This is a genomic window from Lentzea sp. NPDC055074 (genome assembly GCF_053608005.1).
The window spans coordinates 704,522-760,532 of the sequence record NZ_JBSGUQ010000001.1 but is presented as its reverse complement, the minus strand read 5'-3'; the positions used below and the strand labels follow the sequence as shown (position 1 = coordinate 760,532).

The 56,011-nt window shown below is 70.1% G+C and carries 53 protein-coding genes (2 of these 53 cut by a window edge); 30 read left to right on the top strand and 23 right to left on the bottom strand.

Annotated elements, in window-relative coordinates:
- Positions 1-3,349 carry the 5' portion of a discoidin domain-containing protein gene (locus ACWF7A_RS03550; protein WP_452248815.1) on the bottom strand. The gene continues 410 nt to the left of window position 1, outside the view, so the window shows 3,349 of its 3,759 coding nt (coding positions 1-3,349); it begins with the start codon at positions 3,347-3,349; its stop codon lies off the left edge, out of view.
- Positions 3,350-3,714: 365 nt separating this feature from the next.
- Entirely contained in the window at positions 3,715-4,971 is a 1,257-nt protein-coding gene (locus tag ACWF7A_RS03545) for an alpha/beta hydrolase family protein (protein ID WP_452248814.1), read from the bottom strand.
- Between the two features lie 52 nt (positions 4,972-5,023).
- Between ACWF7A_RS03545 and ACWF7A_RS03540 the strand changes: the two genes are divergently transcribed.
- A complete protein-coding gene (locus ACWF7A_RS03540) occupies positions 5,024-5,854 on the top strand; it encodes an NmrA family NAD(P)-binding protein (RefSeq protein ID WP_452248813.1) in 831 nt (276 codons plus the stop codon).
- On the opposite strand, the gene ACWF7A_RS03535 is transcribed toward ACWF7A_RS03540, so the two are convergent.
- Positions 5,832-8,906, bottom strand: a complete 3,075-nt coding sequence (locus ACWF7A_RS03535; RefSeq protein ID WP_452248812.1) for a S8 family peptidase — start codon at positions 8,904-8,906, stop codon at positions 5,832-5,834. The two genes, ACWF7A_RS03540 and ACWF7A_RS03535, sit on opposite strands and share 23 nt — an antisense overlap.
- Before the next feature lie 105 nt (positions 8,907-9,011).
- On the opposite strand from ACWF7A_RS03535, the gene ACWF7A_RS03530 reads away from it, so the two are divergent.
- Positions 9,012-9,602, top strand: coding sequence for a TetR/AcrR family transcriptional regulator (locus ACWF7A_RS03530; protein ID WP_452248811.1), 591 nt, complete (start codon positions 9,012-9,014; stop codon positions 9,600-9,602).
- Here the strand turns inward: ACWF7A_RS03530 and ACWF7A_RS03525 are convergent.
- Both ACWF7A_RS03525 and ACWF7A_RS03520 read right to left on the bottom strand, forming a co-directional pair.
- Complete coding sequence (locus tag ACWF7A_RS03525; RefSeq protein WP_452248810.1) at positions 9,592-10,833, bottom strand: cytochrome P450; 1,242 nt, start codon at positions 10,831-10,833, stop codon at positions 9,592-9,594. The two genes, ACWF7A_RS03530 and ACWF7A_RS03525, sit on opposite strands and share 11 nt — an antisense overlap.
- Before the next feature lie 247 nt (positions 10,834-11,080).
- Positions 11,081-11,497: a VOC family protein gene (locus tag ACWF7A_RS03520; RefSeq protein WP_452248809.1), complete on the bottom strand. Its 417-nt coding sequence runs from the start codon at positions 11,495-11,497 to the stop codon at positions 11,081-11,083.
- A 57-nt stretch (positions 11,498-11,554) separates the two neighbouring features.
- Here ACWF7A_RS03520 and ACWF7A_RS03515 point away from each other — a divergent pair, with 57 nt between their 5' ends.
- On the top strand, positions 11,555-12,223 hold the full coding sequence (locus ACWF7A_RS03515; protein WP_452248808.1) for a GntR family transcriptional regulator: 669 nt from the start codon (positions 11,555-11,557) through the stop codon (positions 12,221-12,223).
- Positions 12,224-12,225: 2 nt separating this feature from the next.
- Here ACWF7A_RS03515 and ACWF7A_RS03510 read toward each other — a convergent pair whose 3' ends face one another.
- Positions 12,226-12,801, bottom strand: a complete 576-nt coding sequence (locus tag ACWF7A_RS03510) for a hypothetical protein (RefSeq protein WP_452248807.1) — start codon at positions 12,799-12,801, stop codon at positions 12,226-12,228.
- 39 nt (positions 12,802-12,840) lie between these two features.
- Here ACWF7A_RS03510 and ACWF7A_RS03505 point away from each other — a divergent pair, with 39 nt between their 5' ends.
- On the top strand, positions 12,841-13,923 hold the full coding sequence (locus ACWF7A_RS03505) for an oxygenase MpaB family protein (protein ID WP_452248806.1): 1,083 nt from the start codon (positions 12,841-12,843) through the stop codon (positions 13,921-13,923).
- On the opposite strand, the gene ACWF7A_RS03500 is transcribed toward ACWF7A_RS03505, so the two are convergent.
- The 4 genes from ACWF7A_RS03500 to ACWF7A_RS03485 all read right to left on the bottom strand — a co-directional run bounded on the left by ACWF7A_RS03500 (position 13,920) and on the right by ACWF7A_RS03485 (position 16,815).
- Positions 13,920-14,525: a response regulator transcription factor gene (locus ACWF7A_RS03500; RefSeq protein ID WP_452248805.1), complete on the bottom strand. Its 606-nt coding sequence runs from the start codon at positions 14,523-14,525 to the stop codon at positions 13,920-13,922. The two genes, ACWF7A_RS03505 and ACWF7A_RS03500, sit on opposite strands and share 4 nt — an antisense overlap.
- Positions 14,522-15,583 (bottom strand): sensor histidine kinase, encoded by a 1,062-nt coding sequence (locus tag ACWF7A_RS03495; RefSeq protein ID WP_452248804.1) that lies wholly within the window; start codon positions 15,581-15,583, stop codon positions 14,522-14,524. Before ACWF7A_RS03495 ends, ACWF7A_RS03500 begins: the two co-directional genes overlap by 4 nt.
- 10 nt (positions 15,584-15,593) lie before the next feature.
- Positions 15,594-16,340 (bottom strand): hypothetical protein, encoded by a 747-nt coding sequence (locus tag ACWF7A_RS03490; RefSeq protein WP_452248803.1) that lies wholly within the window; start codon positions 16,338-16,340, stop codon positions 15,594-15,596.
- A gap of 79 nt (positions 16,341-16,419) precedes the next feature.
- Positions 16,420-16,815: an ATP-binding protein gene (locus tag ACWF7A_RS03485; protein WP_452248802.1), complete on the bottom strand. Its 396-nt coding sequence runs from the start codon at positions 16,813-16,815 to the stop codon at positions 16,420-16,422.
- A gap of 91 nt (positions 16,816-16,906) precedes the next feature.
- Between ACWF7A_RS03485 and ACWF7A_RS03480 the strand changes: the two genes are divergently transcribed.
- The 3 genes from ACWF7A_RS03480 (at position 16,907) to ACWF7A_RS03470 (ending at position 21,232) form a co-directional block, all read left to right on the top strand.
- Positions 16,907-18,190: a hemolysin family protein gene (locus ACWF7A_RS03480; RefSeq protein WP_452248801.1), complete on the top strand. Its 1,284-nt coding sequence runs from the start codon at positions 16,907-16,909 to the stop codon at positions 18,188-18,190.
- A gap of 122 nt (positions 18,191-18,312) precedes the next feature.
- Entirely contained in the window at positions 18,313-19,251 is a 939-nt protein-coding gene (locus ACWF7A_RS03475) for a sigma-70 family RNA polymerase sigma factor (RefSeq protein ID WP_452248800.1), read from the top strand.
- A 163-nt stretch (positions 19,252-19,414) separates the two neighbouring features.
- The gene (locus ACWF7A_RS03470; RefSeq protein WP_452248799.1) at positions 19,415-21,232 is read left to right on the top strand and encodes a S8 family peptidase; all 1,818 of its coding nucleotides are present in this window, start codon (positions 19,415-19,417) and stop codon (positions 21,230-21,232) included.
- Here the strand turns inward: ACWF7A_RS03470 and ACWF7A_RS03465 are convergent.
- Positions 21,229-22,062 carry a phosphotransferase gene (locus ACWF7A_RS03465; protein WP_452248798.1) on the bottom strand — a complete coding sequence of 278 codons (834 nt, stop codon included), beginning with the start codon at positions 22,060-22,062 and terminating at the stop codon, positions 21,229-21,231. The genes ACWF7A_RS03470 and ACWF7A_RS03465 overlap by 4 nt on opposite strands.
- Before the next feature lie 203 nt (positions 22,063-22,265).
- Here ACWF7A_RS03465 and ACWF7A_RS03460 point away from each other — a divergent pair, with 203 nt between their 5' ends.
- Positions 22,266-25,049 (top strand): AAA domain-containing protein, encoded by a 2,784-nt coding sequence (locus ACWF7A_RS03460; RefSeq protein ID WP_452248797.1) that lies wholly within the window; start codon positions 22,266-22,268, stop codon positions 25,047-25,049.
- Between the two features lie 7 nt (positions 25,050-25,056).
- Here ACWF7A_RS03460 and ACWF7A_RS03455 read toward each other — a convergent pair whose 3' ends face one another.
- Together ACWF7A_RS03455 and ACWF7A_RS03450 are read right to left on the bottom strand one after the other, a co-directional pair.
- Positions 25,057-26,547: an alpha/beta hydrolase gene (locus ACWF7A_RS03455; RefSeq protein ID WP_452248796.1), complete on the bottom strand. Its 1,491-nt coding sequence runs from the start codon at positions 26,545-26,547 to the stop codon at positions 25,057-25,059.
- Between the two features lie 91 nt (positions 26,548-26,638).
- On the bottom strand, positions 26,639-26,773 hold the full coding sequence (locus tag ACWF7A_RS03450) for a hypothetical protein (RefSeq protein ID WP_452248795.1): 135 nt from the start codon (positions 26,771-26,773) through the stop codon (positions 26,639-26,641).
- 270 nt (positions 26,774-27,043) lie between these two features.
- On the opposite strand from ACWF7A_RS03450, the gene ACWF7A_RS03445 reads away from it, so the two are divergent.
- From ACWF7A_RS03445 to ACWF7A_RS03415, 7 genes are all read left to right on the top strand, one after another.
- On the top strand, positions 27,044-28,027 hold the full coding sequence (locus ACWF7A_RS03445) for a ribose-phosphate diphosphokinase (protein WP_452248794.1): 984 nt from the start codon (positions 27,044-27,046) through the stop codon (positions 28,025-28,027).
- Positions 28,028-28,072: 45 nt separating this feature from the next.
- Positions 28,073-28,780 carry a DUF427 domain-containing protein gene (locus ACWF7A_RS03440; protein ID WP_452248793.1) on the top strand — a complete coding sequence of 236 codons (708 nt, stop codon included), beginning with the start codon at positions 28,073-28,075 and terminating at the stop codon, positions 28,778-28,780.
- A gap of 73 nt (positions 28,781-28,853) precedes the next feature.
- Complete coding sequence (locus ACWF7A_RS03435) at positions 28,854-29,477, top strand: TetR/AcrR family transcriptional regulator (RefSeq protein WP_452248792.1); 624 nt, start codon at positions 28,854-28,856, stop codon at positions 29,475-29,477.
- The gene (locus ACWF7A_RS03430; protein ID WP_452248791.1) at positions 29,474-31,027 is read left to right on the top strand and encodes an MDR family MFS transporter; all 1,554 of its coding nucleotides are present in this window, start codon (positions 29,474-29,476) and stop codon (positions 31,025-31,027) included. Before ACWF7A_RS03435 ends, ACWF7A_RS03430 begins: the two co-directional genes overlap by 4 nt.
- A gap of 210 nt (positions 31,028-31,237) precedes the next feature.
- Positions 31,238-32,449, top strand: coding sequence for a serine hydrolase domain-containing protein (locus ACWF7A_RS03425; protein WP_452248790.1), 1,212 nt, complete (start codon positions 31,238-31,240; stop codon positions 32,447-32,449).
- Positions 32,446-33,309: a sensor histidine kinase gene (locus tag ACWF7A_RS03420; RefSeq protein ID WP_452248789.1), complete on the top strand. Its 864-nt coding sequence runs from the start codon at positions 32,446-32,448 to the stop codon at positions 33,307-33,309. The genes ACWF7A_RS03425 and ACWF7A_RS03420 overlap by 4 nt, the downstream gene beginning before the upstream one ends.
- Complete coding sequence (locus ACWF7A_RS03415) at positions 33,306-33,944, top strand: response regulator (protein WP_452248788.1); 639 nt, start codon at positions 33,306-33,308, stop codon at positions 33,942-33,944. The genes ACWF7A_RS03420 and ACWF7A_RS03415 overlap by 4 nt, the downstream gene beginning before the upstream one ends.
- Here the strand turns inward: ACWF7A_RS03415 and ACWF7A_RS03410 are convergent.
- Together ACWF7A_RS03410 and ACWF7A_RS03405 are read right to left on the bottom strand one after the other, a co-directional pair.
- Positions 33,932-35,377, bottom strand: coding sequence for an aldehyde dehydrogenase family protein (locus ACWF7A_RS03410; protein ID WP_452248787.1), 1,446 nt, complete (start codon positions 35,375-35,377; stop codon positions 33,932-33,934). The genes ACWF7A_RS03415 and ACWF7A_RS03410 overlap by 13 nt on opposite strands.
- 29 nt (positions 35,378-35,406) lie before the next feature.
- Positions 35,407-36,168, bottom strand: a complete 762-nt coding sequence (locus ACWF7A_RS03405; RefSeq protein WP_452248786.1) for an IclR family transcriptional regulator — start codon at positions 36,166-36,168, stop codon at positions 35,407-35,409.
- 94 nt (positions 36,169-36,262) lie between these two features.
- Between ACWF7A_RS03405 and ACWF7A_RS03400 the strand changes: the two genes are divergently transcribed.
- From ACWF7A_RS03400 to ACWF7A_RS03380, 5 genes are read left to right on the top strand one after another with little or no spacing between them, the layout of a single operon-like run.
- Entirely contained in the window at positions 36,263-38,659 is a 2,397-nt protein-coding gene (locus ACWF7A_RS03400; protein ID WP_452248785.1) for an ATP-binding protein, read from the top strand.
- Positions 38,656-39,393 (top strand): phosphotransferase, encoded by a 738-nt coding sequence (locus ACWF7A_RS03395; protein ID WP_452248784.1) that lies wholly within the window; start codon positions 38,656-38,658, stop codon positions 39,391-39,393. The genes ACWF7A_RS03400 and ACWF7A_RS03395 overlap by 4 nt, the downstream gene beginning before the upstream one ends.
- Before the next feature lie 23 nt (positions 39,394-39,416).
- Complete coding sequence (locus tag ACWF7A_RS03390; RefSeq protein WP_452248783.1) at positions 39,417-39,569, top strand: hypothetical protein; 153 nt, start codon at positions 39,417-39,419, stop codon at positions 39,567-39,569.
- A 16-nt stretch (positions 39,570-39,585) separates the two neighbouring features.
- A complete protein-coding gene (locus ACWF7A_RS03385) occupies positions 39,586-39,762 on the top strand; it encodes a hypothetical protein (protein ID WP_191297299.1) in 177 nt (58 codons plus the stop codon).
- Positions 39,763-39,784: 22 nt separating this feature from the next.
- Positions 39,785-40,780 carry a YdcF family protein gene (locus ACWF7A_RS03380; protein ID WP_452248782.1) on the top strand — a complete coding sequence of 332 codons (996 nt, stop codon included), beginning with the start codon at positions 39,785-39,787 and terminating at the stop codon, positions 40,778-40,780.
- A 26-nt stretch (positions 40,781-40,806) separates the two neighbouring features.
- Here the strand turns inward: ACWF7A_RS03380 and ACWF7A_RS03375 are convergent, their stop codons facing one another.
- Positions 40,807-41,307 carry a DUF305 domain-containing protein gene (locus ACWF7A_RS03375; RefSeq protein WP_452248781.1) on the bottom strand — a complete coding sequence of 167 codons (501 nt, stop codon included), beginning with the start codon at positions 41,305-41,307 and terminating at the stop codon, positions 40,807-40,809.
- A gap of 51 nt (positions 41,308-41,358) precedes the next feature.
- Positions 41,359-41,694, bottom strand: a complete 336-nt coding sequence (locus ACWF7A_RS03370) for a hypothetical protein (protein ID WP_452248780.1) — start codon at positions 41,692-41,694, stop codon at positions 41,359-41,361.
- A gap of 61 nt (positions 41,695-41,755) precedes the next feature.
- On the opposite strand from ACWF7A_RS03370, the gene ACWF7A_RS03365 reads away from it, so the two are divergent.
- Positions 41,756-42,199 carry a DUF4396 domain-containing protein gene (locus ACWF7A_RS03365; protein ID WP_452248779.1) on the top strand — a complete coding sequence of 148 codons (444 nt, stop codon included), beginning with the start codon at positions 41,756-41,758 and terminating at the stop codon, positions 42,197-42,199.
- 5 nt (positions 42,200-42,204) lie between these two features.
- Here ACWF7A_RS03365 and ACWF7A_RS03360 read toward each other — a convergent pair whose 3' ends face one another.
- On the bottom strand, positions 42,205-42,651 hold the full coding sequence (locus tag ACWF7A_RS03360; RefSeq protein ID WP_452248778.1) for a hypothetical protein: 447 nt from the start codon (positions 42,649-42,651) through the stop codon (positions 42,205-42,207).
- Between the two features lie 174 nt (positions 42,652-42,825).
- Between ACWF7A_RS03360 and ACWF7A_RS03355 the strand changes: the two genes are divergently transcribed.
- Genes ACWF7A_RS03355 through ACWF7A_RS03345 form a run of 3 tightly spaced genes read left to right on the top strand, consistent with a single transcriptional unit; the run spans position 42,826 to position 46,032 of the window.
- Positions 42,826-45,117: a glycosyl hydrolase family 18 protein gene (locus ACWF7A_RS03355; RefSeq protein WP_452248907.1), complete on the top strand. Its 2,292-nt coding sequence runs from the start codon at positions 42,826-42,828 to the stop codon at positions 45,115-45,117.
- A gap of 47 nt (positions 45,118-45,164) precedes the next feature.
- Complete coding sequence (locus tag ACWF7A_RS03350) at positions 45,165-45,599, top strand: helix-turn-helix transcriptional regulator (RefSeq protein ID WP_452248777.1); 435 nt, start codon at positions 45,165-45,167, stop codon at positions 45,597-45,599.
- 10 nt (positions 45,600-45,609) lie between these two features.
- On the top strand, positions 45,610-46,032 hold the full coding sequence (locus ACWF7A_RS03345) for a VOC family protein (RefSeq protein WP_452248776.1): 423 nt from the start codon (positions 45,610-45,612) through the stop codon (positions 46,030-46,032).
- On the opposite strand, the gene ACWF7A_RS03340 is transcribed toward ACWF7A_RS03345, so the two are convergent.
- The gene (locus ACWF7A_RS03340) at positions 46,019-46,771 is read right to left on the bottom strand and encodes an MBL fold metallo-hydrolase (protein ID WP_452248775.1); all 753 of its coding nucleotides are present in this window, start codon (positions 46,769-46,771) and stop codon (positions 46,019-46,021) included. The genes ACWF7A_RS03345 and ACWF7A_RS03340 overlap by 14 nt on opposite strands.
- 329 nt (positions 46,772-47,100) lie before the next feature.
- Here ACWF7A_RS03340 and ACWF7A_RS03335 point away from each other — a divergent pair, with 329 nt between their 5' ends.
- The 3 genes from ACWF7A_RS03335 (at position 47,101) to ACWF7A_RS03325 (ending at position 49,655) form a co-directional block, all read left to right on the top strand.
- Complete coding sequence (locus ACWF7A_RS03335) at positions 47,101-48,363, top strand: sensor histidine kinase (RefSeq protein ID WP_452248774.1); 1,263 nt, start codon at positions 47,101-47,103, stop codon at positions 48,361-48,363.
- The gene (locus tag ACWF7A_RS03330) at positions 48,360-49,007 is read left to right on the top strand and encodes a response regulator (protein WP_452248773.1); all 648 of its coding nucleotides are present in this window, start codon (positions 48,360-48,362) and stop codon (positions 49,005-49,007) included. The genes ACWF7A_RS03335 and ACWF7A_RS03330 overlap by 4 nt, the downstream gene beginning before the upstream one ends.
- A gap of 102 nt (positions 49,008-49,109) precedes the next feature.
- Positions 49,110-49,655: a hypothetical protein gene (locus ACWF7A_RS03325; RefSeq protein ID WP_452248772.1), complete on the top strand. Its 546-nt coding sequence runs from the start codon at positions 49,110-49,112 to the stop codon at positions 49,653-49,655.
- On the opposite strand, the gene ACWF7A_RS03320 is transcribed toward ACWF7A_RS03325, so the two are convergent.
- The 3 genes from ACWF7A_RS03320 to ACWF7A_RS03310 are packed head-to-tail and all read right to left on the bottom strand — an operon-like array spanning position 49,605 to position 51,915.
- Positions 49,605-50,447, bottom strand: a complete 843-nt coding sequence (locus tag ACWF7A_RS03320; RefSeq protein WP_452248771.1) for an alpha/beta fold hydrolase — start codon at positions 50,445-50,447, stop codon at positions 49,605-49,607. The genes ACWF7A_RS03325 and ACWF7A_RS03320 overlap by 51 nt on opposite strands.
- The gene (locus ACWF7A_RS03315) at positions 50,447-51,016 is read right to left on the bottom strand and encodes a GNAT family N-acetyltransferase (protein ID WP_452248770.1); all 570 of its coding nucleotides are present in this window, start codon (positions 51,014-51,016) and stop codon (positions 50,447-50,449) included. The genes ACWF7A_RS03320 and ACWF7A_RS03315 overlap by 1 nt, the downstream gene beginning before the upstream one ends.
- A complete protein-coding gene (locus ACWF7A_RS03310) occupies positions 51,013-51,915 on the bottom strand; it encodes an RNA polymerase subunit sigma-70 (protein ID WP_452248769.1) in 903 nt (300 codons plus the stop codon). The genes ACWF7A_RS03315 and ACWF7A_RS03310 overlap by 4 nt, the downstream gene beginning before the upstream one ends.
- A 120-nt stretch (positions 51,916-52,035) precedes the next feature.
- Between ACWF7A_RS03310 and ACWF7A_RS03305 the strand changes: the two genes are divergently transcribed.
- Positions 52,036-52,626, top strand: coding sequence for a maleylpyruvate isomerase family mycothiol-dependent enzyme (locus tag ACWF7A_RS03305; protein ID WP_452248768.1), 591 nt, complete (start codon positions 52,036-52,038; stop codon positions 52,624-52,626).
- Here ACWF7A_RS03305 and ACWF7A_RS03300 read toward each other — a convergent pair.
- Positions 52,619-53,062, bottom strand: coding sequence for a MarR family winged helix-turn-helix transcriptional regulator (locus ACWF7A_RS03300; RefSeq protein ID WP_452248767.1), 444 nt, complete (start codon positions 53,060-53,062; stop codon positions 52,619-52,621). The genes ACWF7A_RS03305 and ACWF7A_RS03300 overlap by 8 nt on opposite strands.
- A 56-nt stretch (positions 53,063-53,118) precedes the next feature.
- Here ACWF7A_RS03300 and ACWF7A_RS03295 point away from each other — a divergent pair, with 56 nt between their 5' ends.
- Positions 53,119-55,092, top strand: a complete 1,974-nt coding sequence (locus tag ACWF7A_RS03295; RefSeq protein WP_452248766.1) for an MMPL family transporter — start codon at positions 53,119-53,121, stop codon at positions 55,090-55,092.
- Positions 55,093-55,107: 15 nt separating this feature from the next.
- Positions 55,108-56,011, top strand: the 5' portion of a protein-coding gene (locus tag ACWF7A_RS03290) for a winged helix DNA-binding domain-containing protein (protein ID WP_452248765.1). It continues 200 nt past the right edge of the window; only the first 904 of its 1,104 coding nucleotides appear in the window; the start codon lies at positions 55,108-55,110; its stop codon lies off the right edge, out of view.

Here is a 56,011-nt window from a genome sequence, read left to right as displayed (position 1 = left end):
TCGGCTCGGGCCCGAAGTCCTCCATCGGGTAACCGAAGTCGAGCGAGCTGATCGTCACGGCGGAGTAGGTGAGGGTGTCGGCGACGTAGATGTTGCGGAAGATGTTGTTCTTGCCGCCGTACACCGCGAGACCGGCCGCGCGCCACGGGGTCGTGACGCTCAGGTTCTCGAAGACGTTGTTCTGCTGGCCGCTGCCACCGCCGTCGGTGGCGGCGAACAACGCGAACGCGTCGTCACCGGTCGAGCGGGCCTCGATGTTCGCGATGCGGTTGCCCGACGAGCCGTTCGTCATGTTGAGGCCGTCCGCGTACATGTTGCGGATGCGGCTGTCCCTGACGACGTTGTTGTCGACGTTGTTGCCCCAGAACAGGCACATCATGTGCTCGACCCAGATGTTCTCGATGGTCATGTTCTGGACTCCGGCGAAGTCGAACACCTTGCCGGGGCCGTCGTTGCGCTGCGTGTAGTTGCCGAACACGGCGAACCCGCTGAACGTCGAGCCGCTCGCGGACGACTGGGCGGAGAAGCCGAGGTCGGTGTTCTCCTGCGTGAGCGGGGCCTGGAACCGGGTGAACCAGGGACCGGCGCCGATCACGCGGACCGCCTTGCCGTAGACGTTGAACTTCTGCTGCGTCGGGTAGGTGCCCGCGGGCAGGTAGACGCCGACGAGGGTGCCGGTGGTGTCCATCCGGACGCGGTCGAGCGCGTTCTGCACGTCCTGGTGGGTGAACCCGGCGGGCACGGCATAGCGTGCGGCATCGGGGTTTCCGGCGGCCTGCACCTGTTCGAAGTTCACGAAGTCGATCGCGTAGTTCGTGGTGTTGGCCGCGTCCTTCTGCAGCTTGATCCTCGTGCCCGCCGGGAACGTCGAGTTGAGCATCACGTTCGCCTCGTCGTAGATGTGGCGCGGCCCGCCCGCTCCCGGCGAGTTGCCCGGCGACGCCTCGTTGCCGTAGAGCCACATGTACTTCGACGTCAGGTCGATGGCCTTGTGGAACGTGCCGTTGACGTAGACGTTGAGGTTCGACGTGATGCCGCCGCCACCGGAGCTGTCCGGGATGGAGAACCGGGTGACGAGGGTGTTGGTCGGGCCGGAGGTCGTGAACTCGACCGACTGGCCGGTGCCGTTCAGCGTCACGGCACGGCGGCCGGACGCCTCACCGGCGAGGTCGCCGATCGTCCTGTTCGGACCGAGGACCTGCGCGCCGCCGCCGACGGTCGCGTCCTCGGCCTCGACGTGCTGCCACGGGACGCTGGCGCCGCGGCCGATGAACAGCGACTGCTCGCTGGTGTTGTTGCCCTGCTTGGCGGGGATCTCGTTGCCGTCGTTGGCGATGACGGTCCTCACCGTGTACCGGCCGTCGGCGGCGGGCCACGTGCCGAGGTTGACCGCGGCCGTGGTCGCACCGGCGTTGATCGTGCCGTTGTGGCTCCCGGTCAGCGTGCGGACGGTCTGCCCGCTGCTGGTGAGGATCGTGACCGTGATGCCGTGTGCACCGGCGGCGCTGGCGATGGTGCCCTGGTTCTTGAGCGCGACGCTGAACGTCGTGGTCTGGCCGTTCGCCGGGTTGCTCGGCGACCAGCTCGGCACCGCGACCAGGTCGGAGCTCGGGACCGGGGTGACGACGATGGGGGACGGGTGGAGGCGGGCGTTGTTCGTCTCGTCCTGCTCCGCGACCTTCTTGGTCTCGTCGGCCTTCGCGGTGTACTCGTAGCTGCCGGACGGGCGGGCGGCGATCGTCGTGCTCACGTTCGCCTGCGCACCGGCCGCGAGAGCGCCGACCTGGGCCGTGCCGACCGCGGTGGTGCCGAGGAAGAACGTCACGTCGGTGGCGACGGACGCGGAGCTTCCGGCGTTGCGGACGGTGGCGTTCAGCGTGATCTGGTCGGTCTCGACGGGGCTCGCCGGGGTGACCGACGTGGCGGTGACGGTGAGGTCGGGGTTCGGGGCAGGGGTGCCGAACACCTGGATCTCCGCCACCTGGGCGCCGGGCGCGCCGGTGTTGGACGTGACGCGCAGCTGGAGGTCGGCGACCCGCGCGGAGGCGGTGATCGTGACGCTGTTGCCGCTCGCCGGGTTCCACTGGTAGTCCCGTCCGGCGACGAGGCTCGTGAAACCGGTGGCGCTCTGCTCACGGCCGAGGACCTGCACGTTCTGCGTGCGGGCACCCCAGGCGGAGTCGGGGTTGAGCTTGATCGCGACGGAGCTGACGTCCGCGTTGGATCCCAGTTGGACGGTCAGCGTGCCGGGGAGGCCGTTGGACTCCCAGTAGGTCGCCAGGTTGCCGTCGTTGGCGTTGGCGGCGACGAAGTCGTGCACGTTGTTGTTGGCGGTGACGGGCTTGCCCTGCGCCAGGTTCGTGCCTGTGGCGCCTTCGCGCGTGACGGTGTTGCTGGCGGGGGACTGGTTGCCGGCCGCGTCCTTCGCGATCACGTGGTAGCTCACGCGCGTGCCGTCGGGCTGGCTGTCGGTGTGGGTCGTGCCGGTCACCGTGGTGCGCAGCGTGCCGTTGGCGTAGACGTCGTACGCGGTGACGCCGACGTTGTCGGTGCTCGCGTTCCAGGTCAGCCGGATCTGCCCGGCCTGCGGCTGGGTGAAGGCGAGGTTCGCGGGCGCGCTGGGGGCCTGGGTGTCACCCCCGGTGGGGCCCTGCACCTCGAACTCGCTGATCTGGCCCGCGGGCCAGCCGGTGTTCGCGGTGATCCTCAGCCGCACGTACCGCGTGGTGGCGGCGGTGAAGTCGATGGTGACGGTGTTGTTCGCCGCCGGGGCGAACTCGTAGCCCCTGCTGGCGACCAGGTCCGTGAAGGTGGTGCCGTCGGTGCTGCCCTGGACCGAGAGGGTCTGGGTGCGGGCGCCCCAGCCTCCGGTGGGGAGCTTCAGCACGACCCGGTCGGCCTTGACCGCCGAGCCCAGGTCGGCCTGCAGCCACTGCGGGAAAGCGTTGTTCGCGCTCTCCCAGTACGTTCCCTGGTTGCCGTCGCCGGCGTTGCCCGGCCCGTAGTTCTGGTTGGTGCTGCTGGCGCTGTAGGTGGCCTGGAGCTGGGCGCTGACAGCGGCTTCGCGAACCTCGAGCTTCGCGGTGGTCTTGGTGGCGCGGACGTGCCGGACCAGCGTCGGGTCGACCTGGAAGGTCACCTTGCCGTTCTTGAAGTCGTGTGGTCGTTCCGCGACCAGCGTCGACCAGCCTCTGCCGTCCAGGCTGGTCTGGACGGCGAACGTCTCGGTGCTGTTCTTCGAGGCCGTGAGGGTGACCTGGTCGATGCGGGACTGCTTCGCCAGGTCGAGGCTGACGGGCGCGGCCTGGGCGGCGGGGGCGATGGTCAGGGTCGCCGCCGCGGTGATCAAGGCTGTTATGGGGGCTAGCAGGGAGCGAGCGCGTGTCGTCGATGACATGGCGTGCTTGGCCCTTCTCGGTGGGGACGCGAGGGGGTGTGGCGCGCCTCACCGTAGAAGTGACCAGCAGATTACCGCAATATCTCGACGTGATTGCGCAAATTTGCGACATAGCGCTCTGAACAGGAAAGACCCATGTTCGTTCGCGTGTCCGACCAGTCTCTCAGGGTGCGCAAGGGCGATCACCAGCGGCTGGACGGACGGGTTTGTGACCGGTTCGGGCCCGAACCTGCCCGGAAAATTGATTTGGGGGCGATGCTCGCGCTTGCGTCGGCTTGCTCCGGCCTTGCTGTGTTTGCGTAAGGTTTGCGCAAGTTTCAGAGCTTCGCGAACAACCTTCTGGCACGGTTCAGCAGATCCAGCCTGTGCTCACGCCGCCGGAGCGAGTGCCCCTCGCCCGGATACACGACGAGTTCGGAGTGCCGCACCGCGCGGTGCAGGAGCTCGGCTTGCTCCACCGGCACGTTGGTGTCGTCGCCGCCGTGCACGATCAACATCGGCGTGGTGATCCGGTCCGCGTACGTGAGCGGGCTGTGTTCCGCGCTGTCGCCCAGCGCCGCCTCGAACGCTCCCCACTCGCCGGTGGCGATCAGGCGCGGCCAGTCCGAGATGCCCCCTCCGACCAGCGCCGCCTTGAAGCGGTCCGTCCGGGTCGTCGCCCACGCGGCCATGAACCCGCCGTGGCTCCAGCCGGCGATGCCGAGCCGGCCGGGGTCGGCGATCCCCTCGGCGACGAGCAGGTCGATGCCTCCCTCGACGTCGTGCCACTCCTCCTGCCCGACCCGCTTCGCCACGGCCGCCGCGAACTCGTGGCCACGACCCAGCCCGCCGCGGGGGTTGGGCAGGAAGGTCGCGATGCCCTGGTGCGCGAACCACTGGGCCGACGGCACCCAGTGCAGCTGCAGGTCGTCGGTCCAGCGGTCGTACGGCCCGCCGTGCACCAGGGTGACGAGGCGGAACGGTCCGTCTCGTTCGGTCCGGCCGACCGGCAGGACGAGGAGGCCGTCGAGCTCGAGGCCGTCGCGGGCCCGGTAGCGGAGACGTCTCTGCTCACCCCAGGCGATGCCGTCGAGATCGCGGTAGCGGGGAGGGAGGTGCGAGCCGGTGACACGGCCCAGGACGCCGCCGCCGAGGCGGTGGAACTCGGTGTCCAGCCCGGTCGCGACCACCACGACCGGTGCAGCGCCGTCGTCCTGCACCAGGTCGACCGGACAGGCGTTCATGCCCGCGGTGAGGTTGCGGTGGCGCTGGTCGAAGACGGCGTTGCCGCCCTGCAGGTGCGGCGGTGTCAGCGCCAGGTAGAACACCTCGTCGCCCCACCAGACCGGCGACCCGGCGTCCGCGGGCGTGGGGCCCAGGTCGACGACGGTCCCGTCGGTCGCCACGACGTGCAGCGCGGGGTGGAGCAGGCCGGGGTCGATCTTCGGCGAGGACCAGGTGATGACCGCGAGTCGTCCGTCCGTGTGCCGTGAGACCTCGGCGACGTGCCGGCCGGGGATGCTCACCCCGGCCGGAGCGGGCTTGGCGGGGAGTGGGAGGTGGGCGGCGGTGATCTCGTCGGTCAGTTCGCGCACTCCGGCTCCTTCGCTTGATCTCCACCTAACTGCAGGTCCTACGGTCGTGTCCATGACGATTCTCGTGGCGGGGGCGACCGGGAACGCCGGAACCCAGGTGGTGCGCGCACTGCTCGCGCTGGGACAGCCGGTCCGCGCGATCACCAGGAACGCTTCCACAGCACGGCTTCCGGCCGGCGTCGAGGTCGTCGAAGCGGACCTGACCAAGCCGGAGACGATCCCGTTCGACGGCGTCACCGGTGTGCACCTGCTGGCCAACGCGGGGGAGGACTACGCCGCGCTGCTCACGGGCCCGGAGCTGGTGCGGCGGGCGGAGGAGGCCGGCGTCCGCAGGGTCACGGTGCTGTGGAGCGGGTTCCGCAGTCCGCTGGAGGAGGCGGTCACGGCGAGTTCGCTGGAGTGGACCGTGTTGCGGCCCATGGACTTCATGTCGAACGCGCTGGGCTGGGCCGAGCAGGTGCGCCGCGAGGGGGTGGTGCGCGAGCCGTTCGCGTACGCGCGGAGCGCGCTCGTGCACGAAGGCGACATCGGCGCGGTCGCGGCCGCCGTGCTCTCCGGGGGTGGGCACGGCGGCCGCACGTACACGTTGACGGGACCGGAGTCGTTGTCCGTGCCGGAGCAGGTGGCGACGATCTCCGAGGCCATCGGGCGGGAGATCGGGTACGTCGAGCAGTCCGAGGAGGAGGCGCGCGACGAGATGCTGCGAGCGGGACGGGCGCCGGAACTGGTCGACGTGCTGCTCGGCTGGAAGCGGGACATGCCCGCCGAGGGGTACACGGTCGTCACGAGCGTCGAGGACGTGCTGGGAAGGCCCGCGCGCACCTTCGCCTCGTGGGCTCGGGAACGCGCGGGCGCCTTCCTCAGTGGAGCAGGTACGCGTTGACGATCGTCTGCTCCACGGTCTGGCCGCTGCCGGACGCCTTGGCGCGCAAGGAGACCGACTTGGCGTCCTTCGGATGGGCGAGCAGAACGCGGTTGCCGGTGATCTGCGTGCGCTTCCACGTGGTGCCGCCGTCGTAGGAGACCTCGACGGACGTCACCCGGACCGAGCCCGCCTGCGACTGCGTCGAGAGCGGCACCGCGAGCATCTGGCCGGCGCGGGCGTAGCCGTCGTCGTCCAGCTGCGGGGTGAAGCGGACGACGGACAGCGGCAGCGCGGACCGTCGGTCCGTCGTGTCGCTGCGGAACGTCCACACGCCGGACACCTGGGAGCTCAGGGTGTCGTCGCGCGTGGCGGAGACCTCCAGGCGGTAGTTCGCGGCGCCCGGCGCGACGTCGAGCATCGCCCAGCCCGGCTCGGCCGTCTCGACGGCCTTCACGCCGTCGCGGTAGAGCGCCGTGCGGGCCTCGGTCACGGGGCCGTAGCCCTCGTTGCCCGCGCTGTCGCCGTACAGGGGCAGGGTGACGCGGACGAAGTCGCCGGTGCGGAACGAGTGCGGGACGTCCCGCGCCTCGGGCAGCGCCGGGCCGAACACCGCGCGGTTGAACGGTTCCACGTACGAGCAGCCCGGCTTGTAGTGCCGCAGCGGCGTGACGAGCGCGCCGATGTTGCCCGTCTCGTCGAACACGTTGAACCTGCGCGACCAGTCACCGCCCTCGCCGCCGTAGTACTCGGTGCGCGGGCCCGCGGCCAGGTTGTCCAGTGAGCCGTACCCCCAGTCGGCGCGGCCCGCGGGGGACGAGGTGTGGCCGATCGAGGCGGACTGGCCCGGCTTCAGCGCGGGCATGTCGACCTTGACCGTGGCGAGGTCCTTCACGGCGATGGTCTTCGTCAGGCCCGACGGCGCGGATCCCTTGCGGTACCAGGCGAGTCCGTAGAAGTCCGGGCCCGCGTTCCAGAACGTCGCGATCTTGCCGGTGACCTCGTTCGAGTCCGGGCCGAGGCTCGCCATGCCGAGGTGGTCGACGGAGCCGCCGACCGAGAAGTTGCCGATGGTGTAGCTGGTGCCGTTCACGACGCGTTCGAAACCGGTCTGCAGCAACGAGAGCTGCGCGGCGACCGGCAGCGTCACCTTCACGGGCTTGGCCTGGCGGGCGTCGAGGTCGATCGTCGCCGGGCCGGAGACCGTCAGGTTCGGGTAGTTGACGACGTCGTGGGTGTAGGCGCCGGACGACGACGACATCACGCTGCCCGACAGGACGTAACGGCCCTTGGCGAGGCGGGCGACGCCCGTGGCGGTGTCCGGCCAGGCGCGGGCGCCGGTGTCGACGTTGATCAGGTACGCGAACGTCGACGTCGTGGAGACGCCGGACCGCTCGACACCGGTGATCCTGACGTCGTAGCTCTCCACCTCCAGGTCGGCGACGACGGCGGTGCGCACGCCGCTCGCGACGATCGCCCCGCCGAACACCCCGCCCGCGGGCTGCTCGGCGATGTCCGCGGTGACGGTGGCCTTCGCCGTGCCGCCCGCGGGGATCGTGAGCTTCGCCGGGGACACGCTGAACAGGGTGCCGTTCGTCTCCGCCGACAGGTCGAGCGTGACGGGCTCGGAGCCCGCGTTGGAGTAGGTGATCTCCTTCGTCAGCGCGGGTTCGCCGGTGTGCGGCCACTGGTGCGCGCCGAAGGTGATGCTCGTCGGGCTCGACGAGACGTTCTGTCTGATCAGCTTCGCGACGTCCAGGCGTCCGGTGCCCTGCTCGAACGGCGTGAGCTTCTCGGTCGGCGTGGTGGTGCCGGTCAGCCTCGCCTTGAGCGCGGCGCCGTCCAGCTCCGGGTGCCGCTGGCGCAGCAGAGCCGCCGCGCCCGCGACGTGCGGGGTGGCCATGGAGGTGCCGTCGAGGGAGGTGTAGCCGTCGGCGACCGGCGCGCCGATCCTGCCGTCGGAGTGCAGGGCGGCGACGATGCCGACGCCGGGCGCCGTGAGGTCGGGCTTCAGGCTGCCGGACGACGTCGGGCCGCGGCTCGAGAACTCGGCGATCTGGTCCTGGTCGTCCACCGCGCCGACGGTCAGCGCGGCGTCGGCGGTGCCGGGCGACCCGATCGTGCGGGCGCCGGGACCGGAGTTGCCGGCGGCGATCACGAACAGCGCGCCCTTGTCGGCGGTGAGCCGGTTGACCGCTTCTTCGAGGGGGCTCACCTCGGGGGTGTCGTAGCCCCCCAGGCTCAGGTTGACGATCTGGGCGCCCTGCTCGACGGCCCACTCCATGCCGGCGATGATCGCGCTGTCCTGGCCGGAACCGTTGTCGCCCAGCACCTTCACGTCGAGGATGCTCGCGTCCGGCGCGACGCCGCGGTACTTGCCGCCGCTCTGCGCGCCGGTGCCCGCGACGATCGACGCGACGTGCGTGCCGTGGCCGTAGTGGTCGCCGTTGTCGGGGGAGCTCGAGAAGTTGCGTTCCCCGATCTCGCGGTCGGCGAGGTCTGGGTGGGTGTCGTCGACGCCGGTGTCGAGGACGGCGACCGTGACGCCCTTGCCGGTGAGGCCCGCGGCGTAGGCGGCGGGGGCGTTGATCTGGGCGACGCTGCGGTCGAGGTTCGCCTCGCGCTTCTCGTCGAGCCAGATCTTCGTCGCGCCGGACGCGGACAGCGTGCCGGCGAGCGGGGTCTTCGCGGCGTCGAACGCCACGCCGTTGATGCTGCGCAGCTGCAGGCCGGACTGCGCGCTCAGGGTGCCTTGGGGGTAGGTCGCGATGACCGGGAGGGCGCCGTCGTACGTCGCGAGCTCGGTGACGTCGAAGAGGCGCTCGTCCAACCGGCCGTCCGCGATCATCGGGATGGCGTCGTGCGGCACCACGTACTCGTGGCCCTGCACGGTGTAGGTGGAGAACAGGACGCGCTCACGGCCGGGGGCCGGTCTGATCGCTCTCTGTCCTGTCAGGACCTGGTCACCGGTGATCAGCGTGACGGTGGGGGCCGTTCTGTGCTGTGGAGAGGCATGGGCCTGGCCCGCAGAGAGCAGGGCACCGGCCAGGACGACGACTCCGAGTAGGCGCACCCGGTCCTCCGTAGGTCGTGTGGGAGCGTTCTCACGGACCGTAGTGAGGCGCTCACCGAGTCACAAGGTCTACACCAATTTCCGGTACCATTTAGTCTTCGTACCGTGACGGGCCTGCGTGAACGCAAGAAGGCGGCGACCAGGGAAGCGCTGGGTGACGCCGCCTGGAGTCTGTGCGTGGAGCACGGCCTCGACCGGGTGACGGTGGATCAGATCGCGCGGGCGGCCGGGGTGTCGCTGCGGACGTTCTTCAACTACTTCTCCTCCAAGGAGGAAGCGGTCGTCGCCGGGGACACGGCGACGGCGCTCGCGTTCGTGGAGGAGTTCGCCGCACGGCCCGCGAGCGAACCGGTGCTGGTCGCGTTGCGAGGAGCCCTGCAGTCGATCTACCCGCGCTACGTGGACCTCGACCGGCTCCGGCAGCTGCGCGAGCTGAGGCGCGACCCCGCGCTGCTGCCGCACGTCTTCGCCGCCTACTCGGCCCGCGAGCACGCGCTGGCGGCGGCCATCGCCGTGCGGTGCGGAGTGGACCCCCTGGTGGACCCCTATCCGGCGGTGACGGCGTCGACGATCCTCGCGTCGATGCGCGCGGTCGTGCTGTGGTGGCTCGACACGCCCCAGGCCACCGAGAGGTTCGACGTCACCGAGCTGGTCGGCCGGATGATCGACCAGCTCGGCGCCGGGTTCACCAGGTGACGGGCAGCTCGTGCACGCCGTAGATGGACATGTCGGTCCGCAGCGGCACCTCGGAGGCGGGTACGGCGAGCTTCAGCGTCGGCAGCCTGCGCAGCAGCTCGGTGAAGCCGACCGCCATCTCCACCCGCGCCAGCTGCTGGCCCAGGCACTGGTGGATGCCGTGCCCGAACGCGACGTGGTGCCCGCGCGGCCGGTCGACCAGCAGCGCGTGCGGGTCGTCGTACTGGCTGTCGTCGCGGTTGACCGCGGGCACCGACACCACGACGGTCTCGCCGGCGCGCACGGTGACGCCGCCGATCTCGACGTCCTCCTTCGCGTGCCGTGACACGCCCATGCTGATGATCGACAGGTAGCGCAGCAGCTCCTCGACCGCGTTCTCGACGAGCTCCGGGTCGTCCCGCAGCTTCGCGAACTCGCCGGGGTGCTCCAGCAACGCGAACGTGCCGAGCGCCAGCATGTTCGCCGTCGTCTCGTGCCCCGCGATGAGCAGCAGGTTCGCGATGCCGGTCAGCTCGTTGTCGTCGAGGTCGGTGTCCCGCACCAGTCCGGACAGCAGGTCGTCGCCGGGGTTCTCGCGCTTGGCGAGCACCAGCCCGCGCATGAACTGCCGCAGCTCGACGGTGTTCTTGATCTGCTCGTCGATCGTCGTGGTGAGGTTGAGCAGCTTCGACGTGCGGCGCTGGAACTCGTCGCGGTCGCCGTAGTCGACCCCCAGCAGCTCGCAGATCACGAGCGACGGCACCGGCAGCGCGAAGTCGTGCACGAGGTCGGCCGGCGGTCCCTTCTCGATCATCGCGTCGAGCTGCGTCGTGACGATCTCGTGGATGCGCGGCGTCAGGTCCCGCATCCGCCGCACGGTGAACTGCCCGGTGAGCAGCCGCCGGAAGCGCGTGTGCTCGGGGGCGTCCATGAAGATGAACGACCCGGCCTGCCGCTCCGGCGGGAACAGCTCCGCGTGCAGCTCGGGCGAGATCAACGCCTTCGCCCGCGGACTGTTGATCCGGTCCGAGCTCATCTGGGGCGCCGCGAGCACCGCCCGAGCCTCGTCGTGCCCGGTGACGAGCCAGACGGTGTCGCCGTTGTGCTCGATCTTGTGGATCCGCCCCTGCCCGCTCAGCTCGGTCAGCCCCGTGGCCGGGTCGAACGGGCACTTCCCGCGTGCGCTGAGTTCAGCGGGCAACTGCGGGCGGATGAGCTCCTGCGCGCTGCGCTGCCGCTCGGCCGTGGTCATGGCCTCTCCCTGTCTGACCCGGTGTGACCGGGTCGTGGCTCGGCGTCACCTCCACGCTACCGAAACTTGCGCGTTGTGCAAGATTTTTAACTGGGCTTTAGGTCTGGCCGGTGCGAGCGCCTCGTCGGAATGAGAAAAGCCCGCAGGCTTCCGCCTGCGGGCTCGGGGTGGCCGGTGCCGGTGGCTTCAGGCAGCGTCCAACGGTGGACGTCGGTCCCGCGTCCATTGGTCAGACCGCGTCCGACGGTCAGACCGCGAACACCTGGGAGTCGTCGGCGAACGCCTTGAACTCCAGCGCGTTGCCGGCCGGGTCCAGCAGGAACATCGTCCACTGCTCCCCGGCTTCCCCCTTGAACCGCACGTACGGCTCGATGACGAACTCGGTGCCGGCGCCGCGGAGCCGCTCGGCCAGCACCTGGAACTCGTCCACGCCCAGCACCAGCCCGAAGTGGGGGACGGGCACGTCGTGCCCGTCGACCGGGTTGCTGACGCGCTCGGTCCGGGGCGCGAGGTGCGTGACGAACTGGTGACCGTGCAGGTTCCAGTCGACCCAGGTGTCGGAGCTGCGCCCCTGCTCCAGCCCCAGCGTCTCGCCGTAGAAGCGGCGGGCGGCGGCGAGGTCGTCGACGGGCATGGCCAGGTGGAAACGCGGGATGTTCGGCATGTCCGAATGTTAACATTCCTACAATCTCGTGAGTTGTGCGCTTGTTAACATTCGGACATGAGCAAGAACGACAAGCCGGTCCACCTCGCGCCCGCCCGTCGCCGGGGGCTCGGCAGCGAGGTCGCGGACATGATCCGGGGCGGGATCTTCAGGGGCACGTTCCAGCCGGGTGCTCCGCTGCGCGAGGTGGAGCTGTCGGTGGCGCTGGAGGTCAGCCGCGGGCCTGTGCGGGACGCCCTGCAGCTCCTCGAACGCGAGGGGATCGTGCGCAGTGCGTATCACCGGGGCGCCACGGTGACGGAACTGTCCGACGACGACGTGGTGGAGCTGGACAGTCTGCGCGGGGCGTTGGAGGACCTGGCGGTGCGGCGGGTGGTCGAGCACGCGAGCGACTTCGAGCTGATCCCGATCGCGATGGCGGCCAAGGCGATGGAACGTGCCGTGGACCCCTACGGGATGGTCAAGCGCGACATCGCGTTTCACGACGCGGTGTTCTCGGCCGCCAAGAACTCGCGGTTGGAGGACGCCTGGTGTGCGATCCGGTCGCAGGTGTTCCTTTTCCTGATCATGCGGGTGAACACGAGCACGGCCGACTACCTGGACCACATCCGGCTCGAGCACGACATGCTGGTGGCGGCGTTGCGGGCGCGGAACATCGAGGCCGCGGTGGAGATGTTCGCGGTCCATCGCAAGCACGCGTTCGACTTGCTCACCTCAGGCGACTGACGTCACGTGCGGTCCACCACCACTCGGGTGCGTGGGCCCATCACCGCCCCCAGCTCGTCCACGAACGACGGCAGCAGGGGCGGCCAGTTGTGGAACACCACCGCCAGTTCCCCGACCTGGAAGGAGAACCGCCCGGCCAGGTCGCCGGCAGGCACCGACAACCCGCACGCGCAATGGGACAACGGTTCGACACCCGAGTGCAGCCAGGGCTCCAGAAGACTCTCGTGGTCGTCCACGGCGGCACCACATCCCGGGCAGGCCGGCGGCTCGTAGTTCCCGGAAGCGTGGTGCACGAGCCGCGACACCACCACGTCCACGCTGGTGTTCGCGCCGGACACCGACCCCTCCACGACAGCGGAGTGCCGAGGTCCCGCCACGAACTCGCTCGGCGCTATCAGCGGATCACGCGACGGGGTGCGCACGACCACGCCGCGGGCCGAGAGCCAGGAGACGACGACCGCGGAGCGCACCGAAGCCTCCGAAGCGGACAGCGACACCTCGACCAGACGTACGGAGTGCTCACCACACCGTTGGTACCGCACGAAAGCGTGGATTCGCTGGGCCGAAGAGGTGATCACCACTCATCATCGTCCGAACGGACCCATACGCTCGCCCACGTGGACCTGCAAGCGTTGAAGTACGAGGGCGACCCGCTCGCCGACGCCGTGATCGCGCACCTGGTCGAGACCGGCAGCCTGAACCAGGTCAACCAGGTGCTCGCGGAGTTCCGCGGCAACGACGAGCCCATCCCGGAGCACCTGCCGCCCGTGGTCCGCGCCTACCTGGCCGCCACCGACGACCCGCCCGAGTGGATGGACGAGGAACGGGTCGCCCGCGCGCACGACTTCTTCATCGACGACGGCGTGCACGTGGCGTCGGTGCTGAGCTTCGGCGCGATGGTCAACTGCTACGCGCAGCCCCGGCCGTCGAAGGTCCTCACGCTCACGCACCGGCTCAACCAGCCGCACCGGCGGTTGTCGGAGACGTCGCAGTTCGTGCTGAACATGATGGAGCCCAACGCTTTCGGCACGGGTGGCTCGTTCGTGCCGACGATCCAGAAGACGCGGCTCATCCACGCGGCGGTGCGCTACTTCGTCGGGCGCTCGCCCGAGTGGGACCACGCCGCGGAAGGCGTTCCGGTGTGCCAGCAGGACTTGCTGGGCGCGCTGCTCATCTTCTCCGTCCAGGTGATCGACGGCATGCGCCGCATCGGCGTCTCCGTCACGGACGAGGAGGCCGAGGACTACTACCACGTCTGGCGGGTCGCGGGCGCGGTGCTCGGCATCCGCGAGGACGCGATGCCGGAGACGCTGGCGGAGGCCGAAGAACTCAGCACCACGATGGTCCGGGCGTCCTACGCGCCGTCGGCGGAAGGCGTGGAGCTGACCAGGAACCTGGTCGAGCTGTACGAGAAGTTCGTGCCCGGCAAGGCTTTCGACGGCGTGGTCGCGGCGATGGTGCGCCAGGTCGTCGACGAGGAGGTCGCGGACTGGCTGGAGGTCCCGCACTCGAAGGGCTGGACGAGGGCGGTCCGGACGGGCGCGAGGGTCATGCGGGTGTTCGAACGCGGCGAGGACCGCAGCCGCGTCGCCCGTGCCGTGCTCGACAAGGCGGGTGACCTGCTGCTCGGCGCGAGCGTCCGCACGCTGACCGACGGCCAGTCGACCACCCTGAACGTCCCGGCGTGCCTCAGGCGTTAGAGCCAGCCGTGTTCGTGCGCCAGCGAGAACGCCTCGCCCCGGCTCCCCACACCGAGCTTGGCGACCGCGGCGGACAGGTGGTTGCGCACGGTCCCGGCGGACAACGACGTGCGCGCGGCGATCTCGGCCACCGGGGTGCCGAACTCGCTGAGCCGCAACACCTCCAGCTCGCGTTGCGTCAGCGGGCACGGGGGAGCGGCGAGCGCGTCGGCGGCCAGCGCGGGGTCGACCCAGCGCGACCCGGCGTGCACGCGGCGGATCACGTCGGCCAGCGTGCCGCCGGGCGATCCCTTGGGCAGGAACCCCTTCGCGCCCGCGTGCAGGGCCTGCTGCAGGTGCGGCGGCCTGCCTCGGCCGGTCAGGATCACCACGGCGCACGACGGCAGCACCCGCGCCAGCTCGATCGTGACCTCCAGGCCGTCCAGCTCCGGCATCTGCAGGTCCACCACGGCCACGTCCGGCCGGTGCGCCCGCGCGGCCTCCACGGCGGCCCGGCCGTCACTCGCGCGGGCCACCACCTCGAGGTCCGGCTCCAGGCCGAGGAGCGCCGCGAGTGCGTCGCGGATCAGCTCCTCGTCGTCGGCCAGCAGGACCCTGATCACGCGGGCACCACGACCTGCAGCGTGAACACGTCGCCGGACTTCTCCACGGACACCTGACCGCCCACGGCCGCGAGCCGCTCCCGCAGACCGCGAAGCCCGTTGCCCTCACCGGAAGGTTTCTCGGTGCCGTCGTTCGTGACGGTCATCCGCACCTCCTCCTCAGCGACAGCGACGTCGATCATGCACCACGTCGCGTGGCTGTGCCTCAGCACGTTGGTGCACGCTTCGCGCAACGCCAGTGCGAGCTGCGTGGCGCGCTCGCCATCCAAGTCGACCGACGTGACGGTGCACCGGATTCCGGCTTCCTGCAACACGTTCCGCACGGCTTCGAGCTGCTCGGGCAGGTTCACCGCGCGATAGCCGTGCACGGCGTCACGCACTTCCTCCAACGCCGACGACGCGAGCCGTTGCGCCTCGAACGCCTCGGCGGCGGACCTCTCGGGATCCGTCTCCGCCAGCCGTCCGGCCAGCTCGGACTTCAGCGCGATCACCGTCAGCCGGTGCCCGAGCAGGTCGTGGACGTCCCGCGCGAACCGCAGCCGCTCCTCGCTCACCGCGAGCTCGGCCTGCGCCTCCCGCCCGGCCCGCGCCTGCCCGAGCAGCCCGGCGAACCACATCGGCAACCCGGCCATCGCGATGATCGTCAGCCCGACCGACGCCGCGATCATCTGGTAGGTCGTGTGGCCGCGGGTGACGAAGAACCCGACGAGCCCCGCGACCACCACCGCGCCGATGGCCGCGAGCCACCGCCACGGCCCTGTCAGCAGCAGCGGCGCGAACCCGGCCGCCGCCCCGCCGATCCAGGCCCACGTCGACAGCTCGTCCGGCCCGACCGGCGCCACCAGCGGGATCGTCACCAGCACGGCGGCCACGAGCACCCACAGCGGCCCGCCGCGCAGCGTCACCGCGAACGCCACGGCCAGCACCAGCAGCCCCAGCACCCCGAGCCAGCGCAGCCCGGACGGCTCGCGCAGCACCGCCACCAGCGGCACCACGAGGGAGCTCACCCACAGCACGTGGAGGATGCCGCGCAGGGCGGTGTGCGGAAGGTCGTTCATCGCCATCAGCCTAGAACCACACCATCAGGATCGTGACCGCGATGACCAGGTCGAACACGCCGCAGAACTCGGACCACCAGCGCGGTACGACGGCGTTGCGCACGTGGTGCACGAGATCCCAGACGGCGTGCGCGCCCCACCCGAACGCGATCAGCCCCACGCCGGCGTGCGGCGACACGAGGATCACCGCGACGGCCAGCGCCGCGTACAGGCCGAACACGACCAGCTGGGTCCTCGGCGCCCGGCGTCCCCAGACCAGGTAGGCCGCGTGGACCGCCAGCAGGGTCCACACCGGCGGCACGACCGGGTCCTGCCAGAAGCCGACCGTGACGGCCAGCGCGAGCACCGCGGGCCAGCGGTCGCCGAGCGCCCGGACCACCCGGTTCGTGCTGGGCGTCCCGTGGTCGTGCTCGTGCCGGTACAGGACCAGCACGGCGATCATCGCGGGGAGCATCAGCAGGTGGCCGCCCGTCATGACCGCCTCGCCGCCGGCCCACCCGAGCCAGTACGGCACCAACAGCACGGCGTACGGGACGGCCATCGCCGCGCACATCTCGACGATCCGGCCGTGGCCGCGATAGCGCATCCACAACGCCATCGGCACGGACATCGACACCGCCATCCACAGGGAGGCAAGCTCGACGCTGTGCGGCGTCCACAGAGGGGCGATCAGGGCCATCCCGGCCAGCATCGCCACGAACATCTCCGCACCATGGCGGACCAGCGGCCGGACCGCCGGGGAAACCTTTGTCGTCATGCTTCGAGAATCGGAGCAACCGACGGCGAAACCCATCCGTGCGGTGTCACGACCCGTCTGTGCGAAACGCCCAGACGACCTATGCGTTCACCTCGGCCCAGACGGTCTTGCCGCCGGTGAACTCCCGTGTGCCCCAGCACCGGGAGAGATGGGCGATCAACATCAGCCCACGGCCCCGTGAGGAGCTGATCCTGGACTGTCCCAGCTGCGGCAGCTCGGCCGGTGTGTGGTCGTCGACCTCAACGCGGATGAAGTCTGTGTGGCGTTGCACCCGCACGGCGCGGGGGCCTTCGGCGTGCTCATAGGCGTTGCTCGCGAGCTCTGTGCACACAAGGAGAACGTCAAGAGTCACGTCCTCCGGCAGATCCCTCAGCAGGGTGCCGACCCACGCGCGCATGGCTCCCAGGTCGGGCTCGTCCTCCGGCAGGGTGTGCAAGGTCCTCGCTGAGGCGCTCATCACCTCGGGGGTGTCCATTCTCATCCCACCTCGTTCGGTTCAAGCCCTCCTGGCTGCTCAAGATGGCCGTCAGGGTGCGAAATACCACTGTGCGTGCTACCCCAAACGTGTGGACGGCTATGGCTTCAACCTCGCGCTGGTCGCGGTACTGGTTCTGCTCAACGCTGCGTTCGCGGGCAGTGAGATGGCGTTCGTGTCGTTGCGCGAAGGTCAACTTCGCTCGTTGGAGAGGGAGGGGCATCACCGCCTGGTGCGGCTCGCACGTGATCCGAACAGGTATTTCGCGACCATCCAGATCGGCATCACGCTGTCGGGCTTCCTCGCGTCCGCGACGGCCGCGGTGTCGCTCGCGGCACCGATCGTGCCGCTGCTGAGCTTCCTCGGGGGAGCCGCGAACGGCGTCGCGATCGCGCTCGTCACCGTGGTGCTGACGTTCGTCACGCTCGTCTTCGGCGAACTGGCGCCCAAGCGCCTCGCGATGCAGTACGCGGTCCGCTGGGCGAAGATCGTCGCCGGCACGCTGGACTTCCTCTCGACGGTCTCGCGACCGGCCGTGTGGCTGCTCAGCAAGTCGACCGATCTCGTCGTGCGCGTCCTCGGCGGCGACCCGAACGCCGACGAGGAGCAGATGTCGGCCGAGGAGCTGCGTGATCTCGTTGAGGTGCAACAGCATCTGAACCAGGAACAACGCACGATCATGACCGGCGCGCTCGAGATCCACGAACGCCGGCTGCGGGAGGTCCTGGTGCCGCGGCGGCAGGTGACGATCGTGGAATCAGGTTTGGACATCCCCACCGCGAGGGAAGTCCTTGCCAAGTCCGGACATTCACGGGCCCCGGTGACCAAGGACGGTCACCTGGACGACGTGATCGGTGTCGTGCACCTGCGCGACCTGCTCGACGACGACGCGGTGCTCGCGGACGTGGCCCGCCCGCCGATGGTGCTGCCGGACTCGGTACGCGTCACGGACGCTTTACGGCGCATGAAAGCCGAGCACGAGCAGATCGCGCTGGTGGTGGACGAGCACGGCGCAGTCGACGGGATCGTGACCCTGGAAGACCTGTTGGAGGAGATCGTCGGTGAGATCTACGACGAGACCGACTCCGACGTCGTGGCGGTGAAGACCGCGCCGGACGGGTCGATCGAACTGCCCGGCACGTTCCCGATCCACGACCTCGTGGACGTCGGCGTCGAACTGAGCGACGCGCCACAGGGCCCCTACTCGACGATCGCCGGACTGGTGCTGCTGTTGCTCGGCCGCATCCCGGAGGCGCCCGGTGACGTGGTGGAGGTCTCCGGCTGGACGATCGAGGTCACGGCGGTCGAACACCACGCGATCACCAAGGTGAGGTTGAGGTCACAGCAAAAACCGCGGAATGAAGTGGACCTCTGAACCGTTACACATCAGTGCGGCGGTGCAAGTGACCGCCGCTCAGCAGACGGCGGCGAGTTCGCCGAGCATCCGCGAACTCGCGCCGCCTGACACACCTGCCAACGGAAACGGGGGGATTTGTCATGCCAGCAGATCTGAAGAACCGCGCGTCCGGGGCGCAGGACGCGGACTCGGTCGGCCAGTACCTGCGCGACGTCGGTCGCACACCGCTGCTCACCGCGTCCGAAGAGGTCGACCTGTCCCGGCGCATCGAGGCCGGGGTCTACGCAGCGCACCTGCTGCTGTCCGGGGACACGTCGCGCAACCCGCGGCTGCTGCGCCGGATCGTGGCAGAGGGTGAGCGCGCCAAGGACCACATGATCCGCGCGAACCTGCGCCTGGTCGTGTCGGTCGCGAAGAAGCACTCGTTCCGCGGGCTGCCGTTCGGCGACGTTGTGCAGGAGGGAAACCTCGGCCTGATCCGCGCGGTCGAGAAGTTCGACTACGCCAAGGGCTACAAGTTCTCCACCTACGCGATGTGGTGGATCCGCCAGGCGATCGAACGCGGCCTGGCCGAGCAGACCCGCACCGTGCGCCTGCCGGTGCACGTGGTCGAAGAGGTCAACAAGCTCAAGAAGGTCGGGCAGAAGCTGTCCGCGGCGCTCGGCCGCGAGGCGACGGTCGAGGAGATCGCCGCCGAGGCCAAGTGCTCGGCGCGGCGCGTGCAGGACCTGAGGGACGCGGCGCGCACCTGCGTGTCGCTGGAGACGCCGGTCGGCGACGAGGGCGACTCGGTGCTGGGCGACCTGATCCAGGACACCGACGGCGTGTCCGCGCCGGACCTGGTGGAGCAGCAGGAGTTCACCGAGGGCGTTCGGTCCCTCCTGGACGTCCTGCCCGAACGGCAGGGCCGGATCATGCGCCTGCGCTACGGCCTGGAGGACGGGCGTGCCCGCACCCTGCAGGAGGTCGCGGAGGAGCTCGGCCTGACCCGCGAGCGCATCCGTCAGCTCGAGAAGCAGTCGCTCGCCCAGCTCAAGCAGTCGGGCGACCGGGACGATCTCTTCGCGCTGGCCGGCTGACAACCGTACGAAAGTCGCTTGTTCTGCGGCTTGTCGCAACTAAACACTCATCACGTCCGATAACGGACTAACGCTGTTTCGCAACCGCGTGTGAACGCATCTGTTGGGCCGTCGAGGGCCGGCCCCGCGTTCGCACGCGGTTCCCTGCGAATGAGGAGCAGTGATGAGACAACGCACCCTGCGCACGCTCGGGGTGGCGGCAGTCGCCGTCGCCGGAACCGTGCTCGCGCTACCCCAGGCCGTGGCCGCACAGCCTGAGGGACCGATCGTCGCCGAAAGCGCGCCCAACGCCGTCCAGGACAGCTACATCGTCGTCCTGAGGGACAACGGCATGGCGCGCACGGAGGTCAGCGGCCGCGCCGGCGGCCTGGCGTCCAGGTACGGAGCCAAGATCGGCTTCACCTACAAGGCGGCGTTCAAGGGCTTCTCGGCCACGCTGTCCAAGCAGCAGGCCAAACGCCTCGCCGCCGACCCGGCCGTGGCGTACGTGGAGCAGGACAGGACCGTGCAGGTCCTGACCGACCAGCCCAACCCGCCGTCGTGGGGTCTCGACCGCGTCGACCAGACGAGCCTGCCGCTGGACAGCAAGTACAGCTACAGCACGGGCGCCTCGAACGTCACGGCGTACGTGATCGACACCGGCATCAACTACAGCCACAACGACCTCGTCGGCCGTGCGGAGTTCGGCTTCGACGCGTTCACCGACGGCCGCAACGGCAAGGACTGCCAGGGCCACGGCACGCACGTCGCGGGCACCATCGGCGGCACCACGTTCGGTGTGGCGAAGACCGTCAAGCTCAAGGCGGTCCGCGTGCTCAACTGCTCCGGCGGCGGCTCGGTCGCCACCGAGGCGGCGGGCGTCGACTGGGTCACCGCGAACGCCGTCCTGCCGGCCGTCGCGAACATGAGCCTCTACACCGGCACGGCGAACGAGCCGAGCCGCGTGCTCGACGACGCTGTGCGCGCGTCCATCCGCGGCGGTGTCACGTACGTCGTGGCGGCGGGCAACTTCAACGACGACAGCTGCAAGTACTCGCCGCAGCGCGTCACCGAGACGATCAACGTCATGGCGTCGGCCCGCACCGACGCCCGCGCGTCGTTCTCGTCCTACGGCACGTGCAGCGACCTGTTCGCTCCCGGCCAGGACATCGTCTCCGCCTCGTACAGCAGCGACGGCGGCACGGCCACGATGAGCGGCACGTCGATGGCGTCCCCGCACGTCGCGGGCGCGGCGGCGCTGTACCTCGCGGACAACCCGAGCAAGACCCCGGCCGAGGTGCACGCGGCGATCCTCGCCCAGGCCACCACGGGCAAGATCACGAACCCCGGCACCGGCTCGGCGAACCTGTTGCTGCGCACCAACAGCGGCGGCGTTCCCGGCGTCTCGGTGACCAACCCGGGCAACCAGTCCACGGCCCTGAACGGCACGGCGAACCTGACGCTGTCGGCGTCCGGCGGCACCGCGCCGTACACGTGGTCGGCGACCGGTCTGCCGACCGGCCTGTCGATCGGGTCCTCGTCCGGTGTCGTCACGGGCACGGCGACGGTGGCGGGCACGTACAACGTGACCGTCACGGCCACCGCGACCGCGGGCGGTTCGGGCAGCACGTCGTTCACCTGGACGGTCGGCGCGGCCACCTGTGCCCCGCAGACCAACGGCACCGACGTTCCGATCCGCGACAACGCGACGGTGACGTCGACGGTCTCGTTCAGCGGCTGCACCGGCACCGCCTCGGCGAGCAGCAAGGTCGAGGTGCACATCAAGCACACCTACAAGGGTGACCTCGTGGTCGACCTGGTCGCGCCGGACGGTTCGGTCTACAACCTGCACAACCGTGCGGGTGGCAGCGCCGACAACATCGACCAGACCTACACGGTCAACCTGTCGTCCGAGACGCGCAACGGCACCTGGACTCTCCGGGTCCGTGACGCGGCCACGGCCGACGTCGGCACCATCGACACCTGGACGCTGACGCTCTAGAGATTCCTGAGCGTCTCGGTGAAGTAGTGCAACGTGAGCTCCGCGTCCCGCGACTTTTCGTGCGGGGCGCGGAGCTTCTCGGCGAAGTCGGCGACGTCGTCGATCGCCCAGCGCAACGAGTAGAACGCGCTCTCGCCGCCGGCCAGCCAGAGGTCGCGTTCCGGCGGAGCCAGACCGACGGTGTCCCAGTCGACCAGGAACAGACCGTCCGCGGTCCGGATCATGTTGCCCGCGTGGGGTTCTCCGTGGGTGACCACCCGCTCGTCCGTGAGCTCTCCGGCGACCCGGTCCAGTTCGGCCAGTGCGGCGCGGACGACTCCGGCGTGGGCCGAGAAGACGTCGCGGGCCTGGTCGGAGAACCACTCTCCGGGCTCGTCGAGCAGGGCCGCCAGCGCGGCCCTGGCGGGGATGTCGATCGGGGCGACCGGGGTGTTCGCCGGGGGTGTGCACCGGTGCAGTTCGGTCAGCAGCTCGCCCACACCGGTGTCGACCGGGTCGCCGAAGGACCCCGATCTCCCGTCGAGACGGGGGAAGGCGCTCAACGCGTAGCGCTCGTTGAGCCGGACCACGGTCTCGCCGTCGTCCGCTCTGACCGGTGCCACCACGAACGGCAGCCGCTCGGCCAGCGCCGCCGCGGTCTCCATCGCCCGCCGCAGGCCGGACAGCGGCTTGGCCGTCAGGTCCGACACCGAGGTGAACCACCGGTCGCCGACCGTCCAGTGGTGGTCACCGAAGCCGACGGGGGCGTGGACCGGTTCGCCGGTGATGCCGAACCGCGCGAGACCGGCCTCGAGGTCGTGATCGGGCAAGCCGACGGGAAGATCCTCCACAGCACCCGAATCTAGTGGTGTGACTCGGAACGTCGGCGAGGTGATCCACGCTCAGCAGGGCACCTCGCGACGCCGCCCCCACGTCCCCGTACCACCAGTACGAGGACGTGGGGGCGACACCACGATGCACCCGTCTGACCGCGAATTCCCCCTGCGACGTTCCGAGCCACACCACTAGTGCCTCGAATGGCACGATGTCCCGCGTGAACGTCTCCGCGGTCCTGCGCACCCTCGCTCGGTTGAGCGCTGCGGAGCAACCGCAGAAGCTCCAGCTCGACCTCACGAAGGCGGCCGGCCTGCTGTGGCAGGGCGACCACGAGCCGTCGTGGCGGGCGATCACGCTCGTGCAGGAGGGTCCGCAGTGGACGCCGGTGTGGTGGTCTGCGCTGAAACAGGCCCGCGCCGAGGTCGAGCACCTGGCCGCGTACGACGCGCTGCACCAGGAGGACAGGGTGCTGCGGCTGGGCTGGGCGTTCCTCGTCGGCCCCGCGCAGATCGGCGGGCAACGGCGCCGCGTCTGCCTCCCGCTCGTGTCGCGGCCCGTCCGCCTGCACCACTCCACCGGGCTGAACTACGCCTACCACGTCGCCGGTGACATCGGGGTGTTCCCGCTGATCGACGACTGGGCGAAGACGGCGGAACGGGAGGCCGCACTCGCGCCGACCAGGGAGTGGATCACCGAGACGCTGAGGCTGGCCGGGTTCGAGAACGTGCCGATCGTGCGCGGCGACCCGAAGAGGCTGATCTCCGGCACCGAGCTCGTCGTGGCGATGGGCGCCGGGCTGCACGCGGGCGAGCCCGTCGTGAAGACCGAGCAGGGCACGGCGCTGTTCGACTGGTCGGGCAAGAAGGGCCTCGACGGCACGGCGTTCGCGGCGCTCTACGGGGCGTCGTCCGAGCCGGACTCCCACGACGAGCCGATCAGTTCGGCGTTGCCGTTGAGCCACAGCCAGATGCGCGCCGTCGAGCATGCACGCCGTGCGCGGATCACGGTCGTGGGCGGGCCTCCCGGTGCGGGCAAGACGCACACTCTCGCAGCGTTGGCACTCGACGCGGTGGCCGCGGGGAAGTCCGTGCTGCTCGCCAGCCGCACCCGCAACGCCGCCGACGTGCTCGGCGGCGCGCTGCGCAGGGCCGGCGGGCCGGTGCCGGTGCTGTTCGGCGACTCCGAGCTGCGGCAGGAGATGGCACGCGAGCTGAGCGACGGCCTCACCGCGACGAGCGACCCCGGCCAGCTCGACTCACTCGATCGCGCCAGGCGCGCGGCCGCCGCCGCTGTCACCCGTGTCGAACGCACCGCCGGTGGCTCGCTCACCGACGAACAGCTGGCCGCGGAAGCCCGCAAGCACCAGGCTCTGATGCCGGCACATCGTTCCGTGGCACCGAAGGCGTTCGAGGCGGGCGCGGATTTCGTCGTGCTGCAGGACCTTCTCCGGCCGCGCGCCGGATTCCTCGGTGGACTGCGGACCGGCTGGGCGTTGCGGAAGGCACGCCGGCTCACCGGCGCGGCCGACGTCTCGGCCGAGGACCTCGGTGCGGCGGTCGAGGCCGCCGGGCAGACCGCGGCGTCCGTCCGGATCGGGGCGAGCGGCGGCACGGCGTTCGGCGAGCTGCGGCCGTTGCTGGCCGAGCAGGACGTCGCGAGCCGCACCGCCACCGCCGCCTGGCTCAAGGAGTACTCGGTCAGCCGCAGGGGAGCGGGCGCGCGCCGGGCGGTGGCGGCGCTCGCGAAGGCGCTGCGGTCCGGACGGGCGGCCCGGCGGCGCGGACTGGCCGAGATCGACAGCGCGGACCTGGTGGCGGCACTGCCGTTGTGGGTCGGCACGCTGTCCGACGTCGAGGACATCCTCCCGCCGGTGCCCGGCATGTTCGACCTGGTGATCATCGACGAGGCGAGCCACGTGGACCAGCCGCTGGCCGCGCCCGCGCTGCTGCGGGGCCGTGCCGCGGTGATCGGCGGCGACCCGCGCCAGCTGCGGCACGTCTCGTTCGTCAGCGACCAGGCGGTGCAGGCGGCGGTCGACGCCGAGGGCACGCAGGACCTGCGCGACCGGCTGGACGTGCCGAAGGTCAGCCTGTTCGACGCGGGCGCGGCCGCGGCGGGCGTGCACTGGCTCGACGAGCACCACCGCTGCGCCCCGCACCTGATCGGCTTCGCGGCGACGAGGTTCTACGACGGCAAGATCGCGCTGCTGACCACCCACCCGTCGATCGCCGACGTCGACTGCATCGACACCGAACGCGTCGACGGCGACCGCACCTCGAAGGGCGTCAACCAGGTCGAGGTCGACGCCGTGCTGGCCCACGTCCGCAAACGCGTCGCCGCGGGTGTGCGGTCCATCGGAGTCGTGACGCCGTTCCGCGCGCAAGCCGACGCGTTGGAGGAGGCGCTGCTCAGCGAGCTCACGCTGGACGAGATCACCACCGGTGGCGTGCGCGTGGGCACCGTGCACGGCGTGCAGGGCAGCGAGTTCGACGAGGTCGTGATCAGCCTCGCCGCGGACGCGAAGCCCGGCGCGTGGCGGTTCGTGAACGACCCCAGCCTCCTGGCCGTGCTGACGACCCGCGCGCGCCGCAAGGTGCACGTCATCACCTCGGCACCTGAACCGCCGGGCCTGATCGGCGAGTACCTGCGGCACGCCGACGTCGCGCCGGTCGAGACCGCCGGGGCCGACCCCGGGGACGCGTGGACCGCGAGCCTCGCGCAGGAGCTGCGGACCGCGGGACTGACCGTGCGCACCGGGTATCCGGTGGGGCAGTGGCGGGTCGACCTGGTGGTGGGGGAGAGGGAGGACGCCGTCGCCGTCGAGACGCGCCCGCATCCCTCAGGCGTGCAGGCGCATCTCGCTCGCTGGCGTGCGCTCACCCACGCGGGGTGGCGCGTGCACGACGCGTTCGGCAGCCGGTTCGGTGACGACCCCGCCCGAGCCGCGGTGGAACTGGCGCAGGAACTGGCGAGACGAGACCTCTCGTCTCGCCAGTCCTGAACGGCGCCTACCTGCGGGCGGGCTTGAACAGCGGCTCGGCCGACGCCACCGACGGCAGGAACGGGTTCGGGTTCGCCGGGCACACCGTCCCGACCGCCGGCAACGTGCCGTTGAGCAGATACGCGTTCGTGTGGTCGGTGGCGCACTTGCTCACGCCGTACGCCGTGTGTCCCCAGCCCGCGTAGGCCAGCAGCCGGCTCCCCGCGATCTGGCGGTTGACGGCCTGCGCGCCGCGGAAGTCCGTGACGCCGTCGAAGTAGTTGCCCACCACCAGAACCGGCGCGTTCGTGCGGGTGCGCCACGGCCCGGTGTAGCGGTCGGCGTTCACGGGCCAGTCCGCGCATGCCGCGTTGCCCCACCACCACGCCGGTCCGAACTCCGAACCCGCTGCGGCGTAACGGGAACCAGCCTTGTAGGAGCCGAAGTCGCGCGGGAACTCGATGTCCGCGCACACGTTGCCGTTGTAGGCGTCGAACCCGTTGGCGTAGTCCGGTTCCGCCGCGACGGACAGCGTGCCGGCGGCGGCGTCGGACAGCTGGTCGAAGAGCGCGGCGGCGTCCGGCCAGTCGCTCGGCGAGTACATCGCGCCGAGCGCCGCGTTGATCACGGCGTCGTAGGTGAAGACCTCGTCGCCGAGCTGGATCGGCTTGGCGCGCACCGACTTCAGCAACGCGTCCCAGCGCTTCTCCGACTGCGGACCGAAGACACACGCGGCCTCGTCGCAGGTGCGCAGGAACTCGCGGAACTCCTCCTTGGTCGCGATCCGGTCCGACTCGATCTGACGGCCGCTCGACCACAGTTCGGGGTTCAGCACGCCGTCGATCACCAGCGCGCGGATGTTGTCCGGGAACAGGTTCGCGTAGGTGGCTCCGAGGAACGAGCCGTACGAGAAGCCCAGGTAGCTGATCTTGCGGTCACCGACGGCGCGGCGCAGCAGGTCCATGTCCCGGGCGACGTCGGCGGTGCTCATGTGCCGGGTGATCCGCTGGTCGTCGCGGCACTCGGGGCCGAGGGAGCGGTAACGCTCGAAGAACGGGCGCTCCTGCGCGGCCTGGTACGGGAAGCCGGGCACGCCCTCGAAGAACTTCTCGAGGTCCGCCTCGGAGGAGAAGCAGTGCAACGGATCGGACTTCCCGATGCCGCGCGGGTCGAACCCGACGATGTCGAACCGGCCCTGCAGGTTCGCCGACAGGGCGTTGCCGGCGCCGAGCGCGAAGTCGACCCCGGAGCCGCCGGGGCCACCGGGGTTGAGGAACAGCGACCCGATCCGGCGTGCGGAGTCGGTCGCGGGCTTGCGCGCCAGCGCGACGGTGGTCGTGGCGCTGCGCGGGTCGTCGTAGTCGAGCGGCACCTTCACGGAGGCGCACTCGAAACCGGGGTGTTCGGGCCCGCAGGCCGCCCAGCCGATCCGGGGGACGGCGACGCCGCCCGTGGCCTGCACGGCGGGCGTGCCGGTGATCATGAGCGCGGCCGCGGCGGCCAGCACTGTGAGACGCATCGACAAGCTCCCCTCTTGTCCGCAGAGGGGCCATTCCTACCTGCTCGAACGGGCGCCGTCGACCGCCGAAAGTCGTGACCGGGCAGCCGGGTCAGTCCGGCCGCCGGTGCTTCTGGCGCACCCCCAGGTGGTCGGCGATCTGGTCGTGGATGGGCGTGCTCATCACGACCGGGACCGTCGGCGTGGTCTGGGGTGTCGCCGCGGGTGCTTCCTGTGTGTCCTGCATGAAGGGAGCGTAGGGATGGTCATTGACGCCTCAAGGACGCTGATCAAGAAATCACCACAGTCATACCCCAAGAGGTGAATCGGGTTCCCCCGATCTGTACCCAGCGTGGAGGCTTCGTCCTGCTACGGGACCCCCTGTGGGTGGCCCCGATCGAGTTAACCCGAATTGCCCAGTGACGTGGAATCTCATCGGCCGGACGTGGGGTTTGCGCGATCTCGCGGCGATGCTGAACGATCGGGTGCAAGGTCGGGCGAGCGTGGAGCGTGGACGATGGTCAGCGGCAAGCCCGGCGTCGCCAAGCGGCAGCTCATCCTGCTCACCGGCAGGGCCCACCCGGAGCTCGCGGAGGCCGTGGCGAAGGACCTGGGCGTCGCCATCACCCCGCAGGCCGCCTACGACTTCGCGAACGGCGAGATCTTCGTGCGCTTCGAGGAGTCGGTGCGCGGCGCGGACGCGTTCGTCATGCAGAGCCACACCGCGCCCGTCAACGACTGGCTGATGGAGCAGCTGCTGATGGTCGACGCGCTGAAGCGGGCCTCGGCCAAGCGCATCACCGCGGTCGTGCCGTCGTACCCGTACGCGCGCCAGGACCGCAAGTACGCCGGCCGTGAACCGGTGTCCGCCCGCCTGGTCGCGGACATGTTCAAGACCGCGGGCGCCGACCGGATCGTCACGGTCGACCTGCACACCGCGCAGGCCCAGGGCTTCTTCGACGGCCCGGTCGACCACCTGCACGCGATGTGGCTGCTCTGCGACCACGTCGGCAGCCGCTACCGGGGCGAGGACCTCACGATCGTCTCCCCGGACGCCGGCCGCACCAGGCTCGCCGAGAAGTGGGCCGACCTGCTCGGCGGTTGCCCGATCGCGTTCATCCACAAGACCCGCGACCCGTTGCGTCCCAACGAGGTCATGGCCCACCGCGTCGTCGGCGACGTCGAGGGCCGCACCTGCGTGGTGGTCGACGACATGATCGACACGGCGATGACGAGCACGACGGCGGCCCGCGAGCTGCTGGAGCAGGGCGCGAAGGACGTGGTGCTGGTCGCGACGCACGGCGTGCTGTCCGGCGACGCCCACGACCGGCTCATCGCGAGCAAGGCGCGCGAGGTGATCCTCACCGACACGATGCCGATCCCGCAGGCGAAGCGGTTCCCCGGCCTGACGGTGCTGAGCATCGCGCCGCTGCTCGCGAGGGCGATCCAGGAGGTCTTCGAGGACGGCTCCGTCACGAGCCTCTTCGACGGCAACGCCTAGGGAAGCCGCCGGGCCCTTTCCGTGTTGCCATGAGGCATGGGCGACATGCGAGTGGAGACCTCCGCGAAGCGGGTCCGTGCGTACTTCGGTGGCGAACTGGTCGCGGACACGACCGCGCCGCGCCTGGTCTGGGAGATCCCGTACTACCCGGCCTACTACCTGCCCCTGTCCTCCGTGCGCGCCGGGCTGAAAACGACGGGGGAGACCAGGGACGGCGGTGTCGTGCACGACGTCGTCACGCCCGGCGGCACGGCCGGGGGCGCCGCCCTGACGTTCCCGGACTCGGAGGCGTTGCGCGACCTCGTCCGGTTCGACTTCGCGGCCATGGACGAGTGGCTGGAGGAGGACGAGCCGATCTACGTCCACCCGCGTGACCCGTACAAGCGGGTCGACGTCCTGAGCAGCTCGCGGCACGTGCGCGTCGCGGTGGACGGCGTGACGCTGGCGGCGTCGTCGCAGCCGCGGATCCTGTTCGAGACGAGCCTTCCGCCGCGCTACTACCTGCCGTTGAGCGACGTCCGGTTCGATCTGCTCAGGCCGTCGGCCACGCAGTCGCAGTGCCCGTACAAGGGCACCGCCACGTACTGGTCGGTCGAGGTGAACGGCCGGGTCCACGACGACCTCGTCTGGATCTACCGGTCGCCGCTGCCGGAGAGCCAGAAGGTCGCCGGCATGCCGTGCTTCTACAGCGAGAAGGTCGACCTCTTCGTCGACGGCGAGCTCCAGCAGAAGCCGGAGACGCCCTGGTCGTAGCCACCTCGAGCGAGTCGTAGTTCACACTCTGCAAACTTGCAGTGACTGCAAAACGATCCTGTACTCTTGCCCCGTGAACCAGCCGGGGGAGAGCCTGCGCGACCGCAAGAAGCGCCAGACGCGGGCCGCGCTCGAACGCGCGACCGTGCGCCTGGCCGCCGAGCGGGGCTACGACCACGTCACCGTCGACGAGATCGCCGCCGAGGCCGACGTCTCGGTGCGCACGTTCTTCAACTACTTCGCGAGCAAGGACGAGGCGCTCATCGGCGCGGACCCCGAAGCGGGCCCGCGCATGGCCGAGCGGATCCTCGCCTTCCCCGACACCGTCACGCCGTTCGAGGCGTACCGGCGGTCGGTGCTCGCGGAGATCACCGAGGAACTGGACAGCGCCCGCGACCTGTGGCTGCTGCGCAAGGAAGTGCTGATGCAGCGTCCGGACCTGCTGGTCCGGGCGTTCGCCAACAGCGCGGAGTCCGAGCAGCTGCTCGCGAACGCGGTGGGCCGGCGGGCCGGGCTGCCCGAGACCCACCTCTACCCACGCCTGCTCGTCGCCGCCGGCAGCGCCGCGTTCCGTTGTGCGGTGACGCGCTGGGCCCTCGACGACAGCGTGGCACTGGGCGAGGTCGTCAGCGAGGCGCTCGGCCTGTTCGGCACCGGTCTGGCTCACGCACCGAGCCGTCACGAAGGGGGATCATGAGCACCGACGCAGAAGTGACACCAGTCCACAGCAGACGCGACGTCGTCCAGGCGCTGTGGGGCCTGATGATGGGCATGTTCGTCTCGATCCTGGCCAGCACGATCGTCTCGAACGCGCTGCCGCGGATCGTCGCCGACCTGAAGGGCTCGCAGTCGATCTTCGCGTGGATCGTGACGGCCGAGCTGCTCGCGATGACCGCGACCGTGCCGTTGTGGGGCAAGCTCGCCGACCTCTACAGCCGCAAGCTGCTGATCCAGGCGTCGCTGAGCCTGTTCGTCGTCGGCTCGCTGATCGCGGGCTTCTCGCAGAACGTCGAGATGCTCATCGTCAGCCGCGTCGTGCAGGGCCTCGGCGCCGGTGGCGTCACGGCACTCGCGACGATCGTGATGGCCGCGATGATCCCGCCGCGTGAGCTCGGCAAGTACTCCGGCATGTTCGGCGCGGTCTTCGGCGTCGGCACGGTCGCGGGCCCGCTGATCGGCGGTCTCCTGGTCGACACGTCGTGGCTCGGCTGGCGCTGGTGCTTCTTCATCGGCATCCCGTTCACCCTCGCCGCGATCTACATGCTCCAGCGCACCCTGCACCTCCCGGTCGTGCGCAACGAGAAGACGAAGATCGACTACCTGGGCGCGTTCCTGATCGTGTCCGGTGTCTCGACGCTGCTGATCTGGTCGTCGCTCGCCGGGCAGAAGTTCGAGTGGGCGTCCGGCTGGACCGCGGGTCTCGTGTCGCTCGGCGTGCTGCTGCTCGTCGCGGCGGTCCGCGTCGAGGCGACGGCGCACGACCCGATCGTGCCGCTGTCGATCTTCCGCAACCGCACCGTCTCGCTCGCCACCGTCGCGAGCGCCCTGGTCGGCATCGCGATGTTCGGCGGCACGGTGTTCCTGTCGCAGTACTTCCAGCTCTCGCTGGGCAAGACGCCGACCCAGGCCGGTCTGCTGGGCCTGCCGCTGATCTTCGGCCTGCTGGTCTCGTCCACGGTGGCCGGCCAGCTGATCACGAAGTTCGGCAAGTGGAAGGCGTTCCTCGTCGCCGGTGGCGTGTTCATGGTCGGCGGCATGCTGCTGCTGTCCACGATCACCGCCACGACGACGGTGTTCATGGTGTCCGTGCACATGTTCGTGCTCGGCGTCGGCGTCGGCCTGATGATGCAGAACCTGGTGCTGGCGGCCCAGAACGACGTGCCGGCCAAGGACCTCGGCGCCACCACGTCCACGCTGACGTTCTTCCGCTCGCTGGGCGGCGCGATCGGCGTCTCGGCGCTGGGAGCGGTGCTGGCCAACAAGGTCTCGTCCCTCGCCGCCGAGAAGTTCGGCGCGATGGGCGGCGGCGACGCGACCGGCCACCAGGTGCCGGACCTCTCGGTGCTGCCGCCGGAGCTCAGGGCCGTGATCGCCGACATCTACGCGACGGCGACCGCGGAGATCTTCCTGGTGGGTGCACCGTTCGCGGTGCTGGCGCTGCTCGCGGTGCTGTTCATCAAGGAGAAGCCGCTCAAGGAGATGAGCGGGGACGACCGGCTGGCGGCGGAGATGGCCGCGGGGCACTGATCATCGAGCTGCAGGGGCCCTCGACCTTCGTGGTCGGGGGCCTCGCCGCGTTTCAGGGCTCAGGTCGCCGGGAGTCCACCGGTCGTCGCCGTTGTCCGCGCAACCGTGGCGCGGGTCGGTCACCCCACCCGTCATCCCTGACTTTCGTCGGGGGTCTGACCTGCCTTTCAGGTCGGGTCCGCCGGCGCGCCGATCCCTACCTTCGGTCCCATGATGATCTGGGGTGCAGCGCTCACGCTGCTGGTGTCCACCTACATGGGGGAGGCGTCGCTGCCGGGCGTCGCGGTCGCTATCACCAAGGGGGACCAGGTGGTCTCGGTCCAGGGCTTCGGCCACGACTCGTCCGGCGCGCCGGTCACCGAACACTCGAAGATGGCGATCGCGTCGGTCAGCAAGTCGTTCACCGCGCTCGCGGTCCGGCAGCTCGCGGACGCCGGAAGGCTCGACCTCGACGCGCCGGTGTTCGGCTCGCGCGTCACGCCTCGGCAGCTGCTCGCGCACAAGTCCGGGATCAGCGACCGGACCTTGCCGGAGAAGAGCCTGCCCCAGCCCGGGAACCCGGAGGGGGCGGTGGAACGGGCGCGGGAGGCGCTGTGGGAGGCCGTGCCCGACGACACCTTCCGCTACACCAACACCAACTACCACCTGCTCGCCCGGCTGGTCGAGCAGGCGTCCGGCGAGAACTTCAACGCCTATCTGAAGAAGCACGTGTTCGAGCCGCTGGAGATGCGCGACACCGTGGCGATCGACGTGACGCCGAGGGACCTGCCGTCCGGCTACCGCAAGGGTTTCGGCTACGCCTACGGGTTCTCGGTGCCGCTGACCGAGCCCGACCGGTTCGTCACCGGCTCGGACGGGGTGGTCACCACGGCCGCCGACATGGCGAAGTGGCTCGCCGCGCAACCGGCGCTCCAGCCGCGGGACGGGATGGGCTGGGAGGCCGACCAGCAGGGACGGTTGCGGCACAGCGGGATCTGGTTCACGGGCACGGCCGGGCAGCTGCTGACGCCGTCCGGCCACGGGATCGTGGTCATGTCGAACAGCGGTGTCACGCTCGGCAACGAGGGCACGTACCTGCTGGAGAACGGGATCGCCGCGACCCTCGACGGCGAGCGGCCCGAGGCACCGGGGTCCTACCGGCTGCTGATCGATCTGGTGCTGGCCGGGCTCACGCTCCTGTCGGTGGGGCTGGGGATCCGCGCGCTGCGGCGGCCGCGGAGGTACCACAAGGCGTGGCAGGTGTTCAGGTTCGTGCCGCTGGGCGTGCTGCTGGCGCTGCCCACGGTGCTGGGGCTGCTGTACGGCGGTGGGCGCGACATCACGTTCTTCCAACTGGCGCACTATTCGCTGCCGCTTGTGGTGTGGTTGGGCGTGTCCAGCGCGATGAACACGAGTCTGGCGGTCGTGAGGTGGGTGCGATGAGGGTCGTGGCGCTCGCGGGCTGTGTGGCGACGGCGTTCGGCTTGTCGTTCTTCATGGACGAGAACGTGCCGCCGTGGACGGTCGTGGTGTGCGCCGGGCTGTTCGTCGCGGCGTTCCTGCTCGGCCGGCGGATGGCGCCCGGCTGGCCCGCGATCATGTTCGCCGCGGCGGGCTTCATCGGGCTCACCCCGCTGGTCGTCGTCGGGCTGGCGGTGGCGCTGCCGTGGTTCCTGGGGCGGGTCGCGGGGCAGCAGGCCGCGCTCGCCGCCGCCGAGGTCGAGGCCGCTCACCTGCGAGAACGCACCCGGATCGCGCACGAGGTGCACGACACGCTCGGCCACGAGCTCAGCCTGATCGCCCTGCAGGCGGGCGCGCTCGAGATGACCCTGCCGCCCGAGCACCAGGCCGCCGCGGCCCAGCTCAGGGTGACGGCCTCCGACGCCACCGAACGGCTGTCGGCGCTGGTGTTCCTGCTGCGCGACGGAGAACCGCCCGCGGTGGCCGACCTGCGCGACCTCGTCGACCGCGCGGTGGCCGCCGGGATGAGCGTGGAGTTCACCGTGGAGGGTGACGTCCCGTCCACAGTGGAACGCACCGTGCACCGCGTGGTGCAGGAGGCGCTCACGAACGCCGCCAAGCACGCGCCGAAGTCGATCGTGGAGGTGAAGGTGACGTCGGCGGAGGGCAGCACCGTGGTCGAGGTCGGCAACGAGGCGGGGCTGCGCCGGGGGGCGGGCAGCCGGCTGGGCCTGATCGCGTTGCGGGAACGGGTGCGGATCGCGGGCGGCACGCTCCGGGTCGGCCGCGGCGAGGGCAGGTTCGAGCTGGTCGCGACGGTGCCGCACACGGGGGAGCTGTGATCCGGGTACTGCTCGCGGACGACGAGGTGCTGGTGCGCGCCGGGGTGCGCGCCATCCTCGGCTCCGATCCCGAGCTCGAGGTCGTCGCGGAGGCGGCCGACGGGCGCGAGGCGATCGACCTCGCGTTGAAGCACCGGCCCGACGTCGTGCTGATGGACGTCCGGATGCCGCGCCTCGACGGGCTGGAGGCGGCGGGGGAGCTGGCGCGGCTCGGGTTCGGCGTGGCGATGCTGACGACGTTCAACGACGACGGCTACCTGGAACGGGCGCTCGACGGCGGTGCGCGCGGGTTCCTGCTGAAGTCGGGCGACCCGCGCGAGCTGATCGCGGGCGTGCACGCGCTGGCGTCCGGCGGCGCCTACCTCGCGCCGAAGGTGGCGGCCCGGATGATCACGCGCTTCCGCGGCGGCCGGGTCGGGCGGGCGCGCTCCCAGGTGGAGTCGCTGACCGCCCGCGAACGCGACGTGCTCGCGTTGCTGGGGCAGGGCCTGTCGAACGCGCAGATCGCCCGGCGCCTCGACCTGGTCGAGGGCACGGTGAAGGGGCACGTGAGCGCGATCCTGAGCCGCCTGGGCGCGGAGAACCGCGTCCAGGCGGCGATCGTGGCCCACGAGGCGGGCCTTCAGAAGGGGTAGTGGCCGTGCTCGCTCGCGATGGTCACCCAGCGGGTCGCGGAGAACGCCTCGATGCCCCACCGGCCGCCGAACCTGCCGTAGCCGCTGGACTTCACGCCACCGAACGGCGCCTGCGGCTCGTCGTCCACCGTCTGGTTGCCGACGTGCACGATGCCGGTGCGGATCCGTTGCGCCAGACCGAGTCCGCGCCGTGAGTCCTCGGTGAGGATGCCCGCGGTGAGGCCGTGCTCGGTGTCGTTCGCGATGGCCACGGCCTCGTCGTCGTCCTCGACGGGAACGACGATGACGGCCGGACCGAAGATCTCCTCCTGGAACACGCGCATCCGCGGCGTGACGCCGTCGAGCACCGTCGCGCCGCCGTCGCCGCCCGCTCGCACGGTGGCGCCGTTCGCGATCGCGTCCTCGACCAGCGCGGCGACCCGGGCCGCGGCGCGCGGGTTGATCACCGGGCCGATCACCGTGCCGGGGTCGGCGGGGTCGCCGTGCGGCAGCGACCCGACCTTGGCGGCGAGCTTCGCCGTGAACTCCTCGGCGACGGCCCGGTGCACCAGGATGCGGTCCGTCGACATGCAGATCTGGCCCGCGTTGTGGAACGCGCCGAACGTCGCCGCGTCGACCGCGTGGTCGAGGTCGGCGTCGTCGAGCACCAGCAGCGAGTTCTTGCCGCCGAGCTCCAGCACGGCGGGCTTGAGGTGTTGTGCCGCCAGCGTTCCGACGATCCGGCCGACCTCGGTGGAGCCGGTGAAGTTCACGGCGCGCACGCGGGAGTCGGTGATCAGCGCCTCGGCCACCGCCGCCGCGTCCTCGGGGGCGTTCGTGACGACGTTGAGCACGCCCGCCGGCAACCCGGCCTCGCGCAGCACGTCCGCGATGAACAGCCCGGCCGCGATCGGCGCGTCCTCACTGGGCTTGAGCACCACGGTGTTCCCCGCGGCGAGCGGCGCCGCGACGGCCCGCGTGCTCAGGATGACGGGGGCGTTCCACGGCGCGAACGCCGCGACCACGCCGAGCGGTTCGCGCACCGCCAGCGACAGCTGACCGGGCACCTCCGTCGTCAGCACCTCGCCGACGGGCTGGGTGACCGCCGCGGCCGCCTCGCGCAGGATGTTCGCCGCGAGCATCACGTTGAACCCTGCCCAGCCGCCGACGCCGCCGACCTCGGCGGCCATCAGGGCGACGACCTCGGGTGTCCGGGCCTCCAGCCCGTCCGCGGCCCGCAGCAGGATCCCGCGCTTCACGGACGGCGACGTGGCCGCCCATCCGGTGAACGCCCGCTCGGCCGCGTCGACGGCCCGCGTGACGTCCGCGGGTCCGGCCGCCGCCACGACGGCGTGGACCTCGCCGGTGAAGGGGTTGAGGTCGTCGGTGGTGCGGCCGTCCAGCGCGGGAACGCTGTCGCCGTCGATGAGGAGCTCACGCTTGTCGCTTGCCACGAGCAGGATCTAAGTGGCAGACCGCGTGATCATCCAAGCCCGGCTTCCGGTGGATGGAAACTGGGCTCCAGCATCCGGGCGATGCCCCGCGCCGCCACCTGCAGGGCCGCCACCAGCCGGGCCCGCACGTTGCGCAGGTCGGGCACCACGATCCCGAGCGCCGCCACCACGTGCCCGTCCACCTCGACCGGCACCCCGACGCTGCACGCGCCGAGCGTCATCTCCTCGAACGTCTGCGCGTACCCGTCCCGCCGGATCCGGTGCAGCTGGGCGCGCATCCGTCCGGGCTCGGTGACCGTGAACGCCGTGAGCCGCGTCAGCCCGTGCGTGAGCACCTCGTCCTGCACCTCCGCGGGCGCGTGCGCGAGCAACACCTTCCCGACCCCGGTCGCGTGCAACGGCAACCGGCTCCCGGTGGTGCTCACGATCGGCACGGACGCGTGCCCGGAGACCCGGTCGAGGTAGAGGACCTCCGTCCCCTCCCTCACGGCCAGGTGCACGACCGCGCGCGTCGCCGCGTGGATGTCGTGCAGGAACGGCTCCGCGACCCGGCTCAGGTCGACCTCCCCGGCCGCGAGCAGCCCGAGCCGCCAGATCCGCCGCCCGATCACGTACTCGCCGGAGTCGAGCCGCCGCACCGCGCCCCACTCGGCCAGTTCGGCGAGCAGCCGGTGGGTGGTGCTGATCGGCAGGCCGCTGCGCCGCGCGATGCCGCTGAGGGTCTGGCGGCGGTGCCGGCTGTCGAAGGTACCGAGCAGCGACAGCAGCTTGGAGGAGACGGTGGCGGCCACCCCGCGATTCTGCACGGTCCATTCCAGGTCGGCCGGTAACCCGCACCCGGCACGAGATCGCCACGCGGGCTCCCGGGCCCCTACCATCGACCCGATGGCCGCGACTTCTGAGGGAAAGCTGCGTGCCCTGCACCGGGCACTGGCCGCACGCCCCAACGAACAGGTGCTGTTCTCCGACCTCGTCGACGAGATCTGGGGTGACACCCCACCTGCGGGTCCGCTGCCCGCCCTCCGCAGCCTCGTCAAACGCCTGCGCCGCGCCATCCCGGACGAGATCGTCACCGACGCGTCGGGCTACCGGCTCAAGGTGCGCACACCCGGCCCGTGCCAGCTGCCCGCCGACCTCCCGGACTTCGTCGGTCGTGAACCGGAGCTGGCCCGCCTCGAACGCCAGAGCAGCGTCACGATCACCGGCCCGCCCGGTGTCGGCAAGACGGCGCTGGCCGTGCGGCTCGCGCATCGGTTGCGGGACAGGTACCTCGACGGCCAGCTGTACGTGAACCTGCGCGCGTTCGCCTCGGGACCACCGGTCACCGCGGAGCAGGCGCTCGGCGGGTTCCTGCGCGCGCTGGGCGTGCCGCAGGCCTCGATCCCGGCCGACCTCGGCGCGCAGGCCGACCTGTACCAGAAGAGGCTCGAGGGCAAGAAGGTCCTCGTCGTGCTCGACAACGCGGTCGAGGACCTGGTCGAACCGCTGCTGCCGCGCGGGCCCGAGTGCCTCGCGATCATCACCAGCCGCCACGACCTGCCCGGCCAGCTCCGCCTCGACGTGCTGGCCGACGACGACGCGCACGCGTTGCTGACGAGCATGCGCGTCCAGGGCACCCCCGACGAACGCGCCGAGCTCGTGCGGTTGTGCGCGCACCTGCCGCTCGCGTTGCGCATCGCCGGGGCGAACGCGGCCCACGGCCACGTCGAGGACTACCTGGCCGAGCTGCGCGGGGACCGCCTCGACGTGCTGGAGATCGACGGCGACACGGCCGTGCGGGCCACGTTCGAGCTGTCCTACCGGGCGTTGAGCGCCGAAGCGAAGCGCGTGTTCCGCCGGCTCGGCCTGCCGCCGGGAGCCGACATCGGGCTCGGCGCCACCACCGCGCTCACGGGCCGCGACCCCGAACCGCAGCTCGGCGAGCTCGTGAACGCCGGGCTCGTCGACCACAACGGCGTCCGCTATCAGCTGCACGACCTCATCAGGCTGTTCGCCGCCGACGCCGCGGACGACGACGACCGATCCGCGCTGCTGGACATGTACGCGTGGTACCTCAGGTCCGCGTACAACGCCATCTCGAAGGTCGTGCCCGAGACGACTCTCATGACCACGCCGGACCTCGACGGGCCGGGCCTCGCGTTCGACGACCGGGACGAGGCCGCGGCCTGGCTGGAGGAGGAGCACTCCAACCTGGTCGCCGAGGTCGTCGCGGCACCCTCGCCGTACGCGCAGCAGCTCGCCGACGTGCTGCGGATCTACCTGCACATCGGCCGGTTCGAGACGGACAAGGCACTGGTCTTCCACGCCGGGATGCGCGCCGCACGGGCGGCGGGCGACCTCGACGGACAGTGCGCGGCGCTGTACGGCCTCGGCATGTCCGCGTGGACCCGCAGCGAGTACGGCGACGCGCTCGAGCACTTCGCACAGGCCCTCGACCACGCCAGGACTCCGTTCGCGGTGGCGGCGATCAGGAACGGCATGGGCATCGTGCACCTGGAGTCCGGCGACACGCACCGGGCCGAGGAGTGCTTCGTCGAGGCACTGCGGCTGCGCAGGGAGATCGGCGACGAGCGCGCCGCCGTCGCCACGCTCACCAACCTCGGCATCACCCACGGCACCCGCGGCGAGCTGCGCAGGGCCGCCGAGTACTTCCAGGAGTGCGCGGACCTCAGCCTGCGGCTCGGATCGTTCAACCAGGCCGCGATCACGCTGGACAACCTGTCCGTGGCCTACTTCGAGCTGGGCGAGCTGGACCGGGCACTGGAGACGGTCACCGAGTCGGTCCGGCTGCACCGGAGCCAGGACCAGCACCGGGCCCTCGCCAACGCGCTGGCGAGTCTCGCCCGCATCCACGCCGAACGCGGCGAGGTCGAGCGAGGACTGGCGGTCGCGCACGAGTGCTTCGCCGTCGCGAAGGAAACCGAACACCCCAAGGCGCGCATCGACTGCCTGGTCGCGATGGCCGTGCTGGAACCGGGCAACGCGAAGCAGCACGCCTCGGACGCGGCCGACCTCGGCCGCAAGATCGGCTACGAGCCCGGCGTCGTCACCGCGTCGATCCTGCTGGCGCGCGCCACCGGGTCGGTCGAGCTGATCGACGAGGTCCTCGGCACCCTCCGCGAGACCGACAGCCTCATGGACGAGTCCCGCGCGCTGCTCGTCCGCGCGCAGATCACCGGGTCCGTCCCCACGGCACGGGAGGCCCTCGCCGCCGCCGAGCAGCGAGGCCAGGGGAAAGTCGCTTCGGACGCGCGGGAGCTGCTGGTGACACTGGGCGGATGACGTACCTCGGAGAAGGCTGGGACAGCACGGCCGTCCTCGTCGGCGGACGCTGGGTGGAACGGCGGCCGCGCCGCGCGGAGATCGGCCCGCAGCTCCTGCGCGAGACCGTGGTCATGCCCTGGCTAGCCCCTCTGCTGCCGCTGCCCGTCCCGGTGCCCGAGGTCGTCTCGGAGGACCCGGTGGTGGTGCGGCACGAGCTGGTGCCGGGGGAGGAGGTGGCGTCGCTCAACGCCGTTCAGGGACGCCAGCTCGGCGAGTTCCTGCTCGCCCTGCACGCGGCACCCGTCGCCGAGGCGGTGGCGCGGGGCGTGGGCCCGATGCGGCTCCCGATCGACCGCTTCCGCGCCGAGGTGCGGGTGCCCGGCGCCGAGGAGTTCCTGGCGAGGCTCGACGGCCTGCCCGCGGACACGCTCGTCCACGGCGACCTCGGACCCGAGCACGTGCTGGGGCGTGACGGCGTGCTGACCGGCGTGATCGACTTCGGCGACCTGCACGTCGGCGACGCGGCCATCGACCTCGCGTGGACGCTCCACGGGACACCGGCCGAGTTCGCGGACGCCCTCGCCGAGACCTACGGCGTCACGCCCGCTCTGCGGGAGCGGGCGTTGATCTGGCACCAGCTCGGGCCGTGGCACGAAGTCCTGTACGGGAACGACATCGGCGACCAGGAGGTGGCCGAAGTTGGTCTGGCCGGAGTAGTGCGGCGGTGGGACATCGGGGTATCCCCGAGCTGACAGCCACTTCCGAGGAGGACGAGATGCCCTGGGTTCGCCAGCACCGCCGCAGCCGCCCGTACAGCTGGTTCGGCTCGACGACGGTCCGCCGCCACTACCGCAGGCCGCAGGGTTCGGTGTGGATCATGGTCGCCGTCGTGCTCGCCGTGATCCTGCTGCTGGTCGTCCTGTTCTGAGGGTAGGGTCGGGGCCATGGGACAGTTGGGCGAGTTGTTCCCGGGCCCCAAGGTCCGCCGCGAGGCGACGGACGCGGGCACGGGTGAGGACTACGAGGAGACCGGACCGCTCGACCTCACGGCGGGCGCGGTCCGGCTGAGGCCGCGACCGAAGCCGGCGCCGCAACCGGAGAGCGCCGACAGCACCGAGTGATCACCGGTACTACCCTTGCCCGGTGCTAGCCGGGCTGCTCTTCCTCATCCCCGCCACCTTCTTCGTCATCGGAGTCATCCGTGACCGACGGAGGCTGAGCAACGCCGTCTGGCTCGGCATCACCCTGGTGATGCTGCTCCTGCTGCTGGCGGAGGCCGGGCAGGACAACCCCGTGGTGAGCCTGCCGCTGGCCCTCGCGTTCATGCTGTCCGTGCTGGGCCTGCTGCTGCTCCCGCTCGCGTTGCTCGCCAACGGCATGGTCATGGTCCGCCGCGAGGGCCGCTCGCTGGGCAACCTGTTGTCGTTGCTCGCGGGCCTGGCCCTGCTCGGCGAGATGGTCTACTTCTTCTGGGGCATCGCGCAGCCCAACGACTGGATCCGCGGCTCCGCGATCGGGTTGTTCCTGGTGAGCGCGTACATCGCGTTCCTGTTCGTCAGCCTCCTGCTGTACTCGGTGGTCTACGGCCGCACCGGCCGCCGCCACGGGTTCGACGGCATCGTCGTGCTCGGCGCCGGGCTGATCGGCGACCGCGTGCCGAAGCTGCTGGCGAACCGGCTCGACCGCGCGATGCGGCTCTACCACCGCGACCGCGAGGCCGGCCGGTCACCTGTGATCGTCGTGTCGGGCGGGCAGGGCTCCGACGAACAGGTCTCCGAGGCGTACGCCATGAGCAGGTACCTGTTCGAGCGCGGCGTGCCCGAGGGCGACGTCGTGCTGGAGGACCAGGCGACCACGACCGAGGAGAACCTCCGCTACAGCAAGGCGTTGCTCGCCGAGCGAGGTCTCAACGGCCGGGTCGTCGCGGTCACGAACAACTACCACGTGTTCCGCACCGCCGTGCTCTCCCGCAAGCAGGGCCTGCGGTTGCAGGTGATCGGCGCGCCGACGGCCTGGTACTTCGTGCCCAGCGCGTTCCTGCGGGAGTTCGTGGCGCTCCTGGTCCGCAACCCCGTCGTGCACGGCCTGGCGTGCGCCGTGCTGATGGCGGGCGGGCTCGCGCTCACCCAGATCGGCTAGCCCCGGATCGGCTAGCCCCAGATCGGCTAGCCCAGGAGCGCCTTCATCTCGGCGATCTCCTGCTGCTGGCCGTCGACGATCGCCTGCGCGAGCTTCTTGGCCTTCTCGTCCTGGCCTTGCGCGAGCTCGGTCTTCGCCATCTCGACGGCGCCTTCGTGGTGCTTGATCATCATGTCGAGCCAGAGCCGGTCGAACTCGGTGCCGCTGGCCTTCTCCAGGCGCGCCATGTCGTCGTGGCCCATCATCCCGGCCGCGTCGTGGCCCGCGTGGTCCTGCTTCGCGCCCCACTGCGCGAGCCATTCGTTCAGCTGCGTGATCTCGGGGCCCTGGGTCTTCTCGATGCGCTGGGCGAGGTCGCGGACCTTGTCGTCGCTGCTGCGGGACGGCACGAGCTTCGCCATGTCCAGCGCCTGCTGGTGGTGCGGGACCATGCCCTGCGCGAACGTGACGTCGGCAGCGGTGTTCGCGGAACTGCCGCAGGCGCTCAGAACGAGCATGCCGACGACAGCCCCGATGAGGGACTTCATCACGGGATTCTTCTCTCTGCGTTGTGGACGGTGCTGGGTGGACTGACGAACTCAGTTCCGCAGCACGCAGAGAGTCGTGAGGAGCGTTCTTCCGCCCGGCGGCGGACGTGCAGGGGCGCTCGGCGGCTCGTCGCCGGGAAGGGCTTCGAGCCGGGGGAGTGCCGTCCGGACCAGGAACCAGCCCAGCAGCACGACGGCGGCGGCGACCAGGACCGCGAGGCACAGGTGCAGCAGGTCGTGCTCGTGCGGTTGTTCCTGTTGTTCCTGCTGGTGGGACATCGTGTGTCCGGCATGCGGAGTCTCCGCCGCCGCGACGTGGTGCATGCCGATGACGGAGAAGACGAGCGCGCACAGCAACACCCATTGGGTGAGCCGGCGCCTCGTCATGTGGCACACCCTACGACGGCGGGGCTTGATACGGGTACCCCCTAGGGGTATCTTTCCCGTCATGAGTCTTACCAGGCAGGCGATCTCCGCGACGTTGCACTGCCTCACCGGCTGTGCGATCGGCGAGGTGCTCGGCATGGTCATCGGCACGGCGCTCGGCTGGGGCAACCTCGCCACGATCGTGCTCGCCGTGGTGCTCGCGTTCGTCTTCGGCTACTCGCTGACGATCCGCCCGGTGCTGCGCTCGGGTCTCGCGTTCAAGGCCGCGCTCGGCGTGGCGCTGGCGGCGGACACCGTGTCGATCGCGGTCATGGAGATCGTCGACAACGCGGTGATGTTGCTCGTGCCCGGCGCGATGGACGCGGGCCTCGCGAACTGGGTGTTCTGGGCGGCGCTGGCGTTCTCGCTCGCCGTCGCGTTCGTGGTGACGGTGCCGGTGAACCGGTGGATGATCGCGCGCGGCAAGGGGCACGCGGTCGTCCACCAGCACCACCACCATCACTGAACCGATCAGGCACGCGTGAAGCGCATGACCCAGTTCGTCTCCCAGCTCTCTCCGTCGTCGTAGGAGAACTGCTGCTGCCACACCGGCTCGTCGCCGGTCGTCCAGTCGAACCGGACCTTCACCGCGTGCCCGCCGACGACGTCGTCACCGAAGAACACCCCGTGCCCGCCGCTGAAACGCCCCTCCAGCGGCGGGTCGAGCTTGCCGGGAGCGCGGGTGGATGCCCACCAGATGCGCCACACGTCGTCGGCGGGGTCGTACTGGCGCAGGGTCATGCCCTCCCAGCCGTCGGCGAAGAAGCTGTCGATGATCGCCGCGCCGCCGAGGAGCGGTCTCGCCTCGGCCTCCGCGTCGAACTCGACCCACTCGGTGCCGCGTCCGGCGATGTCGGCGAGCTTGCGGTTGGCGACCCGCCACCGGCCGTGGAGGAAGTTGAAATCGTTCTCACTCATGGAAATGACGCTAAACCGATTCACTGACACCCTTTGTCAGTGATCGACTATTGACGCAAAGGTCTGGACCATTTTACCGTTCCCGGCAGTGGCCGCCGCCCTAGCCAGGAGGTCCTTCCCTTGCGACTGCTCGCCAGAGTGGTCCCGGTGCTAGCTCTGCTAGCCGGGACCGTCATAGCCGTGACCAACGCACCGACGACCGCAGCCGCAGCCCACGAGGACTGCCGGCCGGACGGGCTGTACAAGACGCCGGGCGTCGAGGTGCCGTACTGCACCGTCTACGACACCGCCGGCCGCGAGACCATGGGGGACAAGTCCAGACGTGTCATCGGGTACTTCACCAGCTGGCGGACCGGCAAGAACGGTCAGCCCGGGTACCTCGCCAAGGACATCCCCTGGAACAAGGTCACGCACCTGAACTACGCGTTCGCGCACATCGACGCCCAGAACAAGATCTCGGTCGGCGAGAACAACGCGAACAACTCGTCCATCGGCATGGAGTGGCCCGGTGTCGCCGGCGCCGAGATGGACCCGTCGCTACCCTACAAGGGGCACTTCAACCAGCTCACCAAGTACAAGAAGGCCAACCCGAACGTCAAGACGCTGATCTCGGTCGGCGGCTGGGCGGAGACCGGCGGCTTCTTCAACGCCGACGGCTCGCGCAACGCGTCGGGCGGCTTCTACAAGCTCGGCCAGAACCAGGCCGCGATCGACACGTTCGCCGACAGCACCGTGGAGTTCCTGCGCAAGTACGGCTTCAACGGCGCTGACATCGACTACGAGTACGCGACGTCGAACAACCACGCCGGCAACCCGGACGACTTCTGGATCTCCAACGCCAACCGCGGCACGCTGTGGGCGGGCTACGACAGGATCATGAAGACGCTGCGCGAGAAGCTCGACCGCGCCGGTGCCGCCGACGGCAAGCACTACATGCTGACCGCCGCCGTGCCCGCCTCGGGCTGGCTGCTGCGCGGCCAGGAGGCCTACCAGGTCACCAAGTACCTCGACTACCTCAACGTCATGAGCTACGACCTGCACGGCTCGTGGAACCAGTTCGTCGGCCCGAACGCCGCTCTCTACGACGACGGCAAGGACGGCGAGCTCTCGGCCGGTGGCGTGTACACGGCACCGCAGTACGAGGGCATGGGCTACCTCAACACCGACTGGGCGTACCACTACTACCGCGGCGCGATGCAGGCCGGACGCATCAACATCGGCGTGCCGTTCTACTCGCGCGGCTGGCAGGGCGTCACCGGCGGCACGAACGGCCTGTGGGGCAAGGCCCCGCTGCCGAACCAGTCGCAGTGCCCGCCCGGCACCGGTTCGTCGGTCGGCTCGACCACCCCGTGCGGCAACGGCGCGGCCGGCATCGACAACATCTGGCACGACGTCACCGCCGGTGGCGCCGAGGTCCCGTCCGGCGTGAACCCGTTGTGGCACACGAAGAACCTGGAAGCCAAGATCACCGGCTCCTACGGCGCGCAGTACGGCCTCGACCCGGTCAACGACCCGACCGACCGCCTCACCGGCACCTACACGCCGTACTACGACTCGACCCTGAAGTCGCCGTGGCTGTGGAACAACGACAAGAAGGTGTTCCTCTCCACCGAGACCGAGCAGTCGATGGCGGAGAAGGCCAAGTACGTCCGCGACAAGGGCCTCGGCGGCATCATGATCTGGGAGCTCGCCGGCGACTACAGGTTCGACTCCGCGAAGAACGAGTACTTCATCGGCGACACCCTGCTGTCGACCATCAACACGGGCCTGAACGGCGCCGCCCCCTACGGTGCCCTGAAGGCCACGACGCAGCAGACCCAGTCCCTGGCCGTCGACGTCGACGTGTACGGCTTCGCGCTGGGCGACAACAACTACCCGATCACACCGAAGATCAAGTTCACCAACCGCTCCACGGTGACGATCCCCGGCGGCACGAAGATCGCGTTCGACTACGGCACCAGCGCACCCGGCAGCATGGGCGACCAGTCGGGCTTCGGCCTGAAGGTCGTCTCGAAGGGACACAGCGGGTCCAACGTCGGTGGCCTGAAGGGTGACTTCCAGAAGGCGGAGCTCACGCTGCCGTCGTGGCAGTCGCTCGCGCCGGGCGCGTCGATCGACGTGACCGTCAGCTACCAGCTGCCGATCTCGACGCCGTCGAACTTCGTGTTCACGTTCGGCGGCAAGTCGTACGCGATCAGCGCCGACCACCCGCGCATCGGCGGCGGCAACCCGCCGACGTCCACGACGACCTCCACCACTACTTCGACCACGACCACGACCACCACCACGACGACGACCACTCCGCCGACCTGCTCGCTGCCCGCGTGGGAGGCAGGCAAGGTCTACAACGGTGGCAACGAGGTGTCGCACAAGGGCCGCAAGTGGCGCGCCCAGTGGTGGACGACCAACGAGGAGCCCGGAACCACGGGTGAATGGGGCGTCTGGCGAGACCAGGGTGCCTGCTAGTCGCTGAAGTCAGGAAACTGTCAGGCGCGGGGCTTAGGCTGTTCATCGTGACCGCCCAAGACCCGCGCCTGCAGGAACTGCTCCTGCTCCGCAAGGTCCGCGACCGGATCGACCGCGAGTACCGGCAACCGCTGGACGTGGCGGCGCTGGCACGCGGCGTGCACCTGTCAGCGGGGCATCTGAGCCGCGCTTTCCGAGCCGCTTTCGGCGAGTCCCCGTACAGCTACCTCATGACCCGCCGCATAGAGCGGGCCATGACGCTGCTCCGCCGGGGCGACATGTCCGTCACCGACGTCTGCTTCGAGGTCGGCTGCACCTCGCTGGGCACCTTCAGCACGCGCTTCTCCGAACTGGTCGGCATGTCCCCGAGCCAGTACCGCAAGGTGGCCGCCACCGACGGCCAGGGCATCCCGAACTGCCTGGCCAAGGCAGTGATGAGGCCGATCAGGAATCGAGAAGCGGCAACCGGCCCGTCCGATTAGGTTGACCGCCATGTCAGTCATCATCGCCGCGGCCTTCCTCCCCGCAGACGACCCCGAGAAGTCCCTGGGCTTCTTCCGCGACGCCCTCGGCTTCGAGGTCCGCCAGGACGTCGGCCAGGGCACCATGCGCTGGATCACCGTCGGCCCACCCGACCAGCCGGAGACCGGCATCGTCCTGCACCCGCCCGCCGCCGACCCCGGCGTGAGCGACGAGGAGCGCCGCACCATCGCCGTGCTGATGGCGAAGGGTGTGTACACCGCTCTGTCTCTGGCCTCCAAGGACCTGCAGGGGACGTTCGACCGGGCACGTGCGTGGGTCGAGTCGTCCGGGGTGGGTGAGGTGTTGCAGGAGCCCGAGGACCAGCCTTGGGGGGTGCGTGACTGCTCGTTCCGGGATCCGGCGGGCAATCTGGTGCGCATCAATCAGCTCTGAACGTGGTGCCGGGCGCGGCGTGGTCGATCTGCCCCGCGTACCGGGCCGCGGCACGGGAGACCGCTTCCGTCGGGGTCAGGGACCGGCCCACGTGCGTGACGACCAGTCGCCGCGCACCCGCCCGCGACGCGGTCTCGCCCGCGTCCTCAGGCGTGTGGTGGACCATGCCCGGCGTCGTGACCGCACTCTCGGCCTCGCACAACAACACGTCGGTCCCGCGTGCCAACGCGGTGAGACTCGCACACGGCGCGGTGTCGCCGGAGTAGGTCAGCGACCGGCCGTCCGCCTCGATCCGCACCCCGAACGCCGGGATGCCGTGCTCGACGGCCGCCGTCGTCAGGCGCAGCGAGCCGGCCACGGCCTCGTGCCCGTCGTGCAGTTCGGTGATGTCGAACGCCGACTCGACCGGGCTGCGCTCCGGCCCGTTGGTGAGGAAGCCGGCGAGGCGGTCGGCGATGCCGGGCGGTCCGTAGAGCGGGACCGGTGGGCGTGAGACGTCCGCGAACAGCAGGGCGTAGTAGACGGTGAGCAGGTCCGCGCTGTGGTCCGCGTGCAGGTGCGAGATCCAGATCGCGTCCAGGTCCTCGAGGCGCGTGTGGCGTTGCAGCGGGCCCAGCGTGCCGGTGCCCGCGTCCATCCACACGCGAGTGTCGTGGTGCGCCACCAGGTAGCCCGAGCAGGGGTTGTCCGGGCTCGGGTACGGCGTCGCGCAGCCGAGCACGGTCAGGCTGAGGTCCATCGGGCCACCGTAGGTCAACTGGCGTGCCCGCGGTTTGAGGTTCGGCGGGAGGCCTGCGATTGGCGCTTCCAACGGGTGCGCCCAGCGGTTCGAGGCTGGTTGGGGCGTGTGCCTCCCGCGATAGCGCGGCGGCCGTCCGCAGGCCCGCTCAGCACTCCGACGGTTCGCGCATCCAACGGGGTGCGCCCGCGCAGCTAGCGCGTCGACGGGCGCCCACCCGATTCGAAGCCCGAAGCATCCCGCCAGAGCCGTCCAGATACCGCGGCAGAAACCAGCACGGCCCCGGCTTCGGCCACCGGAGCGAAACGGGCGACCGGTACCTTCATCGCGTGGAAGAGCCCGTGTGGAACGAGTGGCGGCGGCCCGGACCGAGTCGCGCGCAACGGCGGCGTGACATCGGCATTGCCGTGATCGTGTTGTTGTGCGCGGTCGAGGTCACGACGTTGGTCAACAGCATGGGCGCCTATGTCTTCCAGGACCCGCCCGGGTTGTTGGAGCAGGTGGTGTGGATGTTCGTGTTGTCCGTGCCGCTCGTGGTGCGGCGGCGCTATCCACTTGCCGTGATGCTCGTGGTGTCGGCGTTGTTCATTGCCGCGCAGATCAACCGTGCGGGCGACACGCTTGTGCCGTCGGCGATTCTGTTTCTTGCGATTTACACCGTTGGGGCGTGGGAGCAGAACCGGCGTGTTGCTCGGTGGTCGCGCATTGGCGTGATTGTTGCCATGTTCCTGTGGCTCGGGTTCAACCTCGTGCGCGCGTTGCTGGGGCCCAAGGGGGACTTCAAGGACGCTGCTGGGCCTATGGATCCGGTGCTCGCGTCTGTCCTGTACGGACTGGAGTTCAACATCTTCTTCTTCCTCCTCGCCTACGTCGTGGGGGAGATGGCCTGGTCCGGGGCGCGGCGGCGGGCTCAGCTCGAGTTCCAGGCCGCGGAGCTCCGGCGGTCGCAGGAGCAGAACACCCGGGGTGCCATCGCCGCCGAACGGATGCGCATCGCCCGCGATCTGCACGACGTCGTGGCGCACCACGTGTCGGTCATGGGGATCCAGGCCGGTGCGGCGCGGCGGGTGCTCGATTCCGATCCTGCGATGGCACGGGACGCGTTGCAGACCGTTGAGCAGACTGCTCGCACGGCGATCAGTGAGTTGCGTGGGTTGCTCGGGGTGTTGCGGGCGGACGCGGACAACGACCTCAAGGCCGCGCCTGGGCTCGATGATCTGCCCGAGCTGTTCGACAGCGCACGGGCTGCGGGGCTGGAGGTCTCGCACGGTGTGTATGGGGACGCACGGGAGGTGCCGTCCGGTGTTGCGTTGTCGGCTTATCGGGTCGTGCAGGAAGCACTCACGAACGTGGTGAAGCACGCTGACGCGCAGCATGTGGACGTGCGCATGCGTTATCTGGACAGCGCGCTGGAGTTGGAGATCACCGACGACGGACGTGGGCGTGGCGTGTCCTCCAACCCTGGTTTCGGGCTGGTGGGGATGCGCGAGAGGTTGGCTGTGCACGGCGGTTCGTTGGAGGTCGGGCCACGGCGTGATGCGGGCTATCTGGTCCGTGCGTCGTTGCCGACCGTGTTGGAGGAGAAGGCGTGAGCTTGCGAGTCGTGCTGGCCGACGATCAGGACCTGGTGCGTGCCGGCTTCCGGGTCATCCTCGGCACCGAGCCCGGCATCGAGGTGGTCGGGGAGGCCGGTGACGGTGCCCAGGCCGTGGACCTCGTCGCCGAACTGCGTCCCGACGTCGTCCTCATGGACGTCCAGATGCCCCGCATGGACGGGCTGGAGGCCACCCGGCGCATCCTTTCCGCAGGTCACGGCACCCGTGTTGTCATCCTGACCACGTTCGACCGCGAGGACTACCTCTTCGAGGCGCTGCAGGCGGGCGCCAGCGGGTTCCTGCTCAAGAACGCCTCACCGGAGGACCTCGTGGAGTCCGTGCGGGTCGTCGCGCGCGGGGACGCGTTGCTTTCGCCCGAGGTCACACGGCGCGTGATCGCCCGTTTCAGCACGGCGCCGAGGGAACGCACGAGGCCACCGGAGCTCACGGACCGTGAGTTCGAGGTGCTCGTCGAACTCGCCAAGGGCGCGTCGAACGCGGAGATCGCCGCGACGCTGTTCCTGGGGGAGACGACCGTGAAGACGCACGTCTCACGGGTGCTCACGAAGCTGAGCCTGCGCGACCGCACGCACGCCGTGGTATTCGCCTACGAGAGAGGGATCGTCACACCCGGCGGTTAACGAAGTACGCAAACTGACGTACGCGAGATCAGAGCGTGAGCGGATGAAGCGCCCGCCCGTGGTGACGAGAGTAAGACGCGACACCACGGGAGAGGGAGAGCGATGGCTACGAACCGCAAGCTCAGTGGCCGCGCCCGCAAGGCCGTGCTGCTCGTGCACGTCCTGTCGGCGGCGGCGTGGCTCGGCATCGACCTCGCGCTGGGCATCCTCGTCGTCGTCGCACTGTCCACAGAGGACGTGAGCACCGCGGGAGTGGCGATCCAGGCCGTCGACCTCTTCGCGATCTGGCCGATGTTCGGCGCCAGCATCGTCTGCATGATCTCCGGCGTGGTGCTCGGCCTCGGCAGCAAGTACGGGCTCGTCCGGTACTGGTGGGTCGCGACCAAGCTCTTCATGAACGTCGGGATGTCGCTGCTGATCGCGTTCGCGCTCAGGCCGGGCGTCCGCGACGCCGCGGAGATCGGCAAACGGATGCTGAACGGCGACCCGGCGGCGGTGATCCCGTCCGGCGTCCTGCACCCCGTCGTGGTCGCGCCGACGCTGCTGCTGTTCGCCTACTTCCTGTCCGTGTTCAAGCCCTGGGGTCGGGTCCGCAGGTCAGCGGAACCAGTCCAGCGCCAGCGCCGCGACCTCGTCGGGGCGGTCTAGCTGCAGGAAGTGCCCGCCGCCCGCCACGATCTCGACCCGCGAACCGGGAGCGAGACCCGTGGCGGCGCCGGCGTAGTTCTCCGGCGTGATGCAGCCGTCCTCCGCCCCCGCGAGCACCAGCAGCGGAACCGAGGCCGGCTTCTCGGACAGCGACGCCAGAGAAGCGAGCGATGGATCGTGCAACGACCGGTCGAAGTTCGCCCGGTAGAGCTTCAACGCGTTGGCGCGCACCGCGGGATCCGCGTACAGCTCCGAAACGTGCGCGGGCACGGTCAGACCGGGCGACCACGTGCGCCACAGGTAGTCGATCAGCCTGTCGTTCAGCAACGCCTCGCCCACGCCGGGCACCTGGAACAGGAACAGGTAGAAGAACCGTTGCTGCTGCGCGGGATCGTCGAAGATCCGGCCCAGCGTCGCCGGCGGCGGCACGGACATCGTGACCACCCGCCGCACCAGGTCCGGGCGCAGGGCGGCGAGCCGTCCGGCCACCCCGGCGCCGATGTCGTGCCCGATCACGTCGAGCGGCCCGCCCAGCGCCTCGTGCAGGGCGGCGGCGTCGGAGGCCAGCGTCAGCCCGTCCGCGAACGGCATCTGCTCCACGGTCGACGGGTGGTGCCCGCGCAGGAACGGCGCGACGACCCGGCGCCCCGCGGCCACCAGCCGGGAGGCGAGCGGGCCGAACGACGCCGGGTGGTCCGGAAAGCCGTGCCAGCACACGACGACCGGTCCGTTCCCGGCGGTCAGCGCGGGCACGTCGAGCCTCGACGTCCGGACGATGATCTCCTCGAACATCAGAAGTCCACCCTCATCACGAAACGCCGCTTCGTCGGGTGCGTCACCTGCACGAACCCGGCCTCCTCGAACACCTGCCGCGCACCGACGTGCAGCTCGCCCCACGTCACGGTGTTCGCGGGATCGGCGACCATCGGATACGCCTCCACCGCACGGGCCCCGTGCGACCGGGCATGCTCGACGGTCGCCGTCGCCAGCTCGTACGTGAGGCCCTTGCGGCGGAAACCCTTGCGCACCACGAAACACGTCACGGCCCACACGCCGTCGTCGTCCTTGTCCTCCTCGGGGCGGCCCTTCCACGGGACGGGCATGCCCAGCAGCTTCGCGTAGGCGGTGCGCGGCTCGACCGCCACCCACCCGGCGGGCTCACCGTCCACATAGGCCACCAGTCCGCTGCCGGACGCGGACTGCGAGGAGTGCGCCTCGACGCGTTCGTCCTGCGTCGAGTCGCGCCAGATCCAGCCCTTCACCTTGTACCGCTGGCAATGGCACTTCGAGGGCTCGGAACTGTCGAAGATCGCCTCGACGTCCTCCCACGGCACCTCGTCCGACGGCACGATCCGGATCACGACACCCCTCCGAACAACGGCAGCAGCTCCTCGACGTTCAGGAACGTCGTGCTCCCGGTCACCAGCCCGCCCCGCACGTCGAGGAACACCAACCCGAACGGCCGGTCCAGCCCCGGCCGCATCTGCCAGTACGCGGGCGATCCGTTGGCGCGCACCGGCACCAGCCACGCCCCGGCGCACGACGCGTTCGGATCGCTCAAAGCGAGAGAGATCGGCCCGCGACCCCGCAGCCACCAGCTGAACGGCGGCATCGACATCGTCGCGTCCTCGTGCAGCAACGCCACCAACGTCTGCACGTCATGCCGTTCGAACGCCTCGCAGTACCGGCTCAGCAACGACTTCTGCACCGGATCGGCAGGATTCCACGGCTCCCCGGCGTCGACGACCGGCAACGTCGACCGCGCACGTTGCAACGCGCTGTTCGCCGCCGCCACCGAGATGTCCAGCAGCGCGGCGACCTCGGACGCCTGCCACGCCAGCACGTCCCGCAGGATCAGCACGGCACGCTGACGCGCGGGCAGGTGCTGCAGGGCGGCCACGAACGCCAGCCGCACGGTCTCGCGGCGGATCGCCTGGTCCTCCGGCAACACCAGCGCGTCGGGCACAGGCTGCACGAACACGGTCTCCGCCAGCGGCACGCCGAGAGCACCGCCGGCAGGACCCAGGTCGACGGCGAGCGCCCGCCGTTGCGCACTGCGCTGCATGTCGATGCAGATGTTCGTGGCGATCCGGTAGAGCCACGTCCGCAGCGACGCGCGCGCGGAGTCGTAGCTGTCGAACGCCTTCCATGCGCGCACGAGTGTTTCCTGCGCCGCGTCCTCGGCCTCGAACCCGGAGCCGAGCATGCGGTAGCAGTAGCCGGTCAGCTCGACCCGGTACGGCTCCAGCGTCTCGATCACGCACTGGACCCTACGCGGACTCGCGTCACCGCGTCCGGCACCGGGCCGGGACGGAGGATCCCCAGCCAGGTCCTTCCGCCGTCACCGATGAGTTCTCGCCGCGAGGCTCGTACACAGGACATGACCGAAGACATCCGCGCCGCGGTGGCGGCCGAACGACGTGACCAGGCAGACCTCCTCGCGAGCCTCACCGAGGACCAGTGGCACGCGCCGAGCCTGTGCGAGGGCTGGACCGTGAAGCACGTCGTCGCCCACACGACGCTGCCGTTCCGCTCGACGGGCAGAAGGGTGCTCTGGGAGATGCTGAAGTCGGCGGGCCGGTTCAACCACGCCTCCGACCGCATGGCCCGCGACGACGCCCGGCTGCCCACGCGCGACCTGCTCGACTCCCTCCAGAACAACATCGACCACCCGTGGACGCCGCCCGGCGGTGGCCCGGCCGGCGCGCTCTCGCACGACGTCATCCACGGTCTCGACATCACCGTCGCGCTCGGACTCGGCCGCGTCGTCCCTCACGAGCGGCTCAGGATCGTGCTCGACGGCATGAAGCCGAGCAACGTCAAGTACTTCGGCGCGGACCTCGACGGCAAGCGGCTCGAAGCCACCGACCTGGACTGGACGTTCGGCGAGGGCAGGCCGGTCCTCGGTCAGGCCCAGGACCTGTTGCTGCTGGTCTGCGGCCGGACGCTGCCGCCGGGCAGGCTCAGCTGACCGATTCGCGCACCCGGGCCGTCGCCTCGATCGTCGAGGTGAGGAAACGCGCGACGACCTGCCGTTCCTCGGCGCTCATCTGCCCCCAGGCGGAGGCGTAGCCGCGCGCCAGCGGCTGGAAGAACGTCGAGGCCAGCGCCGTCGCCGCGGAGAGCACCCGGAGCTCGACGCGGCGGCGGTCGTCCGGATCGCGCTCGCGCACGACGTGGCCCGCCCTCTCGAGACGGTCCAGGACGGACGTCGTGGCCGACGCGCTGAGGTTGAGCGCCTTCGCCAGCGTGCCGGGTGTCATCGGAGCCGTCATGATGAGGTTCAGCGCTGTCATGTCCGTGGGATGCAACTCGTGGGCAGCGCTGAAGATCTCCAGGAACCGGTTCGACTCCATGACCAGTGTGCGCAGCATCATGCTCAGGTCGTAGTCGGTTGCATCGCTCACGATCACAGCTTACTGTTTCGACCATCGAAACGTTCGACGATCGAAGGAAAAAGCTGATGCGAGTCCTAGCCGGGGTTCTGCTCGTCGTCTGGCTGGCCCTGGGCGGCTTCACCGGGCCGTACGCGGGCAAGCTCTCGGAGGTGGCGGAGAACGACAACAGCGCGTTCCTGCCCAACTCCGCGGAGTCCACCCAGGTCGCCGAGCTGCAGAAGAAGTTCCAGCAGGAGAACGTGATCCCCGCGATCGTCGTGGTGGAACGCTCCGGCGGACTGACCCCGGAGGACCGGAAGTACCTCGCCGACGAGGTCGCGGGCTTCAAGGCGTCCCCGGTGATCCCCGCGCAGGACGGTCAGGCCGCGCAGGCCATCGTGCTGCTCGACCCGACGAAGGACGTCAAGGACGCGGTCTTCGAGCTCCGCGACGGCACGCGCGGTGCTCCGCAGGGGCTGACGGTGCTGGTCACGGGCCCGGCCGCGCAGGTCGCGGACCTCGTCGAGGCGTTCGGCGGGATCGACGGGCTGCTGCTGCTCGTGGCAGGTGGCGTGGTCGCGCTGATCCTGCTCGTGGTCTACCGGAGTCCGCTGCTGCCTCTCGTCGTGCTGGTGTCGGCGGTGTTCGCGCTCGGCCTGGCCAGCTTCGTCGTCTACCTGCTCGCGAAGAACGACGTCCTCGCGCTGAACGGCCAGAGCCAGGGCATCCTGTCGATCCTGGTGGTCGGCGCCGCGACGGACTACGCGTTGCTGCTGGTGTCGAGGTACCGCGAGGAGCTGCGCGACACCGAGGACAAGATCGCCGCGATCAGGACGGCCTGGCGCGGCACGATCGAACCGATCGCGGCCTCGGCGGGCACGGTCATCCTCGGCCTGCTGTGCCTGCTGTTCAGCGACCTCGACTCGAACAAGGGTCTCGGCCCGGTCGCCGCCATCGGCATCGCCGCGGCCCTGATCACCACGATGACGTTCCTGCCCGCGACGCTCGCGCTGCTGGGCCGCGGCGCCTTCTGGCCGTTCGCGCCGAAGTTCGGCTCGAAGCACCCCGAGACGAGCGGACTGTGGGGCCGCGTCGCGACGCTCGTGCGCCGCAAGCCCCGCGCGATCTGGATCGTCACCACGCTCGTGCTGCTCGCCGGCGCCGCGTTCCTGCCGCAGCTCAAGGCATCCGGCACGGCGCAGTCCGACGTGTTCCTGACACCGGTCGAGTCCGTGGCGGGCCAGGAGCTGCTGTCGCGGCACTTTCCCGGCGGCACCGGATCGCCCACCGTGATCATCGCTTCTGAAGGCTCGGCCGACGAGGTCGTGCAGAAGGCCAAGGTGGACGGTGTCGCGGACGTGCGGCCGTCCGGCACGGCCGACGGGCTCGTGCGGATCGAGGCCACGCTGAAGGACGCGCCGGACTCCGACGCGGCGGTGGCGACGGTCGAGCGTCTGCGCGCGGCCGTGGACGGGATCGACGGCACCAAGGTCGGCGGGCCCACGGCGACGTTGCTCGACACCAGGACGACGTCCGAGCACGACCGGACGCTCATCATCCCGATCGTGCTGCTGGTGATCTTCTTGATCCTGACGGTGCTGCTGCGCTCGCTGCTCGCGCCGTTGCTGCTGATCGCGACCGTCGTGCTGTCGTTCGCGGCCACGATGGGCGTGTCGGCGCTGGTGTTCAACCACGTTCTCGACTTCCCGGGTTCCGACCCCGTGGTGCCGTTGTTCGGGTTCGTGTTCCTCGTGGCGCTGGGCATCGACTACAACATCTTCCTGATGACCCGCGTCCGCGAGGAGACCCAACGGCTCGGCACGGTCGAGGGCACGTTGCGCGGCCTCAGCCTGACCGGTGGCGTGATCACGTCGGCGGGTGTCGTGCTGGCGGCGACGTTCGCGGCGCTGGCGGTGCTGCCGATCCTGTTCCTCACCCAGCTCGCGTTCATCGTCGCGTTCGGCGTCCTGCTGGACACGTTGCTGGTGCGGTCGTTGCTGGTGCCCGCTCTGTCGGTGGACATCGGTGGGCGAATCTGGTGGCCGTCGAAGCTGCGGTGAGCCAGGATCTCGGGCATGACCTTCACGGCACGTCAGCTCAACCGCGCCACTCTCGACCGGCAGATGCTGCTGCGGCGCGAACCCGTTGACCTGCTGACGGCCGTGGACCGGGTCGTGGCGATCCAGGCGCAGGAACCCGCGTCGCCCTACATCGCGCTGTGGAACCGGGTCGAGGGCTTCGACCCGGCCGGCCTGGACGAGGCGTTCGTGAGCGGGGTGGTCCGCAAGGCATCACTGATGCGGATCACCCTGCACGCCGTGACGTCCGCGGACCACGAGGTGTTCCACCACGCGATGCTGCCCGCCCTGCGGGCGTCGCGGCTGTACGACAAGCGGTTCAAGGCCATGAACGTGACGATCGAGCAGGCCGACGCGGTGCTGGAACACCTGCTCGAGTTCGCGGCGACGCCTCGCCAGAAGGCGGAGATCGAGGAGCTGCTGCACTCGCACGTCGGCGACGTGGGCGATCCCGGTGTCTGGTGGGCGTTGCGCACGTACGGCGGGCTCGTGCACGCGCCGACGGGCGGGCCCTGGTCGTTCGGGCTTCGTCCGTCCTATCAGGCCGTGCCGACCGAGCCTCGTGAACGGCCTGCGGCGGTCGCGGAGATGCTGCGCCGCTACCTCAGCGGGTTCGGGCCCGCGACCGTGCTCGACATGAACCAGTTCAGCATGCTGCCGCGGACCACGATCCGGGAGGCGCTGGCGTCGCTGGACGTGGTCGAGGACGGCGGCCACTACGACCTTCCCGGTCTGACCGTCCCGGACGAGGACGTTCCGGCGCCGCCGCGGCTGATGGCCATGTGGGACAGCACGTTGCTCGCCTATGCCGATCGGAGCCGGGTCATCCCGGACGAGTACCGCAAGCTCGTCATCCGCAACAACGGGGACACTCTGCCCACTCTTCTCGTCGACGGGTACG

What these genes read in the sequence shown, in the direction of transcription:
- ACWF7A_RS03540 (WP_452248813.1), top strand. Translation starts at nt 5,024, where the DNA reads ATGACGATTCTCGTGGCGGGGGCGACCGGGAACGCCGGAACCCAGGTG.
- ACWF7A_RS03525 (WP_452248810.1), bottom strand. Translation starts at nt 10,833, where the DNA reads ATGACCACGGCCGAGCGGCAGCGCAGCGCGCAGGAGCTCATCCGCCCG.
- ACWF7A_RS03520 (WP_452248809.1), bottom strand. Translation starts at nt 11,497, where the DNA reads ATGCCGAACATCCCGCGTTTCCACCTGGCCATGCCCGTCGACGACCTC.
- ACWF7A_RS03515 (WP_452248808.1), top strand. Translation starts at nt 11,555, where the DNA reads ATGAGCAAGAACGACAAGCCGGTCCACCTCGCGCCCGCCCGTCGCCGG.
- ACWF7A_RS03495 (WP_452248804.1), bottom strand. Translation starts at nt 15,583, where the DNA reads ATGAACGACCTTCCGCACACCGCCCTGCGCGGCATCCTCCACGTGCTG.
- ACWF7A_RS03490 (WP_452248803.1), bottom strand. Translation starts at nt 16,340, where the DNA reads ATGACGACAAAGGTTTCCCCGGCGGTCCGGCCGCTGGTCCGCCATGGT.
- ACWF7A_RS03485 (WP_452248802.1), bottom strand. Translation starts at nt 16,815, where the DNA reads ATGGACACCCCCGAGGTGATGAGCGCCTCAGCGAGGACCTTGCACACC.
- ACWF7A_RS03475 (WP_452248800.1), top strand. Translation starts at nt 18,313, where the DNA reads ATGCCAGCAGATCTGAAGAACCGCGCGTCCGGGGCGCAGGACGCGGAC.
- ACWF7A_RS03470 (WP_452248799.1), top strand. Translation starts at nt 19,415, where the DNA reads ATGAGACAACGCACCCTGCGCACGCTCGGGGTGGCGGCAGTCGCCGTC.
- ACWF7A_RS03455 (WP_452248796.1), bottom strand. Translation starts at nt 26,547, where the DNA reads ATGCGTCTCACAGTGCTGGCCGCCGCGGCCGCGCTCATGATCACCGGC.
- ACWF7A_RS03450 (WP_452248795.1), bottom strand. Translation starts at nt 26,773, where the DNA reads ATGCAGGACACACAGGAAGCACCCGCGGCGACACCCCAGACCACGCCG.
- ACWF7A_RS03445 (WP_452248794.1), top strand. Translation starts at nt 27,044, where the DNA reads ATGGTCAGCGGCAAGCCCGGCGTCGCCAAGCGGCAGCTCATCCTGCTC.
- ACWF7A_RS03440 (WP_452248793.1), top strand. Translation starts at nt 28,073, where the DNA reads ATGCGAGTGGAGACCTCCGCGAAGCGGGTCCGTGCGTACTTCGGTGGC.
- ACWF7A_RS03430 (WP_452248791.1), top strand. Translation starts at nt 29,474, where the DNA reads ATGAGCACCGACGCAGAAGTGACACCAGTCCACAGCAGACGCGACGTC.
- ACWF7A_RS03425 (WP_452248790.1), top strand. Translation starts at nt 31,238, where the DNA reads ATGATGATCTGGGGTGCAGCGCTCACGCTGCTGGTGTCCACCTACATG.
- ACWF7A_RS03420 (WP_452248789.1), top strand. Translation starts at nt 32,446, where the DNA reads ATGAGGGTCGTGGCGCTCGCGGGCTGTGTGGCGACGGCGTTCGGCTTG.
- ACWF7A_RS03400 (WP_452248785.1), top strand. Translation starts at nt 36,263, where the DNA reads ATGGCCGCGACTTCTGAGGGAAAGCTGCGTGCCCTGCACCGGGCACTG.
- ACWF7A_RS03395 (WP_452248784.1), top strand. Translation starts at nt 38,656, where the DNA reads ATGACGTACCTCGGAGAAGGCTGGGACAGCACGGCCGTCCTCGTCGGC.
- ACWF7A_RS03390 (WP_452248783.1), top strand. Translation starts at nt 39,417, where the DNA reads ATGCCCTGGGTTCGCCAGCACCGCCGCAGCCGCCCGTACAGCTGGTTC.
- ACWF7A_RS03385 (WP_191297299.1), top strand. Translation starts at nt 39,586, where the DNA reads ATGGGACAGTTGGGCGAGTTGTTCCCGGGCCCCAAGGTCCGCCGCGAG.
- ACWF7A_RS03375 (WP_452248781.1), bottom strand. Translation starts at nt 41,307, where the DNA reads ATGAAGTCCCTCATCGGGGCTGTCGTCGGCATGCTCGTTCTGAGCGCC.
- ACWF7A_RS03370 (WP_452248780.1), bottom strand. Translation starts at nt 41,694, where the DNA reads ATGACGAGGCGCCGGCTCACCCAATGGGTGTTGCTGTGCGCGCTCGTC.
- ACWF7A_RS03365 (WP_452248779.1), top strand. Translation starts at nt 41,756, where the DNA reads ATGAGTCTTACCAGGCAGGCGATCTCCGCGACGTTGCACTGCCTCACC.
- ACWF7A_RS03360 (WP_452248778.1), bottom strand. Translation starts at nt 42,651, where the DNA reads ATGAGTGAGAACGATTTCAACTTCCTCCACGGCCGGTGGCGGGTCGCC.
- ACWF7A_RS03345 (WP_452248776.1), top strand. Translation starts at nt 45,610, where the DNA reads ATGTCAGTCATCATCGCCGCGGCCTTCCTCCCCGCAGACGACCCCGAG.
- ACWF7A_RS03340 (WP_452248775.1), bottom strand. Translation starts at nt 46,771, where the DNA reads ATGGACCTCAGCCTGACCGTGCTCGGCTGCGCGACGCCGTACCCGAGC.
- ACWF7A_RS03325 (WP_452248772.1), top strand. Translation starts at nt 49,110, where the DNA reads ATGGCTACGAACCGCAAGCTCAGTGGCCGCGCCCGCAAGGCCGTGCTG.
- ACWF7A_RS03320 (WP_452248771.1), bottom strand. Translation starts at nt 50,447, where the DNA reads ATGTTCGAGGAGATCATCGTCCGGACGTCGAGGCTCGACGTGCCCGCG.
- ACWF7A_RS03305 (WP_452248768.1), top strand. Translation starts at nt 52,036, where the DNA reads ATGACCGAAGACATCCGCGCCGCGGTGGCGGCCGAACGACGTGACCAG.
- ACWF7A_RS03295 (WP_452248766.1), top strand. Translation starts at nt 53,119, where the DNA reads ATGCGAGTCCTAGCCGGGGTTCTGCTCGTCGTCTGGCTGGCCCTGGGC.